Genomic DNA, 57671 nt, shown 5'->3' with positions numbered 1-57671 from the left:
ATTTTTGTATTTGAAACAGCGCAGCAGCTTGCTCAATTTGCCAGTAATAAAAACTTGTATAGCACTAAGCAGTTTTTACAACCAACCGATCATAACGATATGCTCTTTAGTTTAGTTTATGGTTTACCAGCATTTTATAAATCTACAATTATAAATGAGCAAACATTACCCGCATGGCAAAGCCAACGTCGCAGTGTTGAAGTAACGGGTATTGCAGCGTTAAATTTTATTAACGATCAAACCCACACTAATAGTGCAATTAGAATTATTAAAGGCACTGATGATTTAGCACCTCGCGATAAAAATACTCATGTTTATGCTTTTAGTTTGGCTGATAATAATAAAGAGGTGGTAATTACCTCAACGCTTTATAGTTCAGATAAACGGATCACTCGCGTTAATGGCCTTATTCAACCTAGCGATATAATAGCGACCGCTGTTGGGCAGTATTTAAACTGCAACGCTATTGCTGAGCAAACTATGCTTGGTGTTAACTTACACCAGAAAAAAGATAATATGGGTGTTAATTATTCTCAAGGCGTGGTTATAGCGTATAAAAAGGATAGAATTACCTTAATTGATCCTGATGGCGACTTTAAAAATATTTCTGCCGCCGAAGGATTTTCTATTGAGCAAGGCTTAGACATTCCATTTTTAGTTCACAGTATCAAAAAGTTAAAAACCTTTACTCAATAAGGCTATTATTAACCTAGCTTGCTATACCGCCAAGCTAGGTTATAGTTTTACTTTAACGTTATTAATTTAACGCAGTAAAACACTCTTAGGGATAGCCAATATGATTAAGCTGTACTGTATTTTTATTTTCCTCTTGCTTACAACCTTAAGCTTTAACAGTTTCAGTGCAACCAGTTACTACAAGTGTGTTACACAAGAAGGCACCACCTTTTCTCAATTCCCGTGCGATAACAACGCCACCGTATACAAAGTTAACACCATAATAAATCAGCAAGTAGGCCCTAAAGTAGATTACACCAAGCAATTAAACGAACTGGAGCGCGAAAGCTTACTAGCAGGCTTACAGGCAGAGCTGCGCAGTAATCAACATAAGTTAGCAATATTAGATCGTAAAAAAGACCAAGCTGATTATAAACAGCAACAGCGCCTTAACCATATTTTAGCCAAGGAAGATAAAAAACGTATTGCCTCCGATATTGCTAAAAAACAAAAAGTAATTAACAAAAACTATAAAGCACAAATTAATATGGTAAAAAAGCGCATTAATAAATTACAAAAAAAAATAGACAACTATCAGTAACCTTTATCTCATGAATAAATAACATCTTAATTTAGCTTGGTTTTAAATCGAGAATAACATACTCTTAACAATGATAGAGTATAAGCTCTAGCGTCTAATAAGGAGTAATGATGCAGCCTCGTCATATTGCTGAATTAATTTTAACGGGCTTTAAAAAGCACTACCTGTTATTTCAAAAAACCACGGCAAAAGCACCGCTGGCGTTTGCTAAAAGAGACTGGCAAGCAATTAATGATATAAGCCGATTACGTATTAGCCATTATGATGATCGGGTTAACGAAACCACCGCCACACTTCGACAACAACAAACCGAACAACTCGACGAACAGCTGTGGCTAGAAGTAAAAAAGCTCTATCAACATTTTTTATGTTTTCATCCTCAGGCTGAGCTTGCCGAAACTTTTTATAACTCGGTATTTTGCCGCCTGTATCATCGCCGTTATTTTCATAACGACTTTATTTTTGTAGAAGCCACTCTAAAAGATGCGCCTGCAGTGCCAGTAGAAGCTGAGTATCGCAGCTATTTTCCTGTGGTTGACGGCCTAAAGCCCACAATTAAACAGATCATTAATCACTTTGATTTTAAAGCCCCCTTTGTAAACTTAGAACGAGACATACGACTGCTGGTAAAAGCATTTTATAAACAAGCGCCCGATACGCACCATAAAGCCTGGCAAATGCGCTTTGATATACTGCACACTCCATTTTACCGTAACAAAGCTGCCTATATTGTAGGGCGAGTGGTATCGCAAAGCGGCGTACAACCGTTTATTATTGCAGTACTACACCATGAAGATAAAGGCTTGTACCTAGACGCACTACTTACTAAATCGTCGCAAATGCGAGTTATTTTTGGTTTTGCGCGTGCCTACTTTATGGTAGAAACCCATGCGCCTTGCGCATTAGTGCGATTTTTAAACCAATTAATGCCCAATAAAACCATAGCTGAGCTCTACAACGCTATTGGCTTTCATAAACAAGGTAAAACCGAGTTTTACCGCGAGTTTTTAAATCATTTAACTCACTCTAACGACGAATTTACTATTGCCCCTGGTACACCAGGCATGGTGATGATGGTATTTACCCTGCCCTCATTCGGCTATGTATTTAAAGTTATTAAAGATAAATTTGGCGAAAGTAAACCTTTTGGTCGTGATACCGTTTTAAAGCGCTACCAGTTAGTTAAAAAACACGATCGGGTTGGCCGCATGGCCGACACCATAGAGTATTCTAACGTCGTATTTCCTTTAGCGCGGTTTGATAGTAACTTGTTGCAGCAGTTACACCAAACCATTGGCTCATCCATGGTAATTGAAGGCGACTGGCTAATTATCAAACATTTATATATTGAGCGACGCATGACACCGCTTAATCTATTTTTAGAAAATGCCGATGATGCCAGTGCCGCCGATGCGATTGAAGAGTACGGCCAGGCACTAAAAGAAATGATTGCTGTTAACATATTTCCCGGCGACATGCTGTTAAAAAACTTTGGTGTTAGTAAACACAAACGTATTATTTTTTATGATTACGATGAAGTGCAATATTTAACCGACATGAATTTTAGAGCACTGCCTAAAGCAAAAACGTATGACGACTACTTAATGGATGAGCAAAGCTATTCGGTTGCACCGCAAGATGTATTTCCTGAGCAACTTTGCACCTTTGTAATGCCTAACCCAATCTACAAGCAGTTTTTAATGAGCACACATCCAGAGCTTATTGATGTTAACTTTTGGAAGCAAGCACAGCAAAATATTAAAAATGGTCAGGTTAGCCATATTTATCCATACCCGACAGCACAACGTTTTATCCATCACTGGTAAAGCGTTAAGGACACACAATGAATATAAGTAAAATAGATTTAAATTTACTGGTTTATCTCGATACTTTATTGCGCGAATGTAATGTTACCCGCGCAGCAAACCGGTTAAGTATTACTCAACCTGCCATGAGCAATGGCTTAAAGCGCCTTCGTAACTTATTTAACGATCCTATTTTAGTACGCACCAGCGATGGCATGGTACCCACAGAGCGCGCGTTAGAGTTACAACCCGTTATTCGCGGAATATTAATGACCCTAGAGGAAACACTTGCGCCTAATCGTGAGTTTGAAGCAAGCCAAAGTAAACGCGTATTTAGAATAATGGCCAGTGACTATGCGGCCAGTACTTTAGCGCCCAAGCTATTAAGTAAATTACACGCAGAAGCCCCCGACACCACCTTAGATATACTCACCCCTAGTGATGTGACCTTTCATGATGTGGAAAATGGCAAAGTGGATATGGCAATCAATCGCTTTGAAAACCTACCGCAATCGTTTCATCATAAACGCATTTGGAAAGACAGTTTTTGCTGTTTAGTTAAATCCGATAACCCGATTATTGACAATTTTAGCCTAGAGAGCTACTTAAAAGCACGCCATATTTGGGTAAGTAAAACCGGTTTTGGTGTAGGCGTAGGAATGGATCCTAAAGATGTGCAAAAACTCGGCTGGGTTGATGAAGCACTCGCTCATTTTGGTAAACACCGTAATATTGCCACCTTTACCCGTAACTACCATGTGGCAGTACATTTAGCCAAAGTACAAAACTTAATAGCAACATTGCCCTCCAAAGCAGCTAACATTTATATAGACGATCCTAGTCTTAAAATATTAGAACCTCCTTTTCCTATTCCACCGTTTGAGTTAGATATGATTTGGAGCCCGTTGTTACATCGCGATGCTAGTCATATTTGGTTACGTCAAAAAGTAGCCGAAGTTGCTGAAGAACTTAAGTAATACCGTTACAAAAGCTTTGTAAAATTTGCTTACTTAATCTAATAAGTAAGCAAACATCATCCTCACTATATATTTATTTCAATAAAAACAAACTACTACGAAAGTTCTTATAGTGGAACAACCTTTGCTTTTATATAAATGAACATTTAATTTCATTTATAAGAGAGGTCATTATGAACACCCATCAAAGTAATGAAGTAAATCATATTTCTGACATCATCCAAGTAATGAATAGTGGTATAGATTTTTACGAAAAAGCCCAACAGAACGTAAAAGATCCCGCTGTTGCCGCCCTTTTCCAGCGCATGATTGATGCGCGTAAGGTAACCGTTGAACGCTTACAACCTTTTGCTGTTAATGAACAAGGCGAACGTGAAGATGGCTCATCATTTGCGGTAGAAGCGCGCCGTGCTTACACTGCGCTTATCACTAAATTTAGCAGCAATAACGACGATACGTATATTAAAGAGCTAGAAGAAGTTGAGGATAAAACCCTCGAAGAAATTAAAGATGCAATGAAAGAACCACAACCCGCAGACTGCGAAGCTGTACTAGCTAAAGCATTACTAACAATGCAAAGCTGTCATGCTGAAATGAGCCGAATGAAAAAGCAGTAAGTAGCCTAAATTCTGGATAATAACTCAACCTAAAGCTGAGCTCAGGTTAAACAATTAAAAAAGCCCAGCATTCTTAAATGCTGGGCTTTATATTAAGTATAAAAATGGGAGTATCTATAATTAAAATCGGTATTCTGCACCTAGGTAGTAATACGCACCGTTAAAGCCAAATGGGGCTGAACGGCGAGAGTATTTAAATACCCCTGGGCTGCTTACAATGGTATTGCCTTGGGCGTCTACAATAGTACCAGTACGTGAATTACCTATAGTATTTTCATCTGGGTAGACATCAAATAAGTTATTTGCACCAATATTTACCGATAAGTTCTCAGTTACAAAGTAATTTACTTTAACATCAGTTAATATTTCGGCACCGTAGGTCTGGCGGCCGCCATCTTCTACTGTGTACTCACCAAAGCGATTAAGTGACAAGTTAACTGTCCAATCATCACGTTGATAAAGCGCACTTAAGTTGATGCGATCCTCTGGTTGCCACTCTTCAATAATAGAAATTTCTTGGTCAGAGAACACGTCCTCAACCGGTACTGTTTCTAAACCTGAACCTGCAGGAGTAAATAACGACACCACATCGGTTTTAGTAAAGTTAGCTGCTAAGGTAAAATCAAGCGTACCGCCTAACCCTTCAGTGTTCCAGGTAGCAACAAAGTCAATACCTTGCGTTTCTGTATCAGCACCATTTAAGAAAAACTGACCCGCACCAGCACCTGAGCTTATTAATGCAGCGTCAAGACTTGGCGATAACCCTTTACCTAAACGATTACTGATAACTATACGATCGTCTATATCAATTGAGTAATAGTCGAGCGTTACGTTAATATTGTCTGTTACGTTATACACTATACCTAAGCTGCGGTTTTGCGACTTTTCTTCTGTTAATTTTGGAATACCTAAGCTTTGCGCTAATGTTGAGTCGTTTCTAAAAGTACCGACTTCTTCGGCAACTAAGTTGCCAGTAACATCGTCAACAACAAATTGAGTACTGATATTATTAAAATACAGCTGCTGCATTGACGGCGCTCTAAAACCTGAGCTTAATGCACCACGCAGTGATATATCGTCAGTAATCGACCAGTTACCCGCTAGTTTAAAGTTAACCGTATCACCAAAGCCTTTATAATTATCGTAGCGCAGTGCGCCCGATAAAATAACGTCTTCAATAATATAGGTTTCAGCATCAAGGTAGAACGAAATCACATCACGCGACTCATCAACCGATGACATTGGCGATGAACCACCAAAACCTTGCGTGCCGCCCGAAGCATCTTCGCTGCCAACGCCACCGCTTAAACCGTCGTATATACTTACGCCGTTATTAGTGTCGTAATCTCGGTATGCGTATTCGCTGCCTTCTAAAATGCGATACTCATCGGTGCGAATTTCTGCGCCCATAGCGAGTGAGTAATCATCAAAATTTTGAGTAAAATCTAAATTAAGCGTTTGTAGCGATAATTCCATACCGTAAGCATAGGCTTCACGCGGAATAGTGGCGCGAATATCAGCAGCGCTTAAGCCTTGGTCGTAGCGTAAAAAGTTAGCGTACGAGGCGTTAATTGTGTCACTGGTAGTGTAATCAATACTGTTTTCACCATAGGTGTACGATAAGTCTAAGCTAGCATCGTTATCAAATTGCGTTTTGTAACCAAAGTTATACGAAATATCGTCGATAGTGGTGTTAATTTTTGGCAAAAAGCCAGCCTGAATTGTCGCATCGTTATCTTGTAAAACCGTATTACCGCCACCGTTGGCATTGTGCCTGAAAAACGCTGCCGACTCGTTATCGCGCGTTGAATAAGTAATAAAACCGTATAGTTCGCCATCACCTAACTCATAACCTGTGCTTACAATTAAGCCAAATTGTTGTGAGTCGGCATCGCCTATTCTAAAGGTATCTCTGTCGGCTGTTAGCTCTCGCGGATCGCCCGCTACTAAAGTGCCGTCATCAAGTGTTGTACAACCATTAAATTGGCAAGAGCCATGTAAACCGGCACGGTTAGTTGGCGCACGATCACGGTAGTTAAGTGTAGTATTTACGTAACCTTTATCACCTAAAGCAAAACCCTTATTAAAATCAAGGTTTATCGTTTCACCATCGCCTTCTGAATATTGGCCATAGTTAATTGCGGCTTTACCACCTTCGCTACCATCTTTGAGTACTATATTAATAACACCCGCTATGGCATCTGAGCCATATTGCGCTGCAGCACCGTCACGCAGTACTTCAATGCGCTTAATTGCCGACGCCGGAATAGCATTCATATCGGTACCCGCTGTACCACGACCTACTGAAGTATTAATATGAATAATACTGGCTTGATGGCGGCGCTTACCGTTAATAAGTACTAATGTTTGATCTGGGCCTAAACCACGCAGTGTTGCTGGGCGAAGGGCGTCGGTGCCATCACTAATTGACGAGCTTGAAAAGTTAAACGAAGGCGCAATTGACTGCAGCATTCTGCCCACTTCTGTTTGCCCTTTATTCTCTAGTGCTTCTGCACTTAAAATATCAACCGGAACAGGTAAATCTTCAACTGAACGACCTGCTACACGACTCCCGACAATGGCAATTTTTTCTATTTTTTCTTGGGCAACATCTTCAGCAGCATTAACGCCCTGAGTGTTTGCAGCAAGTAATGCAGGCAATATTGCTGCACTAACGCCTGAAAGCTTCATCATGTTGTTATTTTTCCTATTGATTTGTTTGAGTTTTATACTCAGTAAACCATTTTGATCAACAACCGCATCGAGCTTAGTGTCACCTAACAGTGCCTCCAGTGCATCTAATTGGGTGTAAAAACCATAAAGCGAATTTGCATTATATTGTTTAGCTAACTCATAAGAAAACACCACGGTTTGCTCAGTTTGCTTAGCAAATTCTATTAAAGCTTTGTCTGCTCGCTGCGCTTTTATATCAAATTGCACCATTTGCCCGGTAGTTACTGTGGCTAAAACATTCAAGCTAAAAAAAGCCGATGCAAGCACACTCAAACTACACAATAAATGCGTTTGGTTACTGCGCAACTTATATAAACAGTTGGCAAACAAAAATCCTCTATAGGTTTTATTCTTTTTATTAATATATTTTTTACTTTGCATGTTCATAATTGCAACTTAATCCAACATTAGCATGATTTTAGGCGCTGCTATTTATGACTTAGTTTGACGTTTAAGGCTAACTACGTGCTCACCTAAGCGTTCGTGATCAATCGAAAAATTTGTTTTTAAACTTTCAAGTAGCCCAGCAACATCACCCGCTTTAAATACCCCTGCAACTTTAATATTCGCAAGCTCTGCCGATGAAAGCTCAAACCGAGTAGCGGTATAACGGCTAACTTCATTTAAGGCATCGCTTAATTGTTCTCCGTTAAAAATTAGCATGCCATTTTGCCACGCTAAATCTCGTTGCACATCGTCAGCAGAGAGGCGTTTAATAGGCGCTGTAACACTTTTTTCTATAATTGCTTTTTCGCCTGAGAGCACAATATTTGCGTTTATTTTTCTAATTTTTTGGGTGCTGTTATCGGCTAGTTGATAGGCTTTAAAATCGTTAGCATCAACAGCTACACTCGGATCAGTGATCATCACTTTTCCTTCGGTTACCACTAATTCTAAATGAGATGAGGTATTGCGCTGCACATTAAATACAGTGCCTAATGCTGTAAAGCTTTTATCACCTGCCATCACACTAAATGGCCGCGTAGCATCTTTAGCAACATTAAAACGCCCTTCCCCTCTACTCAGTAATAACTGTCTGCGCCCTTTACTATAGGCAACCTCTAATAGGCTGTTGGTATTAAGTTGCACTATGGTGCCATCGGGCAGTACGTAAGTGGCTTGCTCTCCCACCTTGGTTTTATAAATTTTAGTATAATTAACTTTCGCTAGGGCTTGGTTATAACCAGTCTCTAAATTAACCAATAAGTAACTGCAAATCATTAACGCAGCAAATAAGCTGGCCGCGATACCATACGAAAACACCCATTTACTTTTTTCCTCGGTATTGTTTTTATGCGGAAATAAAGTGCTTAACTCGTTTAATACGCTCAGTTCGTCCCACAACTTAGCGAGTTCGTAAACGGCGTCTTGGTGTGCATTACTTTGCAGCATCCATAATTTAAATTGCTCTTTTTCAACCTTGTTTAAACCGCGATCTATCGCGCTTATCCAATTAGCTGCTGTTTCTAAAATTAAATCTTTTGGTGTAAATTGATGAATATTACTCATTTTGCCACACTCACTATAGTTGGCTTTTGAGCAGCGGTGTCGTGCTTTTTATACTGCTCATTTTCATCCTGAGAATGCTCTCGCATGTATAGCATGGTTTGTAGTAACCCTTTTGCAATATGTTTTTCTACTGTGCTTTGACTTAACTGTAGTTGCTGGGCAATTTCTTTTTGGCTCATACCGTACACTTTTTTTAATATAAAACACTTACGAACCGTCAAGCTTAGTTGCTCTGTTGCCCGACAAAACAATAAAAAACGCTCTTTCGAGGTGTACTCGTCCTCTAGTTGTATTGATTTAAGTAACTTTGGTAATTCATGATCATCACAAAGGGAGTCGCTAAATTTATTATCCCATTTAGCAATATGATTAAGGGCAAGGTGTTTAGCAGTTTTGAGCATGTAACTACGCGTAAATTGAATATCTTGTTTTAAATCAGCTTCGTAGCTTTTAATAAAGGTTTCTTGCACTATATCTTCTACGTCGTCAGGTAACACTATTCGTGAAACAAAGCGGCGTAAATGAGTCGATAACTCTGTAAATGTAGTGGCTAATTTGAGTCCTCGCGCCATCCTTAATTTCATCCCTTATTATTGTATAAACCTAAGTTTGTTAAGATGACTAATTTTAACGTTAATTACAAGGTAAATTGTTAATCCGCGGTTATTTTTTCGTTGCGTTAAAAGTCTCTTTATATGTTATTAAAACAGTAATAAACCTGCATTTTGACCTAAGTCATGCTTTAGCTAAATAACGTATTAGCAAGTTCGTGGTGCAACAACTAAAAAGCTATAATATGCAAAATTTATCTCGCTTGAATGTAAGCAACCTAAGGGAGTTTTGTGGTGTTTAATAAAACAAGTTTAAGTGTTTCTGTATTATTAGCAGCAAGTGGATTGCTTGTTATTAGTGCACCGGTGAGCGCATCGCAAACCACGTTATCGAGCCAAGTATTTGCGAATTTTAGTAATATTCAAATTGACGATCAGCACCAGGATATTGAAGATTGGCAACTTGATGTAAAGCGCTTTTATCTTAATTTAGACCATCAATTTAATGATGACTGGTCATTAACAGTGACCACAGATGTGCAGTGGCAACGCCAGCAAGACCCTACCGACATTTGGTTTCGTCATGCTTATATAAAACGCAATTTTAATCAAGGAAGTACGCTTAAAATTGGTGTTGCTGAACTGCCATGGATTGATTACATCGCACGCCGTGTAGGGTATCGTTATGTTGATCCGAGCTTAACGCCAAAAAACAAATTAGCCGGTCCAACCGATTTAGGTATTCATTATGGTCATAAATCGGCGCACTTTTCGTATGCTGTATCGGCTATTACTGGGGGTGGTTTTCAAAAGCCAACTGTGGGCGATCGAATTGATTTAGAAGCATCGGCTGTGTGGCATATAAATAAACAATTTGATTTTGCTTTAGGTGCTTATCAAGGTACACGCGCACTTGATAAAGACGAGGCCGAGAAAAATCATACTGCAGAGCGTTTCAATGCAGCGCTAAGTTACCTGCATCAAGGGGTACGTTTTGGCGTTGAATATGTATATAACGACAACTGGAACCAAGTTAACAAAATACCGCAAGACGCTAGCAGCGGCTGGGGGACCTGGGCAAGTTATGCTTTTAAACCGGGTTACTCTGCATTTGCTCGGTACGATACAATCAACCCTAATAGACGTTTAAACGCTAGTTTAGAACGTGATTACATACAACTAGGTGTTGATTATAAGGCAACTTCTTATTTAACGCTGGCGCTTGTTGCTAAGCAAAGTAATATTGATAGTGCAACAGTTGAGCGAACTCAAAATGAAGTAGGTATATGGTCAATGTGGAATTTTAAATAATCTGAGGTAATGGTCTTAATTCAAATATTAGGTTTATGTTATGCCAATAAAAATGCGCCAAAACGGCGCGTTTTTTGTACTACCCTAGTATACACAGAGTAAATAATCTGAGTTTTAACTAAGTACATTACAGCAATAAAAAACCGCTTAACCTTGTTAGCTTAACCTTGTTAGCTTAACCTTGTTAGCTTAAGCGGTTATGCATGCTGTATTAATAACGAGAATCAGCAGGATTATCCATACCTGGCCAATCGTTTTCTTTACCTGCAAAGTCTGGACGTGGCTTTTTAGTAAAGTATTCCACAACATCAACAACCTCTTGCTCTGATAAAGTGATCTGCCCAAGCGGCGCTTCACGACTCACACTCAATGGCATGTTATGAATAACAAATGCACCTGCTCGAGAGGCTCGTGCCATACCTGCCCCAATGTTAAATGAGTCATCGCCCCATAATGGTGGGAAAATATAATCACCAAATTGATCTTTTATCCCCTCGCCATCACTGCCATGACAAGTACCGCATTGCGCTGCATAAACCTGTGCACCGTTATTTGCGTTTGCTGTATATTTGCCTACTTTAAAAAACTCTAGGCTAGTTAGCTTAACGGTATTGCCCGGTGCCACATCACCACCCAACCATTTCATATAAGCATGCATACCTTGCATTTCTGGCGAATCTATTGGGATTGGTTTACCATTCATCGAACGTTGAAAACAGCCGTTAATACGCTCGTTTAAATCAAGTACGCGTTGCGCACGCGGATTAAAGCGCGGATAGCGATTATAAGTATTTATATAGGGTGCCCCCAACTCTCGTTTACCTTGCCCCATATGGCAACTATTGCAATTGAGCCCGTTACCTACATTATCGGGCAATAAGCGCGCCGTTTCGTTAAGTAAGCGCATACCGTATAAAATAGCCTCTTCATCTTTGTGGCCTACTACATCGGTAATTTTAGGAATGGTAAATTGATCAATCACTTTACCTTCGGCATTAATTACATCGTAAGTTTTTGCATCAGGCGCATCATAAAAACGGCTTTCATAACCCATGTAAGCAGCAACCGAAATTACAACTACAAGCACGCTTATCCCTAGTAACTTATTCATTTTCTATCTCCTTTGCGGGTACATAATGTACCGGAGCATGGTCAACTACACGGCGCATAGTCGCAACATCTCGAGTTGAAATATGGCTGCCATGATTGCCCCAACTGTTGCGAATAAAGTTTAAAACATCGGCTAACTCTTGGTTTTTTAAATGATAAAACTCAGGCATAGTAAATGTCATTACATCGTGCGCGGTTGTTGCCATTTCACCCCCTGCTAAAGTGACTTGAATTAACGAACTGGGATCTTCTGCAAACACAATAGAGTTACCAGCCAATGCTGGAAAAATACGTGGTGCGCCTTTTCCATCTAAACGATGACACGCGGCGCACTGCTCCATATACAACAAAGCACCAGAGGCCGAAAAGTCACCTGCCCGCAATGCACTTGTAGTGGTATCTGCTTTTGACTGCCAATTTTTTTCATACCCAGGGCGCGGTGCTAACTGATGCAAATAGCTAGCAATAGCGTTTAAATCTTTATCAGTAAAGTACCGCGTACTATGCGCCACTACATCGGCCATGCTGCCAAATGCGGCAGTTTTGTCGGTACGTCCTGTTTTTAAAAATTCAACAATATCGGCTTGTTTCCAGGTTGCTAAGCCTAACCCTTCATTACGTAAACTTTTAGCATACCAGCCCTCCAGTACTGAGCCTGATACAAACTGACCCGATTCATCATCTGATAGCGCCTTTTCTTGAAAAGCAATACCACGTGGCGTATGGCACGCACCGCAGTGAGCTAATCCCTCAACTAAATAGGCACCCTGATTTTGCTCAGTCGTTAAATTGGGGTTAGCTGTAAAGCTACGCGCTGGTGAAAATAATGCATGCCACCATGCTAATGGCCAACGCATACTTGCAGGCCATGGAATGGTTGTTTGTTGATTTTGTTGCTTTACTGCGCTAACGCTTGACATAAAATACGCGTACATTGCCTCTATTTCAGCATCATTTACTATTTTATATGACACAAAAGGCATAGCAGGATAAAGCGGTTGGTTATCTTGGCGAATGCCTTTTCTAACTGCACGTTCAAAATCGGCGTAGCTATAACTACCAATGCCTGTTTCGATGTCGGGAGTAATATTTGTAGAATAAATAGCCCCCATAGGTGTTTGCATGCCTAAGCCACCCGCAAAAGGTTTTCCGCCGGGTGCCGTATGGCACGCAACACAGTCAGCAACTCGTGCGTAGTATTCGCCCTGAGCAATGAGCGTTTGATCGTTAATATCTACTTTATGTGTTGCAGCTAAAGGTGGTGCTAAAGTAATAGGAATGAGCTTAGCGCCCATAAAGGCAAACACCAAGAGTGCAATACCTACTAACACAATGTACGTCACTTTTTTCATTGTTAAATTTAATCCCTCAAAGAAATAAAACGGCCAATAAGCCTGAGGGAGATAATAACAACAATAAAATATTCTCAAATGAGTATAAGAACAAAGGTTGATCTAACGCATGCGCTGCTCATAATAAAAGCGTCATGCAACCGCTTATATAGTTAGCATGCAACAAATAATGACTTTATAAAGTTAAAAAACACCTCAGTTTTACGTGTGGTTAAGCTGTTTTGTGGCCGTAAAAACCATACTGGTGCGTCGCTTTGCGCCATTACACCGGGCATAACTTCAACTAAGGTGCCATTTGCAAGCTCTTCACCAATTGCTATTTTTGATTTAATTGCAATGCCATGCCCAGCAATGGCAGCTTGGGTCATGTTATCTGAGTTTGAAATAGTAAAGCGGGTTTTAGCATTAAAACTGTGGATTTTGCCTTGCTCGTCAAATAATTTTAATTGCTTTTGCCACGGCAAACATACCCAATAATGCGCCGCAAGCTCGGTTAAATTACTTGGCATACCCTGTTTATTTATATAGCTAGGCGCTGCACATAACACACGGCTATTATTGACTATTTTACGCGACAACATGCCAGAGTCGTTTAACTGCCCTACTCTTATAGCCACATCTTGAGCATCATCAACCACATTAATAAAGTGGTCCGTAATTAAAAAGTCGAGTTTTAATTGAGGATATTCACTTTCAAACTCGCTGAGCTTAGGCATAACATACTTAGAAAAAATCCACGGTGGCATAGTTACCCTTAGCAACCCACTCACAGTTGAGCTGCGAGCACCTATACTATGCTCTGCATCGTGCAGTGCCTCAATAATAGCGCCCACACGCGTGTAAAACACCTCTCCTGCAGGCGATAAACGTACTCGCCGACTATCCCTAAAGACTAAAACAGTAGACAACTCTCGCTCTAATTTACTAAGGCGATGGCTCACTGTTGCTGGCGATAAACCTTGCTCGCGCGCAGCTGCAAGTACACCTTTATTCTCTACTACGGCTATAAAAGTTTCTAAATCACTTATGTTATACATAAAAAGCTACTTTGGGTTTTCAATGTTTAATATTTTCGAATGAAGCTTTCACTTTTGCAATCTATATTTAAATAACTAAAACTATATAATCTAACGTAACTTAATTATTGAGGTTATATATGAGTTTAAAAGCGCAAATTGACGCCTATAACGTGCAAAAAGAAGCAAAGCTCCCTGCAGATGTTTTAGCACTAATGAATACGACAAACGCAGAGCTTATTGCCCAGCACATTAAAGATAATGCATTACAGGTAGGGCAAAAAGTTACCAATTTTAGCTTGGCTAATCATCAAGAGAACACGGTTGAACTTGCGACATTATTAAAACAAGGCCCAGTAATTATTAGCTTTTACCGTGGTGGCTGGTGCCCTTATTGCAATTTAGAGTTAAAAGCCCTAAATGATTACTTACCACAATTTAAAGCGCAAAATGCACAGTTAATTGCCATTTCACCACAACTTCCTGATGAAACACTGTCAACGGCGCAAAAAAATGACCTTGAATTTGATGTACTTTCAGATGTAAGTAATAAAATAGCCAAGCAGTTCGGTTTATTGTTTACACTCGATGAGCGTATTCAAGCGTTATATACCGAATTTGGTATTGATTTTGAGCACTACTACGGCGATAAAAGCTTTCAACTACCACTACCGGCCACTTATGTTATTAATCAACAAGGTGTGATCACTTACGCATTTGTAACTGAAGACTACACCCTACGCGCTGAACCTTTTGATGTATTAAACGTTTTGAAATCTGAGAGTAAATAATGTCTGTATTAACATCCCTAAAAACCCTAACCCTTTCATTAATTTTAGGCGCAAGCCTATTATCTGGAGATACTATGGCCGAACAAACCTCAAATAAACCTAAAGTGTTAATTTTTGACGTTAACGAAACACTCCTTGATCTAGATTCAATGCGCGCTTCTATAGGCGAAGCACTTGGTGGGCGAGAAGATTTATTACCATTGTGGTTTTCTACTATGCTACACCACTCGTTGGTATCAACTGTAATTGGCGATTACCAAGACTTTGGCCAAATTGGCGTAGCGTCATTATTAATGGTGGCACAAAACAACAATATTAATATTACCAGCGAGCAAGCAAAAACCGCGATTGTTACACCATTATTAACACTGCCTCCACACGCAGACGTAAAAGCAGGTTTAGCTGCATTAAGAGCACAAGGTTATAAGCTGGTTAGCCTAACAAACTCTTCAAATAAAGGCGTACAAGCACAATTTGAAAGCGCTGGTTTAACCCATTATTTTGACGAGCGCTACAGCATTGAAGATATTAAAGTGTACAAGCCTGACTTACGTGCGTACCAATGGGTACTTAAAAAACTTAATGTAAAACCAAATGAAGCCATGATGGTTGCAGCACATGGTTGGGACGTAGCCGGCGCAAAAGCAGCCGGTTTACAAACCACTTTTATTGCACGCCCAGGTAAAGCACTTTACCCACTGGCTAAAAAACCAGATCATGTTGTAAAAAACTTACATGAGTTAACCGAGCTGCTTAAATAACCTGATGTAATGGTCTCCTCCCCATACGGCATCTATGTGCCATGATTAAAGTGGTAAAAATTAATCAATACCCCAGCGGCCAATGTTAGGATAACGTTGGCCGTTTTTTTATATTTATAAAATGAATATAAATAAAGTATTCAAGCAGTTATTCAAAAAACATATATTCTAGTAATTTAGCACTAAGGGCGCTATTATTACTTAAATGTGTTGCGGAGAGTGCTATGAACAGTCAAAGATTAAGTGAGTTTGAACAGTATTTTCAAATTGATGAAAGTAACCGTGTAAACCTATACATAGTTGATGATAACGCCGTTCCAAAAAACCTTACCCAGTTAGACGCAGACATTCCCCCTTTATTTAAACTCGCTAATGAAGTAAGTAGCTTAGAGCAAAGCGCGCTTGGACCACTGCGTAATTTAGGTGATGTTGCCCAAGAGCTAGCAGTTTTTTTACAAGCGCAATCACGTAAAATAGACTTAATAATGAGCCATGTTCTCGCCTCAGAGCAAAGCGAAGATAACGCTATTTATTGCGATAGTTATGGCGGCGGTGGCGTAAAATTTACAACAGAGGATGTTTATTCTTTAGGGCAAAAATTTCGGACTAAACTTTTTTTACACCATGAAGCGTCAGCTGTTTATTGCTATACCGAAGTCGTTGCAATTAAAAAAATCGATACCGAGCATTACCAATACACTTTACTCTTTATAGCCATAAGAGACAGCGACCAAGAACTAGTCGTTAGAGCCAGTTTGCATGCGCAAACCCGACAACTAAAAAAACGCCAGCAATTAGAGCAATCACAAAACATGCAAGCAGATGATAAATAGCTGACATGTACACTCAAACTGCTAAACTAGCGCTACCTTAATTTGTATCAATTACTCATGAATTTTAGACTTTTACCAGAATGGGCCGAGCAAGACGCTGTTATGCTAACTTGGCCGCATAAAAACACCGATTGGGCTGAAAACTTAGCACGCGTTGAGCCTGTTTATGTAGCGCTTGCAAAACATATTACCGCAGTTCAACAGTTAGTTATTGTAGCGCACAGTGAGCCTGTAAAAGAGCATGTTATTGCGCTATTGCACGCCGCCAACGTCCCCTTAAACTGTGTTCACTTTATAGTTACACCAACAAATGATACATGGGCACGCGATCACGGCCCCCTTACTTGCGCCGCTATAAATAACCCTAATCAGCTTAAAGTGTATGATTTTACCTTTAACGGTTGGGGTAATAAATTTGCAAGTAATTTAGATAATCAAATAAACCGTGTTTTAGTCAATGAGCTTAGCGATACAAATAATGACTACCAAGCAGTAGATATGGTGCTTGAAGGCGGTGGCATTGAAATAAACGAACACGGCGTATTACTTACTACCAGTGAATGTTTGCTCAATAAAAACCGCAACCCAAATTTAACCCCAAGTGACATTGCAACACTGTTAAAACAGCACTTAGGAGCAACTGACTTTTTATGGGTTAAGCATGGTTATTTAGCGGGCGACGACACCGACAGCCACATAGACACGCTAGTTCGCTTTGCACCAAACAATACCCTTGTTTATGTACAGTGCGATGATAAAACCGATGAGCATTACAACGCGCTGCATGCGATGGAAAAACAGCTTCAAGGCTTTAAAACTACCGATAACACCCCATATAATTTAATTGCCTTACCTTGGCCCAAAGCAGTGTATGGCGATGAGCAAACACGTTTGCCTGCCACCTATGCTAACTATTTAATTATTAATAATACGGTATTAGTACCAACATACGATGATGTAAGCGATAAGCTCGCCTTAGCGCAAATTCAACAAGCGTACCCAGAGCACACAATTGTGGGCATTAATTGCCTACCTATTATTGAACAATTTGGCAGTTTGCACTGTATAACAATGCAACTCCCACGTGGATTTTTAACTGGAGCAGCTCAATGACCAGCCCTGCAAAATTAACCGTTGCACTCGTACAACAAAGCAATAGCGATAATGCTGAGCAAAATATGGCAAAGTCGATTGCCGCAATTCGTGAAGCAGCCAGCAAAGGCGCTAAATTAGTTGTGCTGCAAGAGCTACACCGTAGCCTGTACTTTTGCCAAACCGAAGATGTAGACGTGTTTGATTTAGCCGAAACCATTCCAGGCCCAAGCACGCATACTTTAGGTGAGCTGGCAAAAGAGTTAAGCATTGTAATTGTGGCGTCGTTATTTGAAAAACGTGCTACCGGCCTTTATCACAATACCGCTGTAGTACTTGAAAATGACGGCAGTATTGCCGGTAAATACCGTAAAATGCATATTCCCGATGACCCTGGTTTTTACGAAAAATTTTACTTTACTCCAGGCGATTTAGGCTTTGAGCCAATTCAAACCTCAGTAGGTAAATTGGGCGTATTAGTATGTTGGGATCAGTGGTTTCCTGAAGCTGCACGCTTAATGGCAATGGCCGGTGCTGAGCTACTTATTTATCCAACTGCAATAGGCTGGGATCCGCGTGATGATAGCGATGAACAAACCCGCCAAAAAGATGCGTGGGTTATTAGCCAGCGCGCCCATGCGATTGCCAATGGTGTACCGGTAATTAGTTGTAACCGCGTTGGAGTCGAGCAAGACCCAAGTGAACAAAGCGAAGGGATTCAATTTTGGGGGAACTCTTTTATTGCAGGGCCACAAGGTGAATTACTTGCTGAGGCTAATAATACTGACGAGCAAATTTTAGTAATTGAGCTTGATCAACAGCGCAGCGAAAACGTAAGACGTATTTGGCCGTATTTACGCGACCGCAGAATTGATCACTACCAAGACTTAACAAAAATTTACCGCGATTAAATAAAATTACTTGGCCCTTATTACATAATAAATTAGGGCCAATTTATAAATGGAGTAATAAATGGCGTTTGAGCAATGGGCAGCCTTGCCTTGGGTGAAATCTCAAAAAGATAAAATTCAATGGGGGCAACTTAGCGGCAGCGGTTTAAGCATTGCTATTGCTGAGGGTGTAAAACAACAAGACAATTTAGTATTAATTGTAACCCCAGACACGCCAAGCGCCCTGCGCCTTGAAACCGAGCTAGAATATTTATTGCCCGACAACCCGGTAATGATATTTCCTGACTGGGAAACCCTGCCTTACGACCACTTTTCTCCTCATCAAGATATTATTTCTGCCCGTTTAGCCACTTTAAATACGCTCAAAAACGAGCAACAAAGTGTTTTAATTGTCCCTGTTTCTACCTTAATGCTGCGCACCGCCCCGGCTTCGTTTATTTATGGGTCCACAATTAACTTTAAGGTGGGTGATAAGCTCGATACTCATAATTTCAGAAATAATTTAGAACAAGCGGGTTATTTAAACGTACAGCAAGTAATGGAGCACGGCGAGTACGCCATTCGCGGCTCTATTGTCGACTTATATCCTATGGGCAGCCCGCATCCTTTTAGACTCGACTTTTTTGACGACGAGCTCGACAGCATTCGTTTATTTGATGTTGAAACCCAGCGCTCAGATGAAAAAGTAGATAAAATTGAACTGCTCCCGGCACACGAATTCCCCACTAACGAAGCCGACATTGAACGCTTTAGAATAGCGTACCGTGAGAAGTTTGGTGCCAGCGCGCAGCAAGACTCTGTTTACATGCAAGTGAGTAAAGGTAATTGGCCTGCCGGTATAGAATATTATATGCCACTGTTTTTCGAGCAACTGGCCACTATTTTTGATTACCTACCTGAAACCACAACGGTAATGCAGCTCGGTGATTTAGAACATGCCGCCGATAATTTTTGGCATGACGTAAACGTGCGCTATGAAAACCGCCGCGTAGACCCACTGCGTCCATTATTAGAGCCAAGCGCGCTGTATCAACCCATTAATGAATTGTTTGCTAATTTAGGAAATTATGCGCGTATTCGCTTATCTCAAGCAAAACTAGGTACAAAAGCAGGCAATAAAAATTTAACTGTTAGTGAATTACCTGTTATTCGCATTGATCATAAACAAAGCGAACCTTACGGTGCGTTTATAAACTATGTAGCGGCGCAAAAAAAGCACAAAGGCCGTATTTTACTAAGCGTAGAGTCGGATGGCCGGCGCGAGTCATTACTGGGAGTATTAAAACCTAGCGGCTTAAAGTTTAAAGAATTTACTAGTTTTGAGCAGTTTACAAAAAGCCAAAGCGATGTTGGCCTAATTGTTAGCCCACTGGAGCAAAGTGTTGTATTAGGTACTAAACCTAGTTTATCTATTATCACCGAACAAGAACTGCTTGGCATAAAAGTATCGCAGCGCCGTCGCCGTAAGCATAAATACCAAGCCAGCCAAGATGCACTAATTCGTAACTTAGCCGAACTTAAAGAAGGCCAACCTATTGTGCATCTTGATCACGGCGTTGGTCGCTATCAAGGTTTGCAAACCATAGATGCCGCAGGCATTACCACTGAATTTGTTACCATTACTTACGCCAGTGAAGCAAAATTGTATGTACCGGTTTCGGCGCTGCATATGCTAAGTCGTTATTCGGGCGGCGAAGAAACCAGTGCACCACTGCATAAACTTGGCTCAGATGCATGGGACAAAGCTAAAAAACGTGCTGCTGAAAAAGTGCGCGATGTAGCCGCTGAGTTACTTGATATTTACGCTCAGCGCCAAGCAAAACCAGGGAATAAATTTACCCTCGATGCCCCAGCTTATCGCCAATTTAGCGACAGCTTCCCGTTTGAAGAAACCGACGATCAACGCAATGCCATTGAAGCCGTATTAGGCGATATGCAATCAAAACAAGCCATGGACCGTTTAGTGTGTGGCGATGTAGGCTTTGGTAAAACCGAAGTCGCCATGCGCGCCGCATTTGTAGCTGTTAACGATAACAAACAAGTAGCTATTTTGGTGCCTACAACATTACTTGCCCAACAACACTTTGAAAACTTTAAAGACCGTTTTGCCGACTTTCCTATTGAGGTAGGTGTACTGTCGCGTTTTAACTCACCTAAAGAGCAAAAAGACACGCTTGAAAAAATGGCCAACGGCAAGCTCGATATTGTCATTGGTACTCATAAACTGATCCAGGCTGATATTATATTTAACGATTTAGGCTTATTAATTGTTGATGAAGAACATCGCTTTGGGGTGCGCCAAAAGGAGAAGATTAAAGCGCTACGCGCCGATGTCGACATACTCACTTTAACTGCAACGCCTATCCCGCGTACCTTAAATATGGCCATGAGCGGTATGCGCGACTTATCTATTATTGCCACTCCACCTGCAAAGCGTTTAGCAGTAAAAACCTTTGTGCGTCAACGCGATGTAGAATTAATACGTGAAGCAGTACTTAGAGAAATTAAACGCGGTGGCCAAGTTTACTTTTTACATAATAACGTAGAGACAATTGAGCGCGTAGCACAAGAAATAAGTGAATGGGTGCCCGAGGCAAGCGTAACCAGTGCACATGGGCAAATGCGCGAGCAAGAGCTTGAGCAAATAATGGCTGACTTTTACCACCAAAAATACAACGTATTAGTGTGTACCACTATAATAGAAACCGGTATTGACATACCAACTGCTAACACCATAATTATGGATAGAGCCGACAAACTAGGTTTAGCGCAGTTACATCAATTACGTGGACGTGTTGGTCGCAGCCATCACCAAGCTTATGCCTACTTATTAACAGGCGATCCTAAAGCTCTTTCTAAAGATGCAAGCAAACGCTTACAAGCAATAGAGTCATTAGAAGACTTAGGCGCAGGTTTTGCACTAGCAACCCACGATTTAGAAATTCGTGGTGCGGGTGAGCTTTTAGGTGATGATCAATCAGGACAAATGCAAACCATTGGCTTTAGCTTATACATGGAAATGCTTGAACAAGCAGTAAAAGCATTGCGAGAAGGCAAAGAGCCCACCCTTGAAAACCTCTTGCAAAAACAAACTGAGGTAGACTTAAAGCTACCGGCTTTATTACCCGATGATTATATTTACGATGTGAACGCACGTTTAGGTATGTACAAGCGCGTTGCTAGTTGTGCTAATGTTGCCGATATGGACGAATTGCAGGTAGAATTAATCGACCGCTTTGGCTTATTACCCGACGCGGCTAAAAACCTCTTTAGCCTGCAGCAATTAAAAATGCGAGCAAGTGATTTAGGTATAACAAAAATTGAGGCAAACCCGAAAGGTGGTTACTTTGAATTTAGCCAAAACACTAAGGTTAATCCTAGCTTCATCATAGGCTTGATACAAAGTGCACCGCGCGTGTACAAAATGGATGGCGCAAATAAACTGCGCTTTGTTATTAGCGAGGCAAATGCCCGCGAACGCTTGAAAATGGTCACTGCAATGCTTGCAGATTTCGAAAAAAAGGTTAGCCATTAATGTTGCTAAAAAAATCGCTTATTATTTTATGCTGCTTATTTAGCAGCACCGCAATTGCTGAGCGCTGGTTTGAAGTAGAAGTACTGGTATTTAAACAACGCCCTGCTCCGTACTTACAAGAAGACTTTAGCCTTAAAAGACCAGCTATTGAAGATAAAAATACACTTGATTTACTCACCCCACTTTACACTGAGCAAGCTATGCAAGCGTGTATTGATGGCGATACACGCTTTGAAAAACGCTCTTTTACAGATTCTCTAGTTAACTCCAATCAGCAATCTGGAGTGTGTGACAACAGTATTGATTATTTAAAAAGTTACGATCAGCTACCGGTAACACCGCTTGTAGCTGCACAAGATACAATGCAGCAAACATACCTTTTAGCGCCAACACAACTGCAATTTAAAAGCCAACGCCAAGCTCTAGACCGCAAAGGATTAACGCCACTATTACATACTGGCTGGCGTTTTGAGGGGGCAAGCAAGTCGCGTGCACCTAGCATGCATTTAATCGCCGGCGAGCACATTAAAAGTGCAGAGCAAAGCGCCCAAAATTATGCAAACCCAGACTTTGTTAGCTTGGTTAACTCGCAAAATTCTTTTTTTAATGCACCTGAAGAACCCACTATGAAGTGGGAACTCGACGGTTTATTTAAAATACATTTACGCCATTATTTATACATAACCGCTAATTTCGATATTAGCCAAAAGCGCGATAGTGGTGAAATAGAAGCGGCTCGTTTTTCACAATTCAGACGAGTAATAAGTGAAGAAATACACTACTTTGATCACCCTAGAATGGGAATGATCGTCCAAATTAGAAAATTCAAACATTAAGTTATTTAACACATAGGAAATAACAATGAAAAAACTCCTAATTATTGCAGCAACGCTAAGCCTAGCAGCCTGTTCTAAAGTAAATGTAGAGAACTACGAAAAAATAAAAATTGGTATGGATAAATCAGAAGTCGAAGTTTTTTTAGGAAGCGCTGATAACTGCGTAGAGAAAACACTGCATACCAACTGCGTTTGGGGTGACGATGCGAAAAATATCGAAATTATACTCGTGTCAAACAAGGTAACTTTATTTACCAAAACAGGGTTAGCGAACAACTAACGCTAACCCTTTGAGCAATAACATGGGGTGTAAACGGTTGCAGCCTTTGTTATTCCTGCTTAGTACCGTCATCTGAGTAAATAAGTTCAATATTAACTATTTTACTGCGGTTCATGGTTATTTTATAACGCTGATACAATTTTTTATCTCGCTCAGTTAGTACTAACACCATATTTAATTGATAACGACGCTCCACAGCCTGCTTAGAAACCTTATTACTCTCAAGATGATATAACTTACCCTCACCTTTTTTAAGATAGCGAGAAAACGGCGCAAGGCTAAATTGCAGTGTTTGATGCAAACTATCGTAACCCGGTAAAAACTCGCGGGCATTTACACGCGTTTCGCTAGCAAAGTGTAACCACTGTGCAGCAAGCTTATTTTGTTGACGGCGTTTGGAGAAAATAGCACGTACTTCTTTTGGAATATTTTTAAAGCGCGTATATTCTAACCAAATAAGCTGGCTCGCAACTTTGTCTTTGGTCACGCTATTTTTAAAAACAAACCGCCACTTAGGCCGCCCACGCACAATAGATCGCCAAATGATTCGGGTTATATCTTCTTTAAATATTTCGCGAAGGCCATAAATAAGCCCCAATATTAAGATTAATGTTGCAGTCACTTCTGTAAAAGTAGCGCGTGCATTGAGTATAACTATCATCACTAACGCCATAATTACAGCGGTTACCGAGCCCTTAACTAAACGTTTTAAATAACTATTAAGATAGCGAGTTTGGCGGTTTAAAATTACGCCATGTTCAATTAAACGCTGCAATAACCGCATTTTATTAGTAATGCGGTTTGCATCTTTAAGGGTTGATTCTGAATTATATTGTTGCTCTTCTCGATAGCTGCTTTCTGACTTACAAAAGTTAACTAAGTCGTTGCGCTCTTTGGCATAGTCACTACTGCGTGGCCCTTCATCAAGCAGTTTTAAAAACGACTGCTCTATTTGCCAACTAAGGTAGTTATCGGCATTGGTGTAAAATGAAATTAGCTTTTCATCTTCAGGGGTATAACGCCTTAGTTTTCTTAATAAGCTTTGGCTTTGCTCGCACAGCTCACCCGCCCGTTGATAAAATTCATCAGGGTCTTCTATTTTGAGGGTTTCTTTAATATCTGCATCAATAGCCAAGCGCACCTGATAACAATACAAATTGAGGTTTTGTCGGTAATCTCGCTGCTCACCTTTGTTTTTACTTACAAAACGGCTTCGCACTAGCGGTAGGTGAATATTATTGGCGTTATAAGCTAAATAAGATTTAAATTGATTATTAAAATAGGATTCTTCACTAAGGGTTTGTGCATTCACGCCCATTTCGTTGGGAATAGAAAAGTATAAATCAAGGCGTTGCTCTGAGCGTTGGCCCAGCTGCGGTTCAATAATAAAAGATAAATTCTCATCTTGCTTTAACAATTAAATCTCCTTGTAATATAGCTCCTTAGTGTACTTGCCTGAAGTATTTTGTTCAATAAAAAAGGCCTAGTAAAAACTAGGCCTTAAAATATTTATTCTGCTAATTAAAATTTAAAATTAACACTCGCAAAAATACGCGAACCAATTACATCGTATATCTCAGGAACTGTTCCCATATCATTACCACCTAATACAGACTCAGGCTCTTTATCAAAGATATTATTCATACCACCAGTAATGCGTAAATCATCACTTACGCTGTAGCTCATAGAAATATCATGATAAACAGTATTGTCAGTGCTAAAGAAGTCACCGTAATACTCGCCATCCATTCCTTTAACGAATCTTGCATTATAAAGAAAGCTTAAAGCTTCGCTTACATCGTAATTTACAGATAGATTTGATTTGATTTTAGCATAGCCACCGATATTGCCATCGATAGTGCCTGTGTAATCAATATCATCTTGTTCAAATTCGATTAAGTATGTTGTATCAAGGTTGATAGCATAGTTATCTGCTTTGTATGAGATATTCCAATCAACACCAGATGTTTTTTGCGAGCCAACATTTGTTAATGCTGAACTCATATTTGATAAATCACCTGTTGATGTAATATTGATTGATGAACATGACTCAAGCGTACCAGCAAAACAATTTCTCATTTCGTTCTGAACGTCTAGACGCGTAATTGCATCAGTTATATCAAACTTCCAGTAATCCATGGTGCTTGATAAGCCATCAGTAATTTCCCATACCATACCAAAAGTAAATGACTTACTTTCTTCTGCTTTAAGGTTTTTGTCACTGGTGTAATTTACTTCGATTTGAGGGTCTTGCTCATTACCCCATGGATCTTCTAGGTAATCGAAAGAGCCTGAGTTACCACCAAAAAGCTCAGCAACATTAGGTGCTCTAAAGCCAGTCGCTAATACAGAGCGAATCATAAACTCATCTGTTACGTTCCAAGTTGCACCAAGCTTCCACGTTGTTGCACCACCAAACGTTGAGTAGTTATCGTAACGTGCGGCACCTTCAATTGTTACTGACTCAAACACTGGCATAGACGCTTCAAAATACACAGACTGTACTGAGTAATCACCTTCAGTTGGATCTTGTTGTGCCGCTGTACTTTCACCGCGTTGAGTGATCATATCTGGAGTGTAATAACCACTTTCAAATCTGTTTTCAACACCAATTGCATAACCAATATCGTTATCTGTTAGTGCACTGTAACCTGCAGCTAGAATAAACTGCTCGTTACCACCTTCATTTGACTCAGTGTAAATTGCACCATCTGACACTAACATATCGCGATTTAATGCATCGCCAGCAAACCAAAGCGCTTGATTAGCATAAATGCTTTGCTCAACATTGCTTGCATGGATAGAGTTTTGAACTTTATCTTTAGAATCATTACGGCCATAAGTAGCACTTACATCCCAGCTAGCGTCGTTATCTAACGTACCCGCTAATGCAACAGACGCTCTGTAGGTATCGGTTTTTTGCTCATAAATACGAGGACCTGCATCAACCATTCTGCGACGATACTCTAAGGTATCTGCAAGAGCACCCTTACCATCTACAAAAGCACTTGTATAAGCAGCATCTAAATTAGCTGTTTTTAAATCAATATTTGCTGGTTGTGGTGCAAGCTGTTGAGTCGAATCACGACGCGTATACATCAAATCAACATTAAATGTTGTATCTGAGTCTAACTCTTTATCAAAGCTAGTAAAAATACTGTACAAGTCGTTTGGTGTTTGTGCATAGCTAGAAGTCGTATAATCATAGCCTTTATTACGGTCTATAAAACCACCATTTCCATCTGGCATTTTACCACCAAGTGTTCCCTCTGGAATAAATGATGATTGACCTGGCTCTACAAAGCTTCTGTCTGATTGGATTATTTCGCCGCGGCTTGAATACTGCGCACCTACAACTAAATTACCTTCAGCAATTTGCATTCCGTGTAATAAACTTACACCGTAGTTATTGCCATCACCTTTTGTAGTGCGGCTACCTTCTACATTAACTTCTGAACCTTCAAAGTCTTTCTTGGTTATTATATTAACAACACCAGCGATAGCATCTGAACCGTATACTGCAGAAGCACCATCTTTTAAAATTTCAATAGACTTAATCATTGCAACTGGAATCGTATTTAAATCAACAGAAGAATCTGCACCGGTTCCAGATGAAACCATACGACGACCATTTAATAATACTAGAGTACGCTGAGAGCCCATACCACGTAGGTTTACAGTAGCAGTACCACCTGAACCATTATTACTCGAACCACCTAAGCTCATCCCTGCCGCTGATGGTTGATTAGAAAGCACGTCTGCAACTGATGTGTAACCACTTTTTGCAATAAAGTCATCGCCTATAACTGTAATAGGGCTAGCCGTTTCCATATCTGTACGGTTAATACGAGAGCCTGTTACTTGAATTTTTTCAATTGACTTTGCCGCTTCGTCAGCCGCTAAAACTTGCACACTTGAGAACATTGGAATAGCAGCGATAACCGCTAAGCCAAGAGTTGATTTTTTCATGGATGAACCCTACTTGTTGAAAATTTACCTAAATGGTAATGCTCACTTTTATAAGAATTGTGAGTCAGAAAACAGCAACTTAGGCGTGATTAACTGAACAAAAACTTAACGAAAGGCCAATTAAAAACCAACCGAAAAACACAGCACCCAAAAAAGGTACAAACGTTACACTATGTTTCCTTGTTAATTAATAAATACACTTCAAAATCAATACACTAAATGCATTGCGCTACATTAAAAGCACAGGTGAAATCAAACTAATGGACTTTGTAATTAAATGTAATTAACTCAACAATGTACCTTTAACCGGTAATTTAACAAGTTAATCACAGTAGGTTATTAAAACCGTAAAACTAGATGTTAATTGATAACTATATTTATGCGCTTTGAGTAATTAATTAGTCTGATTTAACGCATATATAGCTTTTAAAGGAGAGATTTTTTATTCAGCCAAGATTAAACAAGTAAATTATTCACCAATTTAATGAAGCAATGATTGCCTCAAACCTAGTAGTACACTTAATTAACCAAACACCATTGATGCATTTTTCGAAATTAAAAAGAGAAAGTAAAAATTACAAAAGGCAGGAGTGCTAAGTGCTAGCTAAAATGATGTGAGTGTACGAAGTACTCTTATTGTAGGCTTAATCTTCTTGCGCTAAAGCTAACCCTCTGCGGATTTAGCTTTTCTGCGCCAAGAAATAAAAAGTAACGCTTAACTTAAAGAGAGTAAGCACAACTAAACTGATCTCAACCAGAATGCTTATCTCCCTGCTGCAAATTAAGCGAGCTACTTAATAAGCAATATAAGCAATGGCATGTTTAGTAAGTAACGTAAAAATAATAATATACCGAGTTGCTTTGCTGTGTTACCTCATCGGTTACGTTAAGGATTAATTTCCACAGCATATTTTTTTCAGCGCAAATACCTACCATAGTTTCACTTTGCCAAGTGTTGCCATGGCGCTTAAATTGCTGAGGAATATACCCCATATACATAGTTACGCCTTCAAGTTTTGCATTCGTAATAACATGCCCTTTAGGTAACTCGGCAAATATGGAGAATGGTGTTTCGGGGGATAAATCACCATCGCTAAGCCACACTTTAACGCCATTTGGAAAAGTACAGGCTAAACCGGCTTCGCAAGCAAGGTTTTTTAATTGTTGTGTATCGCTGGTTTTTGAATAATCACACGCAACTAAAAAAATTAGTAAAAAAAACAAACATACTCTATATATATACATGTGGCAGGTACTCACAATCCAAAAAATAATGGCTGGCACTAATTTAATAGTCACAAGGTCAAATCACACTTTTATTACAAATAACGTACAATTCACCTCAAAAAGTAAACAGCAAGCTAGTAAAGTTTGATTGATGTCATAATATTATGTAATTGACCTATCTTTTTTAAGCCAAAAATTTTATCATTTCAACCGCAAAAAAATAAGGGTTTCTCGAGTCTGTTTTCTAAAATAATCGCATTTTTAATGTTTTAGATGGCAAGCTTGTGAAGTAATAGTAGGCCCCACTTTTTTTAGGTGGGTAATTCATTTCTAAACGCATTTATTGCAGCGGAAGCCAGAAAATGAGCCAGACAGTAGCATCACACACTGAGTACAACTATAAAGTTGTACGCCAATTCGCTATTATGACAGTGATTTGGGGCATCGTTGGCATGAGTATTGGGGTTCTGATTGCTGCCCAACTAGCTTGGCCAGCACTTAACTTTGATACACCATGGTTAACATACTCTCGACTTCGTCCGTTACACACGAACGCAGTTATTTTCGCATTTGGTACAAGTGCACTTTTTGCGACGTCTTATTACGTCGTTCAACGTACCTGTCAAACGCGCCTTCTTTCAGATAAATTAGCAGCTTTTACCTTTTGGGGTTGGCAGCTTGTTATTGTGCTTGCTGTTATTACACTACCTTTGGGTATTACAAGTTCTAAAGAATATGCAGAACTTGAGTGGCCAATTGATATTTTAATAGCCGTTGTATGGGTAACTTATGCCGTAGTATTTATGGGCACAATCGCAAAGCGTAAAGTGTCTCATATATATGTAGCTAACTGGTTCTATGCTGGCTTTATCATTACGGTTGCTGTACTTCATATTGTAAACAGTATGGCTGTACCTGTGTCGTTAACTAAATCGTATTCCATTTATGCTGGTGCAGTTGATGCAATGGTACAGTGGTGGTACGGACACAATGCCGTTGGCTTTTTATTAACAGCTGGCTTTTTAGGTATGATGTATTACTTTGTACCAAAACAAGCAGGCCGTCCTGTTTACTCTTACCGCTTATCAGTGGTTCACTTTTGGGCGCTTATTTCGCTTTATATTTGGGCAGGCCCTCATCACCTTCACTACACTGCGCTTCCTGATTGGACGCAAAGTTTAGGTATGGTTATGTCTATTATCCTATTCGTTCCATCTTGGGGTGGCATGATTAACGGTATTATGACGTTGTCTGGTGCATGGCATAAGCTTCGTACTGACCCTATTTTACGTTTCTTAGTTGTTTCATTATCTTTTTACGGTATGTCTACGTTTGAAGGCCCAATGATGGCAATTAAATCAGTAAACGCGCTTTCTCATTACACCGACTGGACTGTAGGACACGTTCACTCAGGTGCATTAGGTTGGGTTGCAATGATATCTATCGGCGCTATTTACCACCTAATCCCTGCGTTATTCTCGCAAGGTCGTATGTATAGCATTAAATTAATTAACACACATTTTTGGTTACACACTGTTGGTGTTGTTTTATACATAGTAGCAATGTGGATCTCAGGTGTAATGCAAGGTCTAATGTGGCGTGCAGTTAACTCTGATGGCACATTAATGTATAGCTTTGTACAGTCTTTAGAGGCGTCTCATCCTTTCTATGTTATACGCTTCTTAGGTGGTGTGTTCATCGTAGTAGGTATGCTAGTTATGGCTTATAACGTTTATCGTACAGTAGCAGCGAAGAACGATTCGCTGCAATTAGACGAACAAGCACAATTAGCATAACGGAGTGAGATAATGAGCAATAAAAATTCACAAAACAAACACGAAATAGTCGAAAAAAACATTGGCCTTATGGCTATCTTGACCGTTTTCGCAATTAGCTTTGGTGCATTAGTTGAAATTACTCCGCTAATGTTTCAAGACGATACAACTAAGCCAGTTGACGGACTACGTCCGTTAACGGCACTTGAAATGGAAGGCAGAGATCTATATGTACGTGAGGGTTGTTCAAACTGTCACTCACAAATGATCCGCCCTTTTCGTGACGAAGTTGAGCGTTATGGCCACTATTCGGTTGCCGGTGAATCTGTTTGGGATCACCCTTTCCTTTGGGGATCTAAGCGTACTGGCCCTGACCTAGCGCGTGTAGGCAAGCGTTATTCTGATGACTGGCATTATGCTCACTTAGTTGACCCACGTGCTGTGGTTCCTGAGTCGAACATGCCAGGCTTTCCTTGGTTAGCAGAGAATACGCTTGATACAAGCCTGACTCTGAATAAACTTAAAATTTTCCGTGATACATTTGGAATCGATAGCCGTACTGACCGTTACGATGGTTTAGGTTACGGTAGTGATGAAGAATTAATCGCCGATGTTGCTAAAGTTGATGCAATGAATGACGGTAAAGGTGCAACAGAAATGCAAGCCCTTATCGCTTATTTGCAACAACTTGGCACCCACTTGAAGTAACTAATTATGGATTATGGGACATACAGAGGCATTTTAACTCTGGTAATTTTAGTACTATTTATTGTGATTGTTGCTTGGGCATATAGCAAGCGTAGTAAAACACGTTTTAAAGACGCTGCTAATGTTATTTTCGAAGATGAAATAAAACACAACAATACGCTCTCTAACGAGGAAAAGGGGTCTGAGAAATGACTAGCTTTTGGAGTATTTGGGTTATTGTATTAACCCTATCATGTTTGTTCATTTTATTTGGTTTACTCGTGTGGAATTTAAAAAACTACACTGGTGTACCTGAAGGTGAAAGCTGCGGACATGAATATGATGGAATTGAAGAGCTAAATAACCCACTACCAAAGTGGTGGACTTACATGTTCTTTGCAACATTTATTTGGTCTGTTTATTACTTAGCAGCTTACCCAGGTTTAGGTAACTGGGAAGGATTAGGTAAGTGGACTAGTTCTAACCAAGGTATTACTTCTTTGGCTGAGTCTAAAGAAGCAGTAAAACTTGCTAAAGAAGAAGGTCGCTTTGTAAAACTTGATAAAGAGTACGAAGTTGCAGATGCACGTTTTGGTCCTATTTTTAATGAACTGGCACAAATACCTGTAGTAAAATTGGTTGAATCTAAATTTGAAGGTGACGCAGCACAGCGAGTTGCACTTGAAAATGGTGAAAAACATGCCGAAACACAAGGTCAGCTAGCAATTGAAATTGGCCAACGTCTTTTTGCACAAAACTGTTCTCAGTGTCATGGTTCTGACGCACGTGGTGGTACTGGCTTTCCTAACCTAACTGATAATGATTGGTTATATGGCGGCACACCCGATAAAATTAAAGAAACATTACTTTACGGGCGTATAGCAGCAATGCCACCTTGGGGTGCTGCATTAGGTGAGCAAGGCGTTAAAGAAATGACCGCTCATGTACTTAGCCTTTCAGGTCGTACTGTAAACCAAAAAGACGCTGCTGCCGGCGAAGCTAAGTGGGCTATGTGTGCTGCATGTCATGGTGCTGACGGTAAAGGCTCTGTTGCACACAACTTACCCTTTGGTGCACCTAACCTAACCGACAACGTTTGGTTATATGGTGGTTCTCAACGTGCTGTTGAAGAAACACTTAACCATGGTCGTGCCGGTGTAATGCCAGCGTGGAAAGATATTTTAGGTGAAGATAAAATACACCTACTAACGGCTTACGTTTACAGCTTATCTCAAGCTAAATAGTTACACCGTTAACGAATATTTAATCTTTTAAATTCAATAGATTAATCCAGATCAAAAAAGCCTCCACTCGGAGGCTTTTTTTTAGTCTTTTACAAATATTTATTATAGTATAGCCGCATCTTCATTTTATTTTAGAGTAACTATGCAACCTACTCCGTGGTATAAAAATTTTTGGCCTTGGTTTTTAATCTTTTTTCCCTCTGCTGCAATTATTGGCTGCATCAGCTTATTTTTTACCGCCATAGGCAATGGCCCTGATATGGTGGTAGATGACTACTATAAAAAAGGCAAAGCAATTAACTTAGAGCTTACTAAGTTTGATAAGGCAAAAGCTTTATACTTACATGGCGAGCTGAATGTTACCGGCGAGCGCGTTGGTTTTAAATTTACCAAAGGCGATACGAGCAACATACATGCATTAAAACTGTCGTTTTATCATCGTACAATTAAAGCGCATGACTTTGAAGCCACGCTAACGCCTAATGCTAATCAAGAATTTACCGCATTACTTGACGGGTTTACCGACGGTGCTTATTCGGTATTTATTGAGCCTATTGATGGTAGCTGGAAGCTAAAAGAAAACATTACCTTACCAACCACCCTTGCTGTTTTAGTTACGCCTAATTATAAGTAGTATTTAGTATGTCTATAAATTGCTTTCATTGCCTTGAAAGTGTACCTAACGGGTTTAGCGCACACGTAGTAATCGATAATAAATCTCAGCCAATGTGTTGCATTGGCTGCCAAGCCGTTGCGCAAAATATTATTGATCAAGGCATGACCGACTATTATAAATATCGTACCGTTCAAGCTGGTAAAGTAGAGCAGTTAGTGCCAGAGCAACTCGCCTTTATTAAAAGCTACGACAATGAAGATATTCAAGACGAATTTATAACGACCAATGACAACTTCTCAGAAGTATTGCTCAGCGTAGAAGGTATAACCTGCGCAGCTTGTGCATGGCTTATAGAAAAGCAATTACTCAGTTTAAAAACAGTAAAGCGTGTTGATGTTAATACCTCAACTAACCGCGCGATGGTGCAATGGGATAAAACCGCCACCCCATTGAGCGAAATTATTACTAGCCTTGCTAAAATTGGCTATAAAGCCTATCCGTTTCAGTCCGACTTAGAAGCACAGCAAAAACAGCAAACCGCAAAAGCCTATATTCGCCGCTTAGGTGTAGCCGGTTTAATGACCATGCAAGTGATGATGTTTGCTTTTGCTATGTACTTTGGCATGTTCTCCGGTATGGACAGTAATTTTGAGGAATACTTTAGGTGGATCAGCCTCGTTTTAGCTTCTCCGGTTATTTTATATAGCGCACTGCCCTTTTTAACTAATGCCATTAATGGTTTAAAAGCAAAACAGCTTAATATGGACTTACCCGTCTCGCTGGCTATTTTTGGTGCATTTGGTGCTAGTTGTTACGCTACATTTATGCAAGTGGGTGAGGTGTACTTTGAATCGGTATGTATGTTTACCTTTTTATTGTTATTAGGTAAATACCTAGAATTTAGAGCACGTTTAAAAGCCAGTGAATTTACAGCTAACTTACAAAAGTTATTGCCACTAACCGCCCGTACTCTCGATGCAAATGGGCAAGAACATATTATTGCCGCTAAAAAGCTTAAATTAAACGATATTATTCTAATTAAAGCCGGCGAAACTATTCCTGCCGATGGTATTTTAATTAAAGGTAAAACCAGCGTTGATGAATCAATGATGACCGGAGAGCACCTACCGGTTAATAAGTTTATTAATCACAGTGTTTACGCCGGCACAGTCAATCATGACGGCATTATTGAAATAAAAATCAATAAAATAGGCCAAAGCACGCTGCTAAATCAAATAATTCGTCTACAACACAATGCACTTAGCAAACGCCCTAAACTAGTAGAAATTACAGATAAAGTTGCTCAGTGGTTTGTGGCTGTGTTACTTATATTTGCATCGGTAACCGCATTTGGCTGGTATCAAATTGCCCCTGAGCAAGCATTTTGGATCACTATTTCTGTACTCGTGGCTACGTGTCCTTGCGCGCTAAGCTTAGCTATTCCAACCGCATTAACCTGTTCGGTAGCCAACCTTACTCGTAAAGGTATTTTAATAAAACAAGCGCATGTGCTCGAAACTCTATCTAAAATCACTTTATTCGCATTTGATAAAACCGGCACGCTAACCCAAGGACGCTTTAGCTTAGATGCGGTCGATATACTCAGTGAAGAGTACACTAAAAATCAAGTGCTTGAGATTGCAGCCCAACTAGAGAGCTATTCAGAGCACCCAATTGCCCGTGCGTTTAGCCAATATAAAGTACCAGGGCATAAACTTAACGACATTCAATTACATCCAGGCAAAGGGATCAGCGCACAGTACAACGACACTCATTATGCTATTGGTAAAAGTGGCTGGTTTAATAGCAAAAAAACTAACGCGCAAGCAACTTTGTATATTAATCAGCAACCTATTGCCCGTTTTTACTTTGTCGATAAAATAAAAGATGATGCGAGTACGTTAATTAACGCTCTACACACACATAAGTTAACGTGTCATATGCTTACTGGCGATGCGTCTGATGCGGGGCAACGTATAGCTAAAAAACTTAAATTACACAGCGTGCAATCGGGCTGTAGCCCTAAAGACAAACAAACAGCGGTTGAGCAATGGTCAACACAAGGTGAAGTGGTTGCCATGGTAGGTGATGGGGTAAACGACAGCCCAGTATTTGCCAGCGCGCACTTATCAATCGCCATGGAAACTGGGGCCGATATTTCAAAAAATAGCGCCGATGTGGTTTTGCTCAATAGCGATTTAGCCTCAATCGAGCACCTATTAATAGTTGCCAAAAAAACTAGGCGTATTATTAAACAAAACTTAACTTTGTCTTTATTGTATAATGGCTCAATATTACCGTTAGCTGCAATGGGGCTGGTAGCGCCTTGGATGGCTGTTATTGGTATGTCGACCAGCTCAATTATTGTGATATGCAACTCATTAAGGCTGTTAAAGTTATGAGCATAATTTACATTTTAGTTCCTATCGCTATTTTATTTGTACTAATAGCTATAGGAGTATTTTTTTGGGCAGTAAAAGGCGAGCAATTTTCTGATTTAAATAAACAAGGCCATAGTATCTTGTTTGAAGATGACAAAGAGCAGCATAACAAAAGTAATGATTGACCCTATTTTTGTCAGTGCTTTTTTTATGGGCCTAATTGGCAGCGGCCATTGCATTGCAATGTGTGGTGGCATAGCCAGCTCATTGCAATTAGCCAGTAATAAACGCCAAACTCTCATTTACTCTTTTGCTTATAATATAGGCCGAGCGCTGAGTTACATGCTTGCAGGCGCATTAGTGGCAGGCATTAGCAGTAAATTTGCCACGCAAAACTCTGTTTTTGCATTATCACTGTCTTTTATAGCAGGCATTTTTATGTTGTTGGTAGGGGTATATATAATGCGCTTAGCAGCTACCTTACAATGGCTCGAAAAAGTAGGTAAAACCTTAGTTTGGCAACACCTAGTTAAATTTAATAAATATTTAATGCCGATTAACTCGCCATTTAAAGCTCTTGGGTACGGCGCTTTATGGGGCTGGTTACCCTGTGGTTTAGTTTATTCAGCACTTACTTGGGCCATGACCAGCGCAAATGCGCTTGATGGTGCATTAGTAATGCTGTGTTTTGCACTAGGTACATTTCCCGCGATGATCACAATAGGCGTTAGTGCAAAAAAACTGAGCACCCTATTTAATCACCATTGGACGCGAATAATATTAGGCAGCGTAATAATTTGGTATGGTATTTATTTACTGATCATTGCAACAGATAAGCTTGTGCATTAACATTGATCATATTGTGGCTTGAATTTTAACGGATTGAATTTATGGATTTTTCTCAAGGTCGTGCTAAAAGTAATTGTGCTATTAGCTGTAATAACTGCAGTATCAGCCAGTTATGTTTACCCTTCTCTCTTAATGGTCAAGAAATGGATAAGCTTGACGAAATAATCGAGCGCAAAAAACCATTACACAAAGGCGACTTTTTGTTTGAGTCGGGCGCGCCATTAAACGCTATTTATGCTGTGCGTTCGGGTTCGTTTAAATCTTATACTTTATCTGAGCAAGGCGATGAGCAAATTACAGGTTTTCATTTAGCCGGTGACTTAGTTGGTTTTGATGCAATAAGTAAAATGATGCACCAAAGTTTTTCACAAGCGTTAGAAACATCTATGGTATGCGAAATTCCGTTTGATACCCTTGACGAGTTAGCAGGCAGACTCCCGAAGTTACGCCAACAAATAATGCGCTTAATGAGTAGCGAAATTACCTATGATCAAGAAATGCTGTTACTGCTTAACAAAAAATCTGCCGAGCAACGCTTAGCCAGCTTTATTTTTAACTTATCTGAACGCTTTGGTGAGCGTGGTTTTTCTCGTAAAGAATTTCGCTTTACCATGACCCGCGGCGAAATTGGCAATTACTTGGGTTTAACCGTTGAAACAATTAGCCGTTTATTGAGTCGCTTTCAAAAAGCCGATTTAATAAAAGTTGAAGGCAAATTTATTACTATTTTAGATAACGATGCACTGGCCAAAGCAGCTGCAATAGTAAAGCCCCGCTAATTAGCCTACTTACGTTGTAATATTCAAACCATTTAATCCATTCGATTAAATGGTTTGATCTAGAACAATAATATTTGTGCTATCCCTTTCACTGTGCTCTATTTACGTTACACTCAAGGTACACCCGTAAAGTGAATGGAGCTTGCACATGAACACGATTAAACGCATTCTTGCGGTTATTGACCCCACCAAAGACGACCAGCACGGTTTAGCTCGTTCGATTGATTTAGCTAAAAAATCTGGTGCGAGTATTACCGCCTTTATGACGGTTTACGACTTTTCTTATGAAATGACCACTATGCTCTCTGGCGATGAGCGCGAAGCTATGCGCAAAGCCGTGTTAAACGACCGCGAGCTTTGGTTAAAAGATTTAGTATCGCCTTATCAAAATGTTAATATTGATACACAAGTTGTTTGGCACAATCGCCCGTACGAAGCCATTATTAATACCGTTATTGAGCAAAGCTTTGACCTTGTTATTAAAGGCACTCATCAACACAGTACACTTAAAGCCGTTATTTTCACCCCAACCGATTGGCATTTAGTACGAAAATGTCCATCTCCGGTTTTATTTGTAAAACAAATGGCATGGCCTGCAAATGGCAACATTTTAGCGGCTGTTAATGCAGTGAGCGAAAACGAGCAACACTTAGCGCTTAATAAACGTATTATTAAAGACGCACAATTTTTAGCAGAACTGGCCAACGCCCAACTAAACTTGGTGAACGCCTACCCTGCGACACCAATTAATATTGCCATAGAAATACCTGAATTTAACCCTGGCATTTATAACGAGTCGGTTAAAAAACATCATCATCAATCTACTAATGCACTGGCTGATGAGTTTAATTTACCCCCTGAGCAGTGCTTTATTGAAGAGGGTTTGCCTGAAGACGTTATTCCCGATGTAGCAAAACGTTTAAACAGCGAGTTGGTGGTTATTGGCACTGTAGGGCGTACTGGTTTAAGCGCGGCCTTAGTAGGCAATACTGCAGAGCATGTAATTGATAGCCTAGATTGCGATGTATTGGCACTCAAACCCGATGGTTATATAAGCCCACTCGCAAAAGATTAAATTTTGTTACCGGGCATTTTAAGTATATAATGCGCCCCTTTATTTTTAGCAAATAACTTTGCCGTATTGTTTAATAAGGGGGCGTAATTGTCTCATTCAGATCAAGCTAAAGCTCAATTTAACTTAACCAAGCTTCAAAAGCGTTTACGCCGCCAAACAGGTCAAGCCGTCATGGACTTTAACATGATTGAAGAAGGCGACCGCATTATGGTGTGCTTATCTGGTGGCAAAGATAGCTACACTATGCTCGACATGCTGCAACACTTAAAACGTGTAGCACCGATTAAGTTTGAGCTATTTGTTGTTAACTTAGATCAAAAGCAACCTGGCTTTCCTGAGCACGTTTTACCCCAGTATCTAGATAAACTAAATGTTGAATACAAAATTGTAGAAGAAGACACCTACAGCATAGTGACCGATATTATTCCTGAAGGTAAAACGACTTGTTCACTTTGTTCGCGCCTGCGCCGGGGTATTTTATACCGTACTGCTAAAGAGTTAGGTGCAACTAAAATTGCGCTTGGCCATCATCGCGATGACATGATAGAAACCCTATTTTTAAATATGTTTTACGGCGGCAAACTTAAAAGTATGCCAGCTAAGCTAATGAGCGATAACGGTGAACATATGGTTATTCGCCCACTTGCATACTGTAAAGAAAGCGATATTAGCCAATATGCGTTTGTACAGGGCTACCCTATTATTCCGTGTAACTTATGTGGCTCGCAAGAAAACCTACAGCGTAAACACACAAAAGATATGTTAGCTAAGTGGGACGCAGAGCACCCAGGTCGTATAGAAAGTATTTTTACCGCTATACAGAACGTTGTACCGTCGCATTTAGCAGATAACCAGTTATTTGATTTTACTAATTTGCAAACTGGCGAAGTAATTGATGGTGGCGATATTGCCCTAGACAAACCAGATATTCCAAAAGTGCCAATTAATAGCTTACAAGATGAAGATGCCAGCAAAGAAGTGGTTACTATTAATCTGAGCTAACTTAAAGGTTATATATAAAAAGGGTTTGCCATGGCAAACCCTTTTTATTGCACCCACCTAAAAGCTTAATCATTCAAGCTTTAAACGCTCATATAAACCAGATGCCCTAGACACACTTTTATTCATTGCCAGTAACAATACTTTTTTATCTGCCACCAGCTCAAAGGTATTTTTAGCACGCGTTATGCCGGTATACACTAACTGCCTATTTATCCCCATGCGGGCTTGTTTTAGCGGCGGCAATACCATGGCGGTGTAGCTAAACTCTGATCCTTGTGATTTATGTATAGTCATTACATATACTTTGTCGTGCGCAGGTAAGCGTGCTGGTGAAAACGCGCGTTGATTCCCCTGCTCGTCTATAAATAGTGCTTTAAGCTGGCCGCTTTCATCGGGCATTAAAATACCAATGTCGCCATTAAACAACTTAAGCTGATAATCGTTTTGGCTGACCATTATTGGCATACCGGTATAATGACGCTGATTCGGGCTTAGGGTAATAAGTCCTTGTTGTTGTAAAACGCGCTCAATACGCTGATTTAAACTATTAACTCCGTAATCACCTTCACGTACTGCGGCCAGTAACTGATAACTTGCAAAGGCTTTATGCACCTCTGCAACGCTTGCACCTTGAGCAATTAAACTAAGGTAATGTGTGTATTTACTTGCAGCGCTTTTAACCAATTTTTCGATAGGTTTAGCTATAAAGTCGTAATCTAAAATCACATCCTTAAAACGCCCCTCAACACTTTCTTGCTCAACGTAATTTAAAACACCTGTGTTATTGGTATTTACCGCTAACGCAAGTTGACCAATACCACTTTGTGCATCAAAGCGGTAGCTGTGTTGTAAAAATGCAATGCAATCGGCAAGTTTAAACGCGCTATTACTTTGCGCTATTAATTTAGCTTCGCCGTTAAAGCATAAGTTATTTAGCTCATCACATCGTGCAGGTGAATAACCAGGTGTTTGCCCCAGTACTAACCCTTGGCATAAGTCGCTCATTACGCTGCCGGTGTCTACCGAGGCCAGCTGATCTTTATCACCTAAGAGTATTAACCGTGCATGTGCAGGTAATGCCTCAATTAGTTTTGCCATCAGCGATAAGTCGACCATTGAGGCTTCATCTATAATCAACACATCTAAATGCAGTGGATTCGCTTTATTGTGCCTAAATTTATTGGTAAAGGGTTTTACCCCTAATAATCGGTGAATAGTTTGTGCACTTTCGGGGATTAACGTTTTAATATCAGCGGGTATATTAGTGAGCTTATCTTTAGCGCCTAAAATTGATTCGCTTAAACGCGCTGCAGCTTTACCTGTAGGTGCCACCAGCTTAATACTCAGCGGTGCGGTTTTGTAAAGCGACTGTAAAATGGCGAGTAATTTAGTCACAGTGGTCGTTTTACCAGTACCTGGGCCGCCAGTAATAACGCTAAAACCTTTGGTGGCTGCAATAGCACAGGCTACTTTTTGCCAATCGGTGGTAATGTTTACATCGGGTGTAAAATACTCATTAAGTAGCGCAGCTAATAACTCATTATTTATATTAAGTTTACGCTCGCTCATTGTTAGTAAACGGCTCGCTAATGTTTGCTCGTATCCGGCAAGGCGCGCAAAATAAAGGCGTTGATTAAACAGTTGCAGTGGTTTGTTGGCTCCAACGCTTGTATGGTTTTGTAAATAGCTAAGCACCTGCTCATAATTAAACCCTTCACTAAACGGGCTTAGCTTATCTGGCACGCTCCCTTGTGCTTTACTAAAGTCGCTGCGGCGTAAATTAAAAGGGTTACTCCAATCAACCTCGTTTAAGGTTAAACAACTATGCTGGCTTTGCTGCGATAAACACAGTAATAGCACCAGGTAAAACATCTCATTGTGCGCCTTTTCGCTATCGCTGTTACTTTTACTGAGCATTTCAGCTAACTTTACATCCACAATGCGAATGCGGTTTTCGCTAAGTAAATAAGTAAGTAAAGGTACTGCTGTGCTTAAAGTAGGGTTTTGCTCATTTAGCTCAAGCTCCTGCTCTAACCCTTGATCAAAAAGGCCCGGTTGATTATTTAGTTCACTCATAACATGGCTCCTTGGCTAAACAAGCCATCTAAAATAGTCACTTGCTCAGTGGTAAGCTTTTTAAAGTACACACCTTGCCCAGCTGGCATGCCACGTAAAAAGGTGTAATACACGCCGCCTAAATGAGTTTCAACTGAGTAATCAGCTATACGCTGTTTTAGCAAACGATGCAGCGCTACGGTGTAAATTAAATACTGTAAATGGTACTGGTGGCTACTCATGGCTTGCTCAAGCATATCGTGCTCGTAATCAGCAGCGTTACTACCTAAGTAATTAGATTTATAATCTAAAATATAATATTTACCTTGGTGGCAAAATATTAAATCGATAAAACCTTTTAACAGCCCTTTTACGTGGCTAAATTCGAGCTTACTGTGCTCAAAACCAAAATGTTTTATAAGAATTTCATTAAGCTGCGGCGCACTTAAACTTTTAAGCGGTAAGTTAAACTCCATTTCTACTAGGCAATCGCTTGGCGCTAGTTGGCTTAAGCTCAGACCATTACTATTAACTAAAGAGCTGTTACCTGAGATATTATTACCTGAGGTACTATTACCTGAGGCATCAGCATTAACATTGCTATCGCCATTAAGCGGGCAAGCAAGAACGTCTAATATCCACTGCTGAGTAACATCTTGCCAGTGTTCACTAATATGGTACTTCTCTAGGCTGCGTTTAATAACGTCTGCTAAATTGTGCTCTTTATTAACTGGGTGCTCTATTGGGCTAGTAAAATCTATTTGCTCAAAAATTTCGTGTAAACAACTCCCCGGTTTTGCCCCTTTAGGAAAGCTATACGCAGAAGGTGCTTCGTCTTCTTGTACGGCAAATTCATCTTTTTCATGATCCTCATCACTGCGCCCAGGCGCTAGGTGGTCGATATGCTTTTTAAAGCTCAGCGCACTAAAGCTAGTTGCTCGCCAATTACGCTCAATATTGGCTGTTACATTATTTATACTCAATGTTTGCTGAGCATCAACGTTATTATTAAAGCTTAAAGTACCTTGAGCTAATAAATCCTCTGAGGTGAATTGCTGATAATCCATACCTGTATGCTCGCTGCAAAAATCGGCTAAATGGTTACGCCAAATTTGACTGCTCGTAATTTCAAGCCCTGCAAATAACACATGCCCCAGGGCGCTGCTTTGTATTGCCAAACGGCTACTTTGCCCCTGGCCAATGTTATACATACCAATAGCACAAAAGTGTACCGCGCGAGTGAGTGCTACATACAGTAAGCGTAAATCTTCGGCAAGGCGCTCTTGCTCTGCTTTTTGCAGTGCGTCATCCCCTTTACTTAAATCGTAAATTAGTGTGCCATTATTATGATACAGCGCTTCTTTTGTTTCACGATAGCCACTAGCAAAGGGCATAAATACCAGCGGATACTCAAGCCCTTTTGAGGCGTGCATAGTCACTATTTTAACTAAATTAGCGTCACTCTCTAGGCGTACTTGCACTGTTTCGCCATCTTGCTGGCTTACCTTTTGTGCAAACCAGCGCAGTAAACGCAGTGTACCCTCAAGCTCAATTTGTTTTTGCTGTAGTATTTCGCCAAGGTGCCTAAAGTCGGTAAGCCAGCGCTCAACGTTGTAGCCTAAGCCTTGCCATTTAGCACTAAGTTGATTGTGGCTCATTAAGCGCTCAAGCATTGCCATAGCGCCTTGCTTGTTCCAAATATGGTTAAGTTGCGCAAAAAAGTTTAAGTGCTCTTGCCATTGTGCCTCGTCATCTGCCAGTGCATATATTTCGTTATAGCTTAAACAAAATAACGGCCCTGCTAACACCCCACGTAATAGCGACTCATCATACTGGCCATGTAACGCAGTTAAAAAATTAAGTAAGTGATGGCTAAGCTCTTGGCTAAACACACTCTCGCGCGATAAATACACGCTGGCAATTTTAGCGGTGCTTAAGGCCTTTTTCATTATTTGCGCCTCAACACGGTCACGCACTAATATACAAATATCTGCAGCGCTTACTGGCTTTTCTCCAATACAGGCACGACCTTGCTCGGCCTGCGTTAGTAAGGTGACTATTTTATTGGCAAAAAAAGTGGCTAAATGCTGCTGCCCAATGGCTTTGCCAGTCGGCTTGTTTTTTTCATCTGCGGCGGTGTCGCTAAATACACAAAATTCAAACGCAGTGGCTGGTTGTCCGTCAATCAAAAACGATTCGTCTGCTTTTTTACCTTTAGCGGCTACTGCATTAAACGGTATGGCATCGTTATAAATAAAGCTGTTAGCGTGCTTACCAAATAAGCTGTTTACGCTGCTTACTACATCGCTGCTAGAGCGAAAGTTAGTACCTAGCGTAAATTGCTGCTGTTTTTGCACCGCTTCTTTGGCACCAATATAGGTAAAAATGTCTGCGCCCCTAAAACCATAAATAGCCTGTTTAGGATCGCCAATCATCGCCAGTGTAGTGTGCTCTTGCTGGTAAATTTTACTAAAAATACCGTACTGAATCGGATCGGTATCTTGAAACTCATCTATCATAGCCACCGGAAACAACTGGGCAATTTTTTGCGCCAGTACATTGCCTTGCTCGTTATTTAATGCACTGTGTAAATTGCTAAGTAAATCATCTGGGGTGATCACGCTTTGCTCTTGCTTGCGCTTTATTACGGCTGCTTTTACCCACTTTGCCGCATGCTGCACAACAGCAATTGCTAACCCTTGGTTTATGGTGTTATTAAGTGCAGCAAGCTCGTCAAATTGACTCAGTAATGAATGTGTAAACAGTGGCTGATTTTTTTTATAATTGCTTATATCGCTTAAGTTTTCGCTACTCCATATCTCAAACGAGTATTTACTAGTACCAAATTCAAAAAACAAATCGCCGCCTAAACAAAAAGCTTCAAGTGCTGCAAGGCTGCCTTTGCGCCCTGGCGTTTTAGAACCACTTAAGCCAGAGCCTTTAATAGCAGCTATAAACTCTTGTTTTAACACCGCTTTTTTAAATACAGGTATTAGGCTTATATACTCGTCACGCGCTTGCCATACGTCATCTAAGTTTACTTGCGGGGTAATTTGCGCATTGGCTTTATTTAAAATACTCGTCACTTTGCCAAACAAAGCTTCTGGCGCGGAAAATACACCTAAAATAGCATCGGTTTTTTCTTTATTGAGTGGATATACAAAGGCGCGCCAAAAATCTTTAATGGTTTCGAGCAATATGTCGCGCTCATCCAAAATAAACTCTAAGTTAAACGCCACACCCGACTCAAACGCGTGTTGTTTTAGCATGCGCTGACAAAAGCCATGAATGGTAAAAATAGCCGCTTCGTCCATCGATTTAGCCGCTGCATCGAGTAAATCAAAGGCGCGGTGTTTATCATCAACTGCAGCTATTACCCCTGCAATAAGCTCATCTTTTGGGTCTTGCCCAAGAAGTGCATCGCGCGCGGTGATAATGCGATTACGCACGCGGTCTTTAATTTCTTGCGTGGCAGCATCGGTAAAAGTTACCACCAGTATTTGCTCAACGCTTAGCGGCTTATTTAATAGCGAGTTTGCATCATCGGCTATTTGCATTCCCAATAAGTAACGTAAATATAGGCCAGTAATTGTATACGTTTTACCCGTACCGGCACTGGCTTCAATTAAGCTTTGCCCTGTTAGTGGCATAGTAAGTGGATTAAGCGCTTGCATGGTCACTCTCCTTAGCGTGTGCAAATAACGGGGCAAGTAATTTATCGCTCCACTGTATAAACTCGTCTTGGCAATCGTTGAGCGATTGTACCGTTAAGCGAATATAGGGGTTTTCACCCTCGCCTCGCCCTATGTATTGCGGGCTAAATTTACTCATGGCTTTTGCTATATCGCCGCCGCTTTTTACGTACTCGTAACCACTTACCGGAAAAAACGCCACGGGTTCGTTGCGCAGTGCTTTGTATAATTCAAACCAATCAAGTAACAATGCATCGGCATCAACTTTACTTATTGGCGCAAAGGCAACTTGTTTATCAAGCCCAAGTATTAGCGTTTCTACGTGTTGCTCCATACTTTGCGCTGCTAGGTGATAAATAAAGCCTTTAATTAAATCTTTCGCTTTTATACTCGCGCTGCGATAAAACACCTGCTTTTGCAAATAAATATGGTTTAACCAGCCTTCTATTTTGGTATTTTCTAGTTCAAGGGCTACCTCTATAGGATCGCTTTTGCCCCCTTTAATTTGCTCTTTCACTTGCCCTGCCAATGCGTCTACTCGGTGCTGCATGCTCTCAAATATTAAGCTACCTACGTTGGCTTGTGGTAGTTCGCCGCGTTGCAATATTTGTTCTGTACTAAGTGGCAGCTCGTTAATGTTGGCTTCGAGTATTTCATCAAGGTAAAAATAGCGGCGCAATGCGTCTAGGCTAAAGGGCTCTTCGTCTTTTACTACTTCGTTAAATTGCGGTAATCGCAATCCTAAACTTTGTTGATAAAAACTCTCTTGGGCGTTGCAAACACTGCGAATAAACACATCGAGCTCTAACTGCTCAGGCGGTGTTGCATTAAGCGCGCTCACGACTTGTGGGGTTATTGACTCACTTGGCAGCCAAATTGGATTATAGCTGTGGTTGCTCAGCACAGTGTTTGCTTGCTCATTGGCTAAATAATAATGGCTATTAAAGGGCTGTAAATGCTGTTGGCTAATTAAACACTCTGGCAGTGTTTTTTCGCTGTCGTCGCTTAATGCAAAGCTACGCCCAATATATTCTAGCAGCTCGCTCACAAGGGTTGATGGCATGCGCGGCTGGTTGTCAAAACACGAGCGACCAATGTAACTCATGTATAAGTTATCGCGGGCACTGAGTAGCGCCTCTAAAAATAAGTAACGATCATCTAATTTACGTGATCGGTCACCTTTTTGTTTTTTAGAATAAGGCACTAAGTCAAAACCAATCGGCTGTACGTTACGCGGGTAGTCGACATCATTCAAACCCAGCATACACACCACTTTAAATGGCACGGCGCGCATTGGCATTAGGGTACAAAAGTTAACTTGCCCCACTAAAAACCGCTGCCCTACGCCTTTTTCTTGAATGCCTTGTTTAATTAAGTAACTAACAATACGCTGCGATACCGCTTTGCTGTAGTCGCCATTATTATGATGCTTTTGTAACTCTTCGAGCACGTTTTGCAGCACCAATAAATCCCAGCTGTCGTCGCTTTCGCTCTCGTAAATTGCACTAAGCAACTCGCTTAAAACATGCGCTTTGTTGGTAAGCGTATCGTCGGGCGTTAATTGCTCTTTAAAGCTTTGTAGCACATCAATAAAATGCACTAGCTTATTAAGCGTATCAAGCGCCATGCCTTCTACTTCATCGGCGCTATAAATGCCGTTAAACGGGCATTGCTCGTCGCGCATCGCAATACCTAGTAATAAACGGTTAAGCCCGTGTTGCCAGGTATTTAAATCGATAGCGGGTAAATCAAAGCTGCTTTTATGATCGGCATTTATGCCCCATTTAACGCCAACACGTTCCAGCCAATATTGAATTTGCTCGTACTCGTGTGCCTCCAGGCCAAATTTTTCGGCTATTTGTGTCACTTGTAATAAATCGAGAATATCCGACACACCAAAGCGCGAAAACGGTAAATTAGCTAAACTCGCAAATGAGCTAAGTACGGGTTTTTCTTGCTCTATGGCTAAATCGGCCAATGCGTAAGGAATAAAGCGGCTGCCTTGTGCGCCACCAAAAACGGCTTCAATGTACGGGCTGTAAGTGCCTACATCGGGCATCATTACTATTATGTCTTTGGGGGTAAGCGCAGGGTTTTGATTAAATAAATTAAGTAAGTAGTCGTGCAGGCGCTCAACTTCTCGAAGCGGTGTATGGCAATCGCTTAGCGTAATACTGGTGTCGGTTGCACTTATAGGCAATTTACCTTCGTCGTTTATAAACCACTCTTTGTTATCGGTCAGTGACTCACCTTTAAACGCTAGCTGATAAATCTCGCTTTGTATTTGCCCAAGTAAGGTGTCGTCAAACACATCAATAAAGCCATCAACCCAACGGGCATCTAGCTGTACTAGCTGCTCAAAGTAATCGCGACCTAATTTACCCCACGAGGATAACAGTGGGTTGCCTATAAAGTAGTATTCTTCATCGGGATTAGTTTGCTTTTTTTGCTGCGCTTCCACCAGCGGCATTTTGGCGTATTTTGCACTTATTTTAGCGGCGGTTTTTTCATCAATAATATCGCCCCAATAATGCTCACTGGGATTAAAAAAGAATAAAAACACCTCGGTTTTTTCACTCAGCGCTGTAAATACTTCAAGCTGCGAGCTGGCAATGGCCGATATACCAAATAAACTAATGCGTTGTGGTAATAAGCTGTTGTCCATTGTCTCAAGCGCTGCTAGTAGCTGTCCTTGCATATTCGCGCGATGAAACTGACTTTGCCCAAGCTCTTGGCTTAATTTTACAATGCGTCGCCATAAATCAGGTTGCCACGGGGCAATTGTTACATCAACATCATCAAGTTCATCTGTACCACTATCCCATGTGGCTATCCAATGCGGGCGGTACATTAAATATTGGTCGTACACGTCGGCTATTTTTTCACACAAGGCAAAGGTTTTTTGGCCGTCAATATCGCCCTCTAAATAGGTTTTTAGCGGTAAATACAGTGGCTCATCAATACAGCTTGGTAAAATAGCAAACAGTTTCCATGCAAGGTTGGGTTTATTAAACGCCGACTCTTTAGGTACATTTGGTAAAAGTTGCTGATACAACTGCCAAATAAAGCTCGAAGGCAGCGGAAAATCAACCTGCGCCGCTACACCTAAGCTTTCGCTCAAACCAATTTTTAACCACTGCGACATACCCGGAGACTGCACCAGTACCACTTCTTTGTCGAATAGGCTTGCTAATGGGTTGGTTTTTAATAACTGATGAAACTGCGCTTGCAGTGCTTCCATACGGTTTGATTGAATAATATTGAGCATACTTACCTGTCCTTGCTTGAGATAAAACGAGTGTAAGATATTTTCAATTACAGGGGTAGCGATTAGCGATAATTAATAAGGGCTAATGCTTGAGAGTTTAAACTGACTTTGCATTATTGCTTTACCATCAATATCTTTGAGCTGTAATGAAATTGACGGGTCGGCTTGTTGCCAGTCTATGCTTAAATCGCCGTAATTAACCTGGTGGGTAAAGTCCCCTATTCGGTGTGTGTTAGGGCTTACATTTTTCCATTTTTCGGTTAGGCCAGAACTGGTCATTTCTATTAGTGGGTAGTCAAGGTTATGCTTATACTGTGAAATTTAGCCCCAGTGGGTATCGCCGCTAATAATAACTACGCCGTTTACTTTATGCTTTTTGATCAGTGTAAATAAACGCTTTCGATCGTCGGGGAAATTAGCCCACGACTCCCACCCTGTAAAATCGGGAAGTAGCTGTAAGCTTGAGGCAATTAGCTTTATAGCCGCGGGCTTTTTAAGCTCTTGTTCAAGCCATTGCCACTGCGCCTCACCAAGCATTGACGCGCCTTTAACATTACTTGGGCTATACGGGCCTTGATTATTTAGTTTGCGCTTAGTGTCGTACTCCAACTTACTTACTGCGTTTAACGCATCTCGGTTCCAGCGCAAATCTGGCATAATCACCTGCACAGTTTGCTCACCTTCACCATAGGTATACGAGGTATAAATACCATCGGGGCGAGTGCGTCGTGGTGAGTTTGCAGGTTCTTGCCAAAAATCGAGCATAATTTGCCGCGACTCTTCTTTATACGGATACTCTTTACCTGCATCGTTTTGGCCATAATCGTGGTCATCCCACATAGCTATAATAGGCGTTTGCGCTTTTAGTGTTTTAAAACCGGGCTTTGCCCCTAAGCGCTGGTATTTATTAGCAAGTACGCTCATATTATTGGTATCGCCATAAATATTGTCGCCTAAAAATATAAATAAATCGCTCTGTTCTTTGTTTATGGCATCGAATATAGGAATGCTTTTATCTTGATGCCCGCACGAGCCAAATAATATTTTAGAGGGAGCACTCAAAGCACTAAAGCTAACAAGTAAGTTGGTTAATACTACCGCGGCTATTATTTTCATTTTAAAATCTCATTAATAGCCGGTGCCATATTGGCATTTATTTGCTTTGGGTTTTGCCCAAGCGCCTTTAACACTGTTGCGGCAATTTGCGTTTGTTTAAGCTCAGTAGCTGTTTTAACTAAGCCTTGGCCTTTTATGGCAGGGCCAATAGCGGCAAGCCAAATATGTTCGGAGCCTATAATGCCCTCGGGAAACTTATTTTCGCCTATATGCAGTGCTGCTAAGGCGCGTTTTGAACTGTGATGCTGCCAGTCGCTTGCGTTACTACCACGGCCATGATCTGTGGTAATAATGAGGGTAGTGTTATTTTTATAACCCGGTGTTGTTTGAATGGTATTCCATAAATCAGCTATAAAAGCATCACTTTGTTTTGCCGATTTTAAATACGCGTGGTAATCACCATCGTGAGCAAAGTCATCGGTCTCCCCTAAACTTATTACTAATAATTTTGGTTTTTTAGCTAACATATACGCCTTAGCAAACCGATAAGTAAAACTGTCTAATCGTACATTGCTCCAAGGGCTCGGAATTTCATTTTGCATGGCATTTAAAAGTGGCGCATTTTCAAATAAATCCTCCTCAATTGGCATAAATCCGGCGTTAACATATACCTTACTGCGCTCAGTATTAAGTATTGAAGGAAATACATCCCAGCTACCAAATAAGGCGGTGTTATTTTTAAACGCGGGTTGGTGCTCCAAACGCTCTAATATAGTGTGATTTGGGTTAGGGATTTTATCGTTACTATTAATACCTTCATCTACCTCACCGCTAAGTATTTCGTTATAACCGGGATACGAAAAATACCACGGGTTACTTACCGACATATTAGAGCCTTGCTCTCTATTACCCATTATTATCCCTTGCTTAGCCACAATCTGGGTAATAAACGGCATCAGCAGTTGTTGGCGTTTTGCAGAGCTGTTATGCCAAAACTCTGTATTTAGCTGCTCTGGCTTTTTAACAAAATCGGAATTATTAATAAGGTTTTTATCTGCACCACTAAACACCTCTTGCCAGCGCACACCGTCAAGCGTTACCAACACTACATTTTGATCAGCTGTTTGTACTGCCGCTGCAAAGTCGCTTGCTAGGGCAATTAAACTAAATGCACTTACTTTTAAAATCGTTTTCATATTGTTATCGGCCTATTTTTATAACAAAAAGCCCATTAGTAATGGGCTTAAAATAATTTACATTACGACTTAAAAATCTGCAGTAAAGGTAACCGCAGCAGTACGAGGCGCACCAATAAAGTAAGTAGCCCCATTACCTGTACCACCTGCTAAGTAGCTTTTATCAGTTATGTTATAAACCACAAACGAGAGATCAATGGCTTTAAACGGCCCTGCGTTTACATCGGTTGAGTAGCCGGCATTAAAGTCGAGTACCGTGTAGCCGTCTACTTTATTGCGTGCTCGCGTGCCTTCGTCTTGCCATGCACCTAAACGCTCACCTGTGTATTTAGCCGACAAACCAACACGAAAGCCGTCACTAAAGTAATCGGTAGATACAACCAATAAATCTTCCGATGTATCTATTAAACTATCGCCTTTTTTAAAGCTCGGCGCTGCAGTATTGCCATCATTATCTTGTAGTAATACACCTTGTGAGTCATATGCATTTGGATCATCAGACGAATATTCAGAGCTGCTATTGGTATACGACGAATAAACACTCCAGCTTGGTGTAAGCATATAACTAGCAGAAAGCTCTAACCCCTTAGAATCGATGCCCCCTACATTTATGTATGACCCATTAGTGCCAATAGTGTAGTCAATTCCGCCTGAATCACTGCCAGGTGCAATAAAGGTAATGCGGTTATCAAACTTAACGCTGTAGGCCGTTGCGCTAAGCGTTAATTTATCGGCTTGGTAGCGTACCCCAAAATCAATGTTTTTTGCTGTTTCTGGCTCTATTTCAGTCAGAGTTGAACTGTCGCGCTCTAGCACCCCGTCTTTAATTGCAGCAAAGTTTTCGCTGTAACTTGCAAATAATTCGGTATCGTTATTTAACTGATACAGCGCGCCGCCACTAAATAAAACATCAGAGTCGCTGTCTACTTTATCAGAGCTTTCGTTAGCAAAGTGGTCGTACTTTTGTAACTCAACTAAATACTGTTTAGCGCTAATATTTAAGGTTAAATCACCTAAGTTAATAGAGTCTTGGATGTACCATTTGAACGTATCCGTATCAAAGGTATTTTTGTACTGAGTCCAGTAAGGGGTGTTTTCAAAATGATGAAAAATACGTGCATCAATTACTTTGTGCCAATCACGCGACTCTTCTCGCTCGCTTTGCTCATACCAAAAACCAGCCTCAATATCGTGATCACCAAACGTCGCTTGATAGTTAGCGGTTACGCCTAAACGATCTTTTTTGTAATGGGTATGGCGATAAGACATTACGGGCGTTGCTGTATCGTCGTAACATGCCGGATTTAAATCAGGCCCCGACTCCCACGGCCAACTTAAACTTGCTGTACAGCCTGAGTTAGGTGCAAGTGGGTTACCCTCGCTATCAGCAAAACCATAAGAGCCAGCATTAGTACCGCCTTGTGTTGTTGGCTCGCCGTTTTCATCAACTGGGGTTGTTAAATATGGTGGGATCCAGTCACCACGCCCCGAGTTTTTATGATAATAAGGGCTGATCGTTAATAGTGATGTGGGCGAAATTGCATATTCAAACTTTAAATAACCTAAGGTATTTTCACGTAGCGTCCCCCAACCTTCGGCAAACATTTGATCAAAATGCGGAACCCCTGTCCAGTTCCACGTTAATTGATCCCAATTAGGTGTTTGCTCAAATTGTTCAATACTCACGCTGTTGTAGTTAGTTTCGCTTACATCGTCGTAAGATAAACGTCCGGTTAGGGTTAAATCGTTAAAATTAGATACAAACTTAAGCTCAGCATGTTGGTTGTCTTTACCGCCATTACTTCCCGAGCCAATCCAACGGCTGGTGTCGGTTTGCGAGTAGCTTACGTATGCTTGGGTATTATCAAAAACAGTGCCTGTTTCGTGCTTAATATAATAACGCGAGGCGTCGTGGCTGCCCGATGTATAGGCAAACGTAGTGCCTTTTTCGAGACTGGGGTCTTTACTTACAAAATTAAATGTACCGCCTAGCGCTTCCAGCGATGCCGATTTAATATCAGACGTACCTTGGCCTACTTCAACTGTAGCCAGGTTTTCGCTGTCTAGGTAACGGTTAGCTTTAGCGCCGCCACCGTAATTAGAGCCACCATTGGGTATGCCATCTACTGTCATCCCTAATTGCTGTTGGTTACCGTCAATACTAAAGCCACGCATTGTAATTGTGGTAGACCAATCGTCACCACCAAATGCATCACCTTCGTTTATGCTAATACCCGGTAAATTATCAATCACCGACAATATACTTGCTACCGAACTTTGTTGCTCAAGCATTGCAGGCTCAATAACGTTGTTAGCATAGCTGGTAGGCTTAGCAACTACGGTTATTTCCTCTATAGTCTTGTCGTTTGCATAAACAGATGTTGATACAGCCATGGCTATAGCCATGCTCAAAAGCGATTTGTTTTTTAAAGCGTACATTATTGTCCCATTTGATTCTAATTATAAAATGTAATTATGAAAGCGGGCACAGTCTAATTTTTAAGTATGACAACGAGGGGCAATTTTATTGACAAACAGGTTAAACAAATATGAGTTAATTATGGCAAACAAATGTATAAAAAAAGACACCTAACTTTGCAATTAGGTGCCTTATATTTAATTTAGTAAAAAGCGATTACTTAAGCTCAGCAAGCATTTCATCACTATAAGGTGTCACTTCTTCACCATTTTTAATTTTGCTAATGTAATCTGGGTTAGCAATAAGTGGGCGGCCAATGGCAATTAAATCAAATTTATTATCGTTGATCGCTTGTTTGGCAGTTTCAAAGCTGTAGCTACCTACACCGACTAAAGTACTTGCATAACCGGCACGTAAAAACTCAGAAATTGATTTACCTTGCAATGAATCAAAACGCATACTGTCGTCAAAAATACCGCCATGTAAATAGGCTAATTTGCGGTTTTCAAGCTCAGGCAATAAGTAGTCAAATACTGCTTTATCACGGTTATCTTCGCTCATATTAAAGTAGGCACCTGGTGTTAAACGCATAGCGGTACGCTCATTACCTACAACATCAATAACTGCATCAGTTACTTCGAGTGCAAAACGAGACATATTTTCTGGTGTTTGCCCATACTCGTCATCACGCTCATTGGCAGCATAATGTAAAAATTGGTCAATTAAATAGCCATTAGCACCATGAATTTCCACGCCGTCAAAACCTGCTTCCATCGCGTTTTCGGCTGCTTTTGCGTAATCGGCTACTAAGCTTTTAATATCATCTGTGGTTGCCGCTTTTGGCGTAATGTAAGTAAGCTCACGCATGCGCGGAACAGTCCCTTCTACACCAATTGCTGATGGCGCAAGTACATCGCCATCAAAAAAGTGTGGGTGAGCAACACGGCCAACATGCCAAAGCTGGGCAAATATTTTGCCGCCATTGGTATGTACTGCGTCGGTTACTTTTTTCCAGCCCTGAATTTGCTCACTAGTAAATAAACCCGGCGTATTAGGATAGCCTTGCGCGTCTGGGCGAATAATTGTCGCTTCGCTAATAATTAATCCTGTATCTGCACGGCGCGCGTAGTAGTCAACCATAGCTTGAGTTGGCACTAGGTTATCATCAGCCATACTGCGCGTTAACGGCGCCATTAATACGCGGTTTTTAAGCTCAATTGTGCTGTTTAATTTATACGGGGCAAGTAAATCAATCGACATTGTGGATCCTTTGTGTGGGAATGGCTAAGCACTAAATGCTCAACCTAAATAGCAAGTATGGTGTGTAAATGCGGCCATTTGGTAAACATTCAAGGGTATTTTTGAATGAACGCTCAAATTAATAATAAAACTTATACTTACAGAGCCGTAAATTAGATCTATATAGGGTAAATTAAATAATAACTTTTCACCACACTGTCATATAACTCGATATACTTACACTTAATACCAAGCCATAAACTTAGAGTAAGCAAATTATGACAACAGCAAATAACACAGAACAACACGACGTAATTTTAGGCCTTGGTGCCAAAAAACGACTCGCTTTTATGTTTGAAACCACACAGCAATTTAAACAAGTATGGATTTTAAACGATGACGATGGCTGCGTTATGCTCACCAACGAAGATGACGACTGCGTACCCGTATGGCCAACTCGCGAGTTTGCACAAGCATGGGCCACTGGCGAATGGGAAGGTTGTACGCCTAAAGCTATTCCCACACAAGATTGGATAAACCGCTGGACACCCGGCTTAGAAGACGACGACTTACTTATTGCCGTTTTTCCAACCGAAGACGACGACGGCACTATACTGTTTCCGGATGAGTTTGATACACAATTAAAAATGCCAAAGAAAAAGTATTAAGCACTTTCCCTCAAAACAGTAAAGCCATGCTCACAATAATGGTTTTACTGTTTTATACAGCCCCTTTGCACTTGCGGCCCTTATTAAATCCTCGCTTTATATTACTAAGCTATAAATTTCCGTCCAATTAAATCGCCCGCTAAATAGCATAATATTGTAACTATTAATGACCAACACGCCCTAAATATTAAAATAAAATATACATTTTAAATAATTATTAACTATATTTTTAAATACAATAAATTATGGTTTTTTTAATCGCTAACTTTTAGCCAAATAACGTCGGCAAACCGATTTAAAGCAATAGGAAAATGGTTTTTCAGGCGTATAATCCACACACTTTTATACCCTAGGGTCAAATTATGTTTACACTCCGTCTCATTACTATTTTAAGCGCTATCTTAGCGCTATTTGCTTGCTCTGAGCCAGTACCTGAACCAGCTAAACAAACAACCGCTAAAACCACTGCTGTTGAAAAAGCAACCAGCCAAAATGCAACTAGCATTACTACAAAAGCAACGGCCGAACCACAATCAGATATACAAAAAGCGCTAAGCAATGCGCCAGTAATTACTAACCTATCAGCAAGCCACCCAAACACCTTACCAACGCCAAATATTAACGATTTAGATAATAGCCCTGAATCTGATTTAATTCGTTACGGGCGTTTATTAGTTATCGATACCTACCGCCAATTACCCGAAAACGTTAATAACAAACTAAACTGTAGTTCTTGCCACCTAAACGAAGGCCGCGTAGCTAACGCAGCCCCTTATGTAGGTATGAACGTGGTTTATCCTAAGTTTCGTAGCCGTAATGCTAAAATAAACACTATTGAAGATCGTATTAATGGCTGTTTTCAACGCTCAATGAACGGCCAACCATTAATAACCGACTCTACACAAATGCAAGCTATGGTCAGCTACATGAACTTTTTATCGCAAGATATAAAAACGAAAGATGACTTAAAAAGTAATAATGGTTTTATAGCAATTAACAAAGACCTAGAGCCAAACACAGAAAATGGTAAAACATTGTATGCACAGCACTGTGCAAGCTGCCATCAAATGGACGCCAAAGGTTTATACCCTAGTGGCACTTATATGTTCCCAGCAGTAGCAGGCGATAACTCATTTAACGACGGCGCAGGTATGGCACGTACTTATACCGCAGCTGCATTTATAAAAGGCAACATGCCACTTGGCCAAGAAGGTATTTTAACTGACCAAGAAGCCGTTGATATTGCATTTTACTTTAGCCACCTAGCACGCCCAGCATTTGCCGCTAAAGCAAACGACTGGCCTGAAGGCGGCGCACCAAAAGACGTACGCCGTTAATAGTATTAACCACGGTTAAATAATAAAACCAAACAGCCAGTTGGATTAACCCACTGGCTTTTTAATAACATATATAATTTTATTACAGGCACAAAAAAGGACGTCATAAGACGTCCTGATATTGAATAATGGTGGAGGGAGAGGGATTCGAACCCTCGTTAGGGATTAACCTAAACACACTTTCCAGGCGTGCGCCTTCAGCCACTCAGCCATCCCTCCACGGCGTTGCTACATACTAGGTAGTGCAACAAGCGCGCTATAGTATGAAATAGCCGCCATAGGTGCAAGGCATTTTTAGTTTTGAGCTTTTAACTGCTCACTTATCATTCATATTTTTTATGCTGTGCACAAAAAACGGCTATGCGGGTGGCATAACCGTTTTTTAGGCGTTAACTTAACGTGCGTTTTTATATTCGTTAATTTTACTTTGCCATTGTGGCGGTAAAATCAAGCATGCGGTTAAGTGATTTAAGTGCGCCTTCGCGTAAGTCCATGTCAACAAACACTTCTTTACCTTTGGGGTCTATCAGAGCTTCTTCAATCGCTTTTAAGCCGTTCATTGCCATCCAAGGGCAATGCGCACATGTTTTACATGAAGCGCCTTCACCGGCTGTTGGAGCAGCAAAGAATTCTTTGTCTGGGCATAGTTGCTGCATTTTATAAAAAATACCGCGGTCAGTTGCTACAATAAACTTTTTGTTGCTCATTGTTTGCGCTGCTTTTATTAACTGGCTGGTTGAACCAACCGCATCAGCAAGGGCAACAATTTCCTCTGGCGACTCTGGATGTACGAGTACGCCCGCATCTGGGTGCAGCGCTTTCATGTCTTTTAGGGCTTTAGTTTTAAACTCGTCATGAACGATACATGCACCATTCCACATGATCATATCTGCGCCGGTATTCTTTTGAATATAGCTACCTAGGTGCTTGTCTGGGCCCCAAATTATTTTTTCACCTAGTTCGTCTAAGTGCTCAACAATTTCCAGTGCACACGATGAGGTTACAATCCAATCTGCACGCGCTTTTACTGCGGTAGAAGTATTTGCATACACTACTACTGTGCGGTCGGGGTGCTGATCGCAAAACGCTGAGAATTCATCTACCGGGCAACCTATGTCTAACGAACAAGTCGCTTCGAGCGTTGGCATAACCACGGTTTTGTTAGGCGTTAATATTTTTGCGGTTTCACCCATAAAACGCACACCCGCTACAATGATCATGTCGGCATCGTGGCGTGTACCAAAACGCGCCATTTCTAGCGAGTCGGCAACGCAGCCGCCGGTTTCTTCGGCTAGTGCTTGTATTTCAGGATCGGTATAGTAATGGGCAACTAATACGGCATTTTTTTCTTGCAGTAGTTGCTTTATACGTGCTTTGTATTCGCCTTGTTCGTTTTGTGTTAACGGTGCTGGCTTAGGAGGGAAAATATAGCCTTCAGGCATAATAGTTTGAGCTAGACTCATGTTCTCGACCACTTCATCTATATTGCATTAATTACGATGAATTATACGAGAATATAAAGCTAAATAACAGCTATCTGCTCAAGGTGTTTATAAATAAAAAGTTGAAGTTTTAAAAAGACGCTATTAAGAAGGGATTGTCTAAAAATGGTGGGGCATGATGGATTTGAACCATCGACCAATTGATTAAAAGTCAACTGCTCTACCAACTGAGCTAATGCCCCCCTTTGATGATTAATTAGCAAGGCTGCTAGTTAGTTGATTGCGTAAATCCGCCGACTAATACTTTACTTTCACTGCTCATAGAATGGTGGGGCATGATGGATTTGAACCATCGACCAATTGATTAAAAGTCAACTGCTCTACCAACTGAGCTAATGC

At 40.6% G+C, this 57671-nt stretch carries 43 protein-coding genes, 2 tRNA genes and 1 pseudogene (1 of these 46 running past the window's edge); 27 read left to right on the top strand and 19 right to left on the bottom strand.

The features are described 5' to 3' along the window. The 5 genes from AAEZ22_RS05010 to AAEZ22_RS04990 all read left to right on the top strand — a co-directional run. On the top strand, positions 1-696 hold the 3' portion of the coding sequence (locus tag AAEZ22_RS05010) for a DUF3413 domain-containing protein (RefSeq protein WP_182679242.1). It extends 798 nt beyond the left edge of the window; the window shows 696 of its 1494 coding nt (coding positions 799-1494); the start codon falls outside the window, past its left edge; the stop codon is at positions 694-696. 100 nt (positions 697-796) lie between these two features. Beyond that, positions 797-1276 carry a DUF4124 domain-containing protein gene (locus AAEZ22_RS05005; RefSeq protein WP_352296420.1) on the top strand — a complete coding sequence of 160 codons (480 nt, stop codon included), beginning with the start codon at positions 797-799 and terminating at the stop codon, positions 1274-1276. Between the two features lie 110 nt (positions 1277-1386). Beyond that, entirely contained in the window at positions 1387-3102 is a 1716-nt protein-coding gene (gene aceK, locus AAEZ22_RS05000) for a bifunctional isocitrate dehydrogenase kinase/phosphatase (RefSeq protein WP_011328496.1), read from the top strand. A gap of 17 nt (positions 3103-3119) precedes the next feature. Further along, complete coding sequence (locus AAEZ22_RS04995) at positions 3120-4058, top strand: LysR family transcriptional regulator (RefSeq protein WP_011328497.1); 939 nt, start codon at positions 3120-3122, stop codon at positions 4056-4058. 173 nt (positions 4059-4231) lie between these two features. Beyond that, the gene (locus tag AAEZ22_RS04990; protein WP_352296417.1) at positions 4232-4675 is read left to right on the top strand and encodes a ferritin-like domain-containing protein; all 444 of its coding nucleotides are present in this window, start codon (positions 4232-4234) and stop codon (positions 4673-4675) included. Between the two features lie 120 nt (positions 4676-4795). Here AAEZ22_RS04990 and AAEZ22_RS04985 read toward each other — a convergent pair whose 3' ends face one another. From AAEZ22_RS04985 to AAEZ22_RS04975, 3 genes are read right to left on the bottom strand one after another with little or no spacing between them, the layout of a single operon-like run. Then, positions 4796-7795 (bottom strand): TonB-dependent receptor plug domain-containing protein, encoded by a 3000-nt coding sequence (locus AAEZ22_RS04985; protein ID WP_352296414.1) that lies wholly within the window; start codon positions 7793-7795, stop codon positions 4796-4798. A 45-nt stretch (positions 7796-7840) separates the two neighbouring features. Further along, positions 7841-8917, bottom strand: a complete 1077-nt coding sequence (locus tag AAEZ22_RS04980) for a FecR family protein (protein ID WP_011328500.1) — start codon at positions 8915-8917, stop codon at positions 7841-7843. Beyond that, positions 8914-9489: an RNA polymerase sigma factor gene (locus AAEZ22_RS04975; RefSeq protein WP_011328501.1), complete on the bottom strand. Its 576-nt coding sequence runs from the start codon at positions 9487-9489 to the stop codon at positions 8914-8916. Before AAEZ22_RS04975 ends, AAEZ22_RS04980 begins: the two co-directional genes overlap by 4 nt. A gap of 273 nt (positions 9490-9762) precedes the next feature. Between AAEZ22_RS04975 and AAEZ22_RS04970 the strand changes: the two genes are divergently transcribed. Continuing rightward, positions 9763-10779, top strand: a complete 1017-nt coding sequence (locus tag AAEZ22_RS04970; protein ID WP_011328502.1) for a hypothetical protein — start codon at positions 9763-9765, stop codon at positions 10777-10779. A gap of 211 nt (positions 10780-10990) precedes the next feature. Here the strand turns inward: AAEZ22_RS04970 and AAEZ22_RS04965 are convergent, their stop codons facing one another. From AAEZ22_RS04965 to AAEZ22_RS04955, 3 genes are all read right to left on the bottom strand, one after another. Further along, positions 10991-11890, bottom strand: a complete 900-nt coding sequence (locus tag AAEZ22_RS04965) for a c-type cytochrome (protein WP_011328503.1) — start codon at positions 11888-11890, stop codon at positions 10991-10993. After that, positions 11883-13241, bottom strand: a complete 1359-nt coding sequence (locus tag AAEZ22_RS04960; RefSeq protein ID WP_352296410.1) for a c-type cytochrome — start codon at positions 13239-13241, stop codon at positions 11883-11885. Before AAEZ22_RS04960 ends, AAEZ22_RS04965 begins: the two co-directional genes overlap by 8 nt. Positions 13242-13393: 152 nt before the next feature. Beyond that, positions 13394-14278, bottom strand: coding sequence for a LysR family transcriptional regulator (locus AAEZ22_RS04955; protein ID WP_011328505.1), 885 nt, complete (start codon positions 14276-14278; stop codon positions 13394-13396). A gap of 119 nt (positions 14279-14397) precedes the next feature. Between AAEZ22_RS04955 and AAEZ22_RS04950 the strand changes: the two genes are divergently transcribed. The 8 genes from AAEZ22_RS04950 (at position 14398) to AAEZ22_RS04915 (ending at position 23296) form a co-directional block, all read left to right on the top strand. Continuing rightward, on the top strand, positions 14398-15048 hold the full coding sequence (locus tag AAEZ22_RS04950; protein ID WP_352296407.1) for a peroxiredoxin-like family protein: 651 nt from the start codon (positions 14398-14400) through the stop codon (positions 15046-15048). Further along, entirely contained in the window at positions 15048-15809 is a 762-nt protein-coding gene (locus AAEZ22_RS04945; RefSeq protein ID WP_041454475.1) for a haloacid dehalogenase type II, read from the top strand. Before AAEZ22_RS04950 ends, AAEZ22_RS04945 begins: the two co-directional genes overlap by 1 nt. Before the next feature lie 224 nt (positions 15810-16033). Next, positions 16034-16642, top strand: coding sequence for a PilZ domain-containing protein (locus tag AAEZ22_RS04940; protein ID WP_011328508.1), 609 nt, complete (start codon positions 16034-16036; stop codon positions 16640-16642). A gap of 57 nt (positions 16643-16699) precedes the next feature. Beyond that, positions 16700-17755 carry an agmatine deiminase family protein gene (locus AAEZ22_RS04935; protein ID WP_352296404.1) on the top strand — a complete coding sequence of 352 codons (1056 nt, stop codon included), beginning with the start codon at positions 16700-16702 and terminating at the stop codon, positions 17753-17755. Further along, entirely contained in the window at positions 17752-18645 is an 894-nt protein-coding gene (locus AAEZ22_RS04930) for a carbon-nitrogen hydrolase (protein ID WP_086994936.1), read from the top strand. The genes AAEZ22_RS04935 and AAEZ22_RS04930 overlap by 4 nt, the downstream gene beginning before the upstream one ends. Positions 18646-18706: 61 nt before the next feature. Beyond that, complete coding sequence (mfd, locus tag AAEZ22_RS04925) at positions 18707-22180, top strand: transcription-repair coupling factor (RefSeq protein WP_352296401.1); 3474 nt, start codon at positions 18707-18709, stop codon at positions 22178-22180. Next, positions 22180-23016, top strand: coding sequence for a peptidoglycan binding protein CsiV (locus AAEZ22_RS04920; protein ID WP_352296398.1), 837 nt, complete (start codon positions 22180-22182; stop codon positions 23014-23016). The genes mfd and AAEZ22_RS04920 overlap by 1 nt, the downstream gene beginning before the upstream one ends. 25 nt (positions 23017-23041) lie before the next feature. Then, on the top strand, positions 23042-23296 hold the full coding sequence (locus tag AAEZ22_RS04915) for a DUF3862 domain-containing protein (RefSeq protein ID WP_197182522.1): 255 nt from the start codon (positions 23042-23044) through the stop codon (positions 23294-23296). A gap of 49 nt (positions 23297-23345) precedes the next feature. On the opposite strand, the gene AAEZ22_RS04910 is transcribed toward AAEZ22_RS04915, so the two are convergent. The 3 genes from AAEZ22_RS04910 to AAEZ22_RS04900 form a co-directional block, all read right to left on the bottom strand. Then, a complete protein-coding gene (locus tag AAEZ22_RS04910; RefSeq protein ID WP_352296395.1) occupies positions 23346-24713 on the bottom strand; it encodes a hypothetical protein in 1368 nt (455 codons plus the stop codon). Between the two features lie 104 nt (positions 24714-24817). After that, positions 24818-27265 carry a TonB-dependent receptor plug domain-containing protein gene (locus AAEZ22_RS04905; RefSeq protein WP_352296392.1) on the bottom strand — a complete coding sequence of 816 codons (2448 nt, stop codon included), beginning with the start codon at positions 27263-27265 and terminating at the stop codon, positions 24818-24820. A gap of 822 nt (positions 27266-28087) precedes the next feature. Further along, positions 28088-28510: a hypothetical protein gene (locus AAEZ22_RS04900; protein ID WP_182683372.1), complete on the bottom strand. Its 423-nt coding sequence runs from the start codon at positions 28508-28510 to the stop codon at positions 28088-28090. 344 nt (positions 28511-28854) lie between these two features. Here AAEZ22_RS04900 and ccoN point away from each other — a divergent pair, with 344 nt between their 5' ends. From ccoN to ttcA, 11 genes are all read left to right on the top strand, one after another. Beyond that, positions 28855-30288, top strand: a complete 1434-nt coding sequence (gene ccoN / locus AAEZ22_RS04895) for a cytochrome-c oxidase, cbb3-type subunit I (protein ID WP_179807968.1) — start codon at positions 28855-28857, stop codon at positions 30286-30288. A gap of 12 nt (positions 30289-30300) precedes the next feature. Beyond that, complete coding sequence (gene ccoO, locus AAEZ22_RS04890; protein ID WP_011328518.1) at positions 30301-30975, top strand: cytochrome-c oxidase, cbb3-type subunit II; 675 nt, start codon at positions 30301-30303, stop codon at positions 30973-30975. 6 nt (positions 30976-30981) lie between these two features. Next, a complete protein-coding gene (locus AAEZ22_RS04885; RefSeq protein WP_089368456.1) occupies positions 30982-31167 on the top strand; it encodes a cbb3-type cytochrome oxidase subunit 3 in 186 nt (61 codons plus the stop codon). Further along, positions 31164-32198, top strand: coding sequence for a c-type cytochrome (locus tag AAEZ22_RS04880; RefSeq protein WP_089368457.1), 1035 nt, complete (start codon positions 31164-31166; stop codon positions 32196-32198). The genes AAEZ22_RS04885 and AAEZ22_RS04880 overlap by 4 nt, the downstream gene beginning before the upstream one ends. 142 nt (positions 32199-32340) lie before the next feature. Beyond that, positions 32341-32832, top strand: a complete 492-nt coding sequence (locus AAEZ22_RS04875) for a FixH family protein (RefSeq protein WP_352296387.1) — start codon at positions 32341-32343, stop codon at positions 32830-32832. 8 nt (positions 32833-32840) lie between these two features. Further along, the gene (locus AAEZ22_RS04870; RefSeq protein ID WP_341255538.1) at positions 32841-35216 is read left to right on the top strand and encodes a heavy metal translocating P-type ATPase; all 2376 of its coding nucleotides are present in this window, start codon (positions 32841-32843) and stop codon (positions 35214-35216) included. Continuing rightward, positions 35213-35380 carry a cbb3-type cytochrome oxidase assembly protein CcoS gene (gene ccoS / locus AAEZ22_RS04865; protein ID WP_008109812.1) on the top strand — a complete coding sequence of 56 codons (168 nt, stop codon included), beginning with the start codon at positions 35213-35215 and terminating at the stop codon, positions 35378-35380. Before AAEZ22_RS04870 ends, ccoS begins: the two co-directional genes overlap by 4 nt. Continuing rightward, the gene (locus tag AAEZ22_RS04860) at positions 35373-36044 is read left to right on the top strand and encodes a sulfite exporter TauE/SafE family protein (protein WP_179807964.1); all 672 of its coding nucleotides are present in this window, start codon (positions 35373-35375) and stop codon (positions 36042-36044) included. Before ccoS ends, AAEZ22_RS04860 begins: the two co-directional genes overlap by 8 nt. A 41-nt stretch (positions 36045-36085) precedes the next feature. Beyond that, positions 36086-36823, top strand: a complete 738-nt coding sequence (locus tag AAEZ22_RS04855; RefSeq protein WP_058373651.1) for an FNR family transcription factor — start codon at positions 36086-36088, stop codon at positions 36821-36823. 148 nt (positions 36824-36971) lie between these two features. Continuing rightward, positions 36972-37898, top strand: coding sequence for a universal stress protein UspE (uspE, locus tag AAEZ22_RS04850; protein ID WP_086994913.1), 927 nt, complete (start codon positions 36972-36974; stop codon positions 37896-37898). A gap of 87 nt (positions 37899-37985) precedes the next feature. After that, the gene (ttcA, locus tag AAEZ22_RS04845; RefSeq protein WP_086994910.1) at positions 37986-38900 is read left to right on the top strand and encodes a tRNA 2-thiocytidine(32) synthetase TtcA; all 915 of its coding nucleotides are present in this window, start codon (positions 37986-37988) and stop codon (positions 38898-38900) included. A gap of 69 nt (positions 38901-38969) precedes the next feature. Here ttcA and recD read toward each other — a convergent pair whose 3' ends face one another. The 7 genes and pseudogenes from recD to AAEZ22_RS04810 all read right to left on the bottom strand — a co-directional run bounded on the left by recD (position 38970) and on the right by AAEZ22_RS04810 (position 53846). Further along, the gene (gene recD / locus AAEZ22_RS04840) at positions 38970-40976 is read right to left on the bottom strand and encodes an exodeoxyribonuclease V subunit alpha (RefSeq protein WP_352296383.1); all 2007 of its coding nucleotides are present in this window, start codon (positions 40974-40976) and stop codon (positions 38970-38972) included. Then, positions 40973-44629, bottom strand: coding sequence for an exodeoxyribonuclease V subunit beta (gene recB / locus AAEZ22_RS04835; protein WP_352296380.1), 3657 nt, complete (start codon positions 44627-44629; stop codon positions 40973-40975). Before recB ends, recD begins: the two co-directional genes overlap by 4 nt. Further along, on the bottom strand, positions 44616-47915 hold the full coding sequence (gene recC, locus AAEZ22_RS04830; RefSeq protein WP_352296377.1) for an exodeoxyribonuclease V subunit gamma: 3300 nt from the start codon (positions 47913-47915) through the stop codon (positions 44616-44618). Before recC ends, recB begins: the two co-directional genes overlap by 14 nt. Positions 47916-47987: 72 nt before the next feature. Continuing rightward, positions 47988-49031 (bottom strand): annotated as a pseudogene (locus AAEZ22_RS04825) (alkaline phosphatase D family protein). Then, positions 49028-50167 carry an alkaline phosphatase family protein gene (locus AAEZ22_RS04820; protein ID WP_352296374.1) on the bottom strand — a complete coding sequence of 380 codons (1140 nt, stop codon included), beginning with the start codon at positions 50165-50167 and terminating at the stop codon, positions 49028-49030. Before AAEZ22_RS04820 ends, AAEZ22_RS04825 begins: the two are co-directional and overlap by 4 nt. 69 nt (positions 50168-50236) lie before the next feature. Beyond that, the gene (locus tag AAEZ22_RS04815; RefSeq protein WP_352296372.1) at positions 50237-52606 is read right to left on the bottom strand and encodes a TonB-dependent receptor domain-containing protein; all 2370 of its coding nucleotides are present in this window, start codon (positions 52604-52606) and stop codon (positions 50237-50239) included. Positions 52607-52802: 196 nt separating this feature from the next. Next, entirely contained in the window at positions 52803-53846 is a 1044-nt protein-coding gene (locus AAEZ22_RS04810; RefSeq protein ID WP_352296369.1) for an alkene reductase, read from the bottom strand. Positions 53847-54103: 257 nt separating this feature from the next. Between AAEZ22_RS04810 and AAEZ22_RS04805 the strand changes: the two genes are divergently transcribed. Beyond that, positions 54104-54493, top strand: a complete 390-nt coding sequence (locus AAEZ22_RS04805; protein ID WP_011328538.1) for a DUF2750 domain-containing protein — start codon at positions 54104-54106, stop codon at positions 54491-54493. Positions 54494-54855: 362 nt separating this feature from the next. Continuing rightward, positions 54856-55830 (top strand): c-type cytochrome, encoded by a 975-nt coding sequence (locus tag AAEZ22_RS04800; protein ID WP_220488929.1) that lies wholly within the window; start codon positions 54856-54858, stop codon positions 55828-55830. 129 nt (positions 55831-55959) lie between these two features. Here the strand turns inward: AAEZ22_RS04800 and AAEZ22_RS04795 are convergent. The 3 genes from AAEZ22_RS04795 to AAEZ22_RS04785 form a co-directional block, all read right to left on the bottom strand. Then, a tRNA-Ser gene (locus AAEZ22_RS04795) sits at positions 55960-56049 on the bottom strand. Positions 56050-56252: 203 nt separating this feature from the next. Then, a complete protein-coding gene (nadA, locus tag AAEZ22_RS04790; protein ID WP_058373665.1) occupies positions 56253-57293 on the bottom strand; it encodes a quinolinate synthase NadA in 1041 nt (346 codons plus the stop codon). A 145-nt stretch (positions 57294-57438) separates the two neighbouring features. Beyond that, a tRNA-Lys gene (locus AAEZ22_RS04785) sits at positions 57439-57514 on the bottom strand. Between the last annotated feature and the right edge of the window lie 157 nt (positions 57515-57671).

Origin of the sequence: Pseudoalteromonas sp. 20-MNA-CIBAN-0454 (assembly GCF_040308685.1) — a bacterium.
Lineage (GTDB): Bacteria > Pseudomonadota > Gammaproteobacteria > Enterobacterales > Alteromonadaceae > Pseudoalteromonas > Pseudoalteromonas nigrifaciens.
The sequence above is the reverse complement of the archived record's forward strand: the minus strand, read 5'-3'. Positions and strand labels throughout refer to the sequence as shown.

What these genes read in the sequence shown, in the direction of transcription:
- aceK (WP_011328496.1), top strand. Translation starts at nt 1,387, where the DNA reads ATGCAGCCTCGTCATATTGCTGAATTAATTTTAACGGGCTTTAAAAAG.
- AAEZ22_RS04915 (WP_197182522.1), top strand. Translation starts at nt 23,042, where the DNA reads ATGAAAAAACTCCTAATTATTGCAGCAACGCTAAGCCTAGCAGCCTGT.
- recD (WP_352296383.1), bottom strand. Translation starts at nt 40,976, where the DNA reads ATGAGTGAACTAAATAATCAACCGGGCCTTTTTGATCAAGGGTTAGAG.
- recB (WP_352296380.1), bottom strand. Translation starts at nt 44,629, where the DNA reads ATGCAAGCGCTTAATCCACTTACTATGCCACTAACAGGGCAAAGCTTA.
- AAEZ22_RS04985 (WP_352296414.1), bottom strand. Translation starts at nt 7,795, where the DNA reads ATGAACATGCAAAGTAAAAAATATATTAATAAAAAGAATAAAACCTAT.
- AAEZ22_RS04920 (WP_352296398.1), top strand. Translation starts at nt 22,180, where the DNA reads ATGTTGCTAAAAAAATCGCTTATTATTTTATGCTGCTTATTTAGCAGC.
- AAEZ22_RS04875 (WP_352296387.1), top strand. Translation starts at nt 32,341, where the DNA reads ATGCAACCTACTCCGTGGTATAAAAATTTTTGGCCTTGGTTTTTAATC.
- AAEZ22_RS04900 (WP_182683372.1), bottom strand. Translation starts at nt 28,510, where the DNA reads ATGTATATATATAGAGTATGTTTGTTTTTTTTACTAATTTTTTTAGTT.
- AAEZ22_RS04805 (WP_011328538.1), top strand. Translation starts at nt 54,104, where the DNA reads ATGACAACAGCAAATAACACAGAACAACACGACGTAATTTTAGGCCTT.
- AAEZ22_RS04930 (WP_086994936.1), top strand. Translation starts at nt 17,752, where the DNA reads ATGACCAGCCCTGCAAAATTAACCGTTGCACTCGTACAACAAAGCAAT.
- AAEZ22_RS04945 (WP_041454475.1), top strand. Translation starts at nt 15,048, where the DNA reads ATGTCTGTATTAACATCCCTAAAAACCCTAACCCTTTCATTAATTTTA.
- AAEZ22_RS04810 (WP_352296369.1), bottom strand. Translation starts at nt 53,846, where the DNA reads ATGTCGATTGATTTACTTGCCCCGTATAAATTAAACAGCACAATTGAG.
- AAEZ22_RS04955 (WP_011328505.1), bottom strand. Translation starts at nt 14,278, where the DNA reads ATGTATAACATAAGTGATTTAGAAACTTTTATAGCCGTAGTAGAGAAT.
- AAEZ22_RS04950 (WP_352296407.1), top strand. Translation starts at nt 14,398, where the DNA reads ATGAGTTTAAAAGCGCAAATTGACGCCTATAACGTGCAAAAAGAAGCA.
- AAEZ22_RS04820 (WP_352296374.1), bottom strand. Translation starts at nt 50,167, where the DNA reads ATGAAAACGATTTTAAAAGTAAGTGCATTTAGTTTAATTGCCCTAGCA.
- ccoO (WP_011328518.1), top strand. Translation starts at nt 30,301, where the DNA reads ATGAGCAATAAAAATTCACAAAACAAACACGAAATAGTCGAAAAAAAC.
- AAEZ22_RS04960 (WP_352296410.1), bottom strand. Translation starts at nt 13,241, where the DNA reads ATGAAAAAAGTGACGTACATTGTGTTAGTAGGTATTGCACTCTTGGTG.
- AAEZ22_RS04935 (WP_352296404.1), top strand. Translation starts at nt 16,700, where the DNA reads ATGAATTTTAGACTTTTACCAGAATGGGCCGAGCAAGACGCTGTTATG.
- AAEZ22_RS04800 (WP_220488929.1), top strand. Translation starts at nt 54,856, where the DNA reads ATGTTTACACTCCGTCTCATTACTATTTTAAGCGCTATCTTAGCGCTA.
- mfd (WP_352296401.1), top strand. Translation starts at nt 18,707, where the DNA reads ATGGCGTTTGAGCAATGGGCAGCCTTGCCTTGGGTGAAATCTCAAAAA.
- AAEZ22_RS04940 (WP_011328508.1), top strand. Translation starts at nt 16,034, where the DNA reads ATGAACAGTCAAAGATTAAGTGAGTTTGAACAGTATTTTCAAATTGAT.
- AAEZ22_RS04975 (WP_011328501.1), bottom strand. Translation starts at nt 9,489, where the DNA reads ATGGCGCGAGGACTCAAATTAGCCACTACATTTACAGAGTTATCGACT.
- AAEZ22_RS04995 (WP_011328497.1), top strand. Translation starts at nt 3,120, where the DNA reads ATGAATATAAGTAAAATAGATTTAAATTTACTGGTTTATCTCGATACT.
- nadA (WP_058373665.1), bottom strand. Translation starts at nt 57,293, where the DNA reads ATGAGTCTAGCTCAAACTATTATGCCTGAAGGCTATATTTTCCCTCCT.
- AAEZ22_RS04870 (WP_341255538.1), top strand. Translation starts at nt 32,841, where the DNA reads ATGTCTATAAATTGCTTTCATTGCCTTGAAAGTGTACCTAACGGGTTT.
- ccoS (WP_008109812.1), top strand. Translation starts at nt 35,213, where the DNA reads ATGAGCATAATTTACATTTTAGTTCCTATCGCTATTTTATTTGTACTA.
- AAEZ22_RS04855 (WP_058373651.1), top strand. Translation starts at nt 36,086, where the DNA reads ATGGATTTTTCTCAAGGTCGTGCTAAAAGTAATTGTGCTATTAGCTGT.
- AAEZ22_RS04885 (WP_089368456.1), top strand. Translation starts at nt 30,982, where the DNA reads ATGGATTATGGGACATACAGAGGCATTTTAACTCTGGTAATTTTAGTA.
- recC (WP_352296377.1), bottom strand. Translation starts at nt 47,915, where the DNA reads ATGCTCAATATTATTCAATCAAACCGTATGGAAGCACTGCAAGCGCAG.
- ccoN (WP_179807968.1), top strand. Translation starts at nt 28,855, where the DNA reads ATGAGCCAGACAGTAGCATCACACACTGAGTACAACTATAAAGTTGTA.
- AAEZ22_RS04965 (WP_011328503.1), bottom strand. Translation starts at nt 11,890, where the DNA reads ATGAATAAGTTACTAGGGATAAGCGTGCTTGTAGTTGTAATTTCGGTT.
- AAEZ22_RS04860 (WP_179807964.1), top strand. Translation starts at nt 35,373, where the DNA reads ATGATTGACCCTATTTTTGTCAGTGCTTTTTTTATGGGCCTAATTGGC.
- AAEZ22_RS04815 (WP_352296372.1), bottom strand. Translation starts at nt 52,606, where the DNA reads ATGTACGCTTTAAAAAACAAATCGCTTTTGAGCATGGCTATAGCCATG.
- AAEZ22_RS04880 (WP_089368457.1), top strand. Translation starts at nt 31,164, where the DNA reads ATGACTAGCTTTTGGAGTATTTGGGTTATTGTATTAACCCTATCATGT.
- AAEZ22_RS05005 (WP_352296420.1), top strand. Translation starts at nt 797, where the DNA reads ATGATTAAGCTGTACTGTATTTTTATTTTCCTCTTGCTTACAACCTTA.
- AAEZ22_RS04990 (WP_352296417.1), top strand. Translation starts at nt 4,232, where the DNA reads ATGAACACCCATCAAAGTAATGAAGTAAATCATATTTCTGACATCATC.
- AAEZ22_RS04980 (WP_011328500.1), bottom strand. Translation starts at nt 8,917, where the DNA reads ATGAGTAATATTCATCAATTTACACCAAAAGATTTAATTTTAGAAACA.
- uspE (WP_086994913.1), top strand. Translation starts at nt 36,972, where the DNA reads ATGAACACGATTAAACGCATTCTTGCGGTTATTGACCCCACCAAAGAC.
- AAEZ22_RS04905 (WP_352296392.1), bottom strand. Translation starts at nt 27,265, where the DNA reads ATGAAAAAATCAACTCTTGGCTTAGCGGTTATCGCTGCTATTCCAATG.